A 57671-nucleotide genomic window follows, 5' to 3' on the forward strand; every position below is an offset into this window, starting at 1 on the left:
GAGTTAACCGTTTCTCCAACGGGCCAATGGCGGAGCGAGAGGGATTTGAACCCTCGCACGGGGTTAACCGTCTAACGCGTTAGCAGTGCGCCCTCTTCGGCCTCTTGAGTATCGCTCCATCATAGGCATGATATAAAATCATGCCTTATTATATTAACTTATTTTTTATAATAAGTCAATCATTAATTTAAAGTATTTATCATTGTAAGACCGACTTTGGATTTGTCTTTATCGATGTTTAGTACCCATACAGTAACAATCTCACCAACTGATACAACATCTTTTGGATGTTTAACGAATTTATTTGATAGTTTAGATATATGTACTAGTCCATCATTTTTTAATCCGATATCAACAAATGCACCAAAATCTGTAACATTTCTTACTGTTCCTTCAAGTTCCATACCAATTTGAAGATCTTCAATAGATAGTACATCAGATTTTAAGATTGGTTGCTCATAATCATCACGAGGATCTCTCATTGGTTGAACAAATGCATCTAAGATTAACTCTAATGTATATTTATCTGTATTTAGTTCTTTAGCTGTTTGGTCTAAATTAACGTTATCAGTCCATAATCTAACACTTGGTTTACCAATGTCTTCAGGATTAATTGAAAGTTTTTTCATAACTTCTTTAGCAAGTTCGTAACTTTCAGGGTGAATAGATGTTTGGTCAAGTATTTCATCTGATTCTGGAATTCTTAAGAATCCTACTGCTTGTTCATAAGCTTTTGGTCCTAGTTTAGGAACCTTTAATATATCTTCTCTAGATTTAAATCCACCCACTTCGTTTCTATATGTAACAAAGTTTTCAGCAACAGTCTTACTTAAACCTGATACATAAGTTAAAAGTGATTTACTTGCAGTATTGGCATTTACACCCACTTGGTTTACAACATTTGTAACCACAAAGTTCAATGTATTATCTAATTTTTTAGGTGCAACATCATGTTGATACTGACCAACTCCAATAGATTTTGGATCAATTTTAACAAGTTCTGATAATGGGTCTTGTAGTCTTCTTGCAATAGATGCAGCACTACGTTCTTCAACTGAAAAGTTAGGGAATTCTTCTCTTGCAACTTCACTTGCAGAATATACGGATGCTCCAGCTTCATTAACTATTACGTATTTAGCATTTAGGTTTTGTTCTTTAATAACATGAACAATAAACTTTTCAGTTTCTCTTGATGCTGTGCCATTACCAATAGCTATAAGTTCAAACTTATATTTTTTGTATAATACTTTAATTTGTAATTCAGATTCAAATACTTTTTTAGGATCTGGTTTACCATCTTTAGATTGTTCATGTGGATACATAACACCTTTTTCAAGTACTTGTCCTGTAGGATCAACTACAGTCCATTTACAGCCGGTTCTAAAGGCTGGGTCAATACCAAGTATTACTTTACCTTTAAGTGGTGGTTGAAGTAGTAATTTACTTAAGTTATCTGCAAACACTTCAATAGCTTGATCTTCACCTTTTTCAGATAGTTCTGAACGAATTTCTCTTTCAATAGATGGGAATATTAAACGCTTTAATGCATCTTTAATTGCATCTTTCAAATACTCATCTGCACTTGATGATTTTTTAATTACTTCTTTAATGATGTAGTTTTCCATAGCATCTTTTGTGCCATCAAGCTTTACTGTTATTACTTTTTCTGCTTCTGCACGGTTGATTGCTAGTATTTGATGTGGTTTTATTCTAGAAATTGGTTGACTATAATCATAGTAAATTTCATAAACATTTTTTAAATCAAGTTCCTTACCATTTTTCTTTACTGTTGTAATAATGAGTCCGTGTTTAAATAAGTAATCTCTTAAGTATTTACGAATATTTGCATCATCACTGACACTTTCAGCAACAATGTATTTAGCACCTTCTATGGCTTCTTCTATAGTTTTTACATCATCATTTAAATACTTACTAGCCTCTTCTAAAATATCTTTATTTGGGAAAGATAGTAAAAAGTTTGCAAGTGGTTCTAAACCTTTTGCAATTGCTTCTGTTGCTTTTGTTTTTTTCTTTTCTTTAAATGGACGATAAAGGTCTTCTACTTCAACTAATTTTGTTGCTGCTAAAATTTCTTTTTCAAGTTCAGGTGTTAACATTTCCTTTTCAGCAATTAAACGAATCACATCTTCTTTACGTTTATGTAAGTTATTAGCATATTCAAATAATTGATTGATTTGAAAAATTTGTTCCTCATCCATACCACCTGTCATCTCTTTACGATAACGTGCGATGAAAGGAATGGTTGCGCCATCAGATAGTAGTTCTAAAACTACTTTAACTTTAGCACTTGGTAATTTTAATTCTTTTGATACTTCTTGTACTAATATTTCATTCATATATAGTCCTCCTTCTTTATATATAAATAAAGGGAAAAATTGTTTTTCCCTTTAAGTTATTAGTTAAAACTGTTTAATAATTCTGTTAATTTAGTTTCTGCTGAAACGTTTTTATCTGCTGCATAGAAAGGTCCAAACCAATTTAGGTCTTCACCATTAACAACTTCTAATAAAGCAGGCACTTCATTTCTTGCAGCTTGACCAATACCTGTTTCAATTACATCTTGCCAACCTGTATTTGCTTCAACATCAATATCAACAAAGAACATTGCATGTTCTGGTGATAATACATAATATTTAAAGCCTTTAGATTCTTTTTCTTCAACTGATTCTAAATCAAATAAGTTATCTGCAACAGATGCTGCTGCTTCTTGCCATGTTGTAGGATTAGATTCTGAATAAAAGAATATATAAACAAATTCATATGAATCTAGAGTTTGTTTTAAACCTTCATGTGTAAGGTTTTCAAAGTTCTCACGATTTGATACTTTTTTTACATCATCTAATAAAACATAGTTGTTTGTTTCATATCTTTTTTGTGCTGCATTATTGTCTTTACCAATCAAAGCATCAACAACAAAATATAGTACTACAGATACAAGGGCTACTGCCATAATTAATAAAACTATTTTAAAGAATAATTCGCCTTTTTCAGATTCTTCTTTAATACCTGAAGGGTTTTTTACTACTTTTGGTTTTTCTACTTTTTTAACTTCTTTTTTGTTTACTCGTGCCATGTTTTCCACATCCTTAAATTTTTACGCAAATATATTATACTTAAAAAACACATATTTTACAACCTAAACTTTAGTTTCTAAAACAACAAATGCAATCGCTAGTTCATTTGTGTGACTTATTGTAATATGACATAAATAATCATCTGTATATTTAGAAATAACATAGGGTGCTCCATTTGAATCATTTAAGATACTAAAGTCTTTATAATTTGCTGTTTTATCGCCTGATTTAAAGCATTTGAATAAAGATTCTTTAACAGCAAACCTACCTGCTAAATAGGTAAGTTTTCTATTTTCATGATTAATTTGTTCATATTCTCTAAGTTCATCATCATTTAAAATTTTACTTTTAAACCGTTCAATTCCCATTGTTTTAATACGGTTTAATTCAACTAAATCTGTACCAATTGCATAAATCATTTTAGACCTCTTTCTAGTTTAAGTTCACTAGCTATTTCAGATATTTTTTTATATCTGTGATTTAATCCTGATTTCGTTATTTTTTCTTTAAATGTATCTTCAAATACTTCAAGTAGTTCATTTAAAGATGCATCCGGGTTTTCTTTTCTTATATGAAGTGCTTGCATTAATTTATCGTTTAATTTAATATTATATTTTTCAATTGTTTCTATATCTTCTAATTGCTTATTAGCTGCAACAATTGTTTTCTTTTCATTAGCAAGTTCACAATTTAATATACGGTTAATAGAGTTATTAAAATCTCTTTTAATACGAATATCTTCAAACTCGAAAACTGTTTGACTCGCACCGATAAATCTTAAGAAGTCTTCTATTTTATTAACATCTTTCAAATATACAATATAACCATTTCTTCTTTTAGTAACTTTAGCATTCATATCTAGTAAATTCATTAGACTTTGAATTTTTAAAATCGAGTTTGCATTATCTGAATATATTTCTAAATGATATTCTGATGTCTTAGGATCATTTACTGAACCTGATGTTAAAAAAGCACCTCGTAAATATGCTAGTTTTGTTTCAAATGTTTGAGTAAGAAACTCACTTGCATCTTTATCACCAAATATACCGTGTTCTAATTTAATTTCTTCTAAAGCCTCTTGGATACCTAATCTAATTTGATATCCCTTATTGAAATTACCTTGTTTTTTGGTTAGTAATGTGGAGTCTATTTTATATTGTTTTTTAAGTAAAGTTAAAAAACGTCTACTTACAGTTGGATTGTTTGATTTAAACCATAAGGTTTGTTTGCCTTCTGAAATAGATAATTCAGTTGCTAAATCAATCATCGCAGAAAGTTCTGCAAGTTGTTCCTCATCCGTATTTGTTAGTTGATTTAATTCTTCTTTAACTTCTTTAGCAAAACTCAATATAAACACCCTTTAATTATAAATTTTCTAAATATTTAATAATATGTTGTGTAGCCAATGCACCATCACTTACAGCGGTTACTATTTGTCTTATTTTTTTAACATTACAATCTCCTGCGGAAAAGATTCCTGTAATGTTTGTTTCAAATTCATCATTGGTAATCACATAACCTATTTCATCTAATAAATTTAGTTCTCTTAAAAATGAAGTTGCAGGAATAAGTCCTACATATTCAAAAACACCATCTGTTTGAATATCTTTAATACCTTCTTTAGTTTCAACTCTTACACCTGTTAATTTATCATCACCTAAAAACTCTAATACTTTAGCCTCATATATAAAGTCTACATTTTTGGCTTTTTTAAGTAAATCTTGCGCTTTTTTATCTGCTGTTAAATGTTTTAGGTTTTGAACTAAAGTAACGTGCGATGCGATATTTGATAAGAAAAGTGCTTCTTCAACTGCTGAGTTTCCCCCACCAATGACAACTACTTTTTTATCTTTATAAAGTGGTCCATCACAAATAGCGCACCAAGAAATACCTTGAGAACTATATTCAAATTCACCTGGTATTTCTAATTTTCTTGGAACTACCCCGGTTGCAATTAGTACTGCTTTTGTTTGAAATACTTGGTTTTCTGTATGTACTTCTTTATATGTTTTAAAATCTTTAATCGTAATAACTTCTTGAAAATTAACTTCACAACCTAAACTAAGAACATGTTCAAACATGTGTGTTGCAAGTTCATATCCTTTTAATGACTGATATCCTGGATAGTTTTCAATTTCTGCGGTATCAACCATTTGACCACCAGGTGCACTTTTTTCTAACATCATAACTTTTAAATTTGCACGTTTTGCATAAATCGCTGCAGTCATACCTGCCGGTCCTGAACCAATAATAATTAAATCAAGCATTATATATCTCCTAATTAAATATGTATAAAAGTTTTTCAAGATCATCAATGACTTGATCTGGTTTTGCACCTAGTAACTCTTTATAGTGTATTGAATAACTTACACCAATTGACATCATATTTGCATTTTGTGCTGCAAATATATCATTTGGATGATCTCCTACATAAGCTGCATTTGAAGCCTTTACAGAAAGTTTTTCTAGTGCCATTTGAAGTGGTAATGGATCTGGTTTATGTACGGGTGAATCATCACTACCTATAATTATATCTATATAGGATATCAGTCCATTTTGTTCAAGTCCAAGTCTTACAAACTTGTTTATTTTACTTGAAACTACACCGATTTTATAGTTTCTTTCTTTAAGTGTTTTTAATACGAGTTCAGCATTATTATAGCTATCTACACCATCATGGTGGTTCTTTTCATTAATATTTCTATAGGTATCTATCATTTTAGTAATCTTTTCTGGATCTTTTTCATACCAGCCAAAAGATACATCTAGTGTTGGTCCCACAAAACTTCTTAATTCTTCATCACTTAATTTTTTATTAGGAAAATGTATTTTAAATGTTTCTTTAATATTTTTATAAATTAAGTCAATGGTATCAAGTAAGGTACCGTCTAAATCAAATAATACCGCCTTTTTACCATAATCATCATAAGATATGATGTTTTTATTAGTAAGTCTTCTAATTATAAATACGAGTATACCTGCAAGAATTAGTGCTACAGATGTTGCAATACTTACAGGAATATTAAATAACATTAATGGTTCTTTTACGCCACTAGCCATTCTAAGTATTTCATTAGGAATTCTTCCTACACCATACCATACTAAGTAAAATGCTAATATATCGCCTAATTTTACGAACTTTTTTCTTCTAAATACTAAAATTAATATAAGCCCTAAAATATTCCAACTACTTTCATAAAGAAACGTTGGGTGATGATATTTTCCACTAAAAAATAAATTTTCTTTAATAAATGGTGGTAACCAATTTGGATTTTCAAGTACTGGACCATATAGCTCGCGGTTCATAAAGTTACCCCAGCGTCCCATGGCTTGTCCTATTAAAAATCCAGGTCCAACGATGTCAAGAACAAAGAAATAATCAACTTTTTTAAACTTAGTAAACCAAATAAGTCCAACAAATACAACAGCAATCGCTCCGTGAATTGCTAATCCGCCTTCACCAACATTAAGCATTCTGCCGATATTTCCATTATATTTATCTAAGTTAAATAATACATACCAAAGTCTAGCACCTAAAATAGAAAGTGGTACAAAAATTAGTAACCCATCCCATATAATATTTGGATCTTGACCATAACGTTCAAGTTCTAAAAACCCTAAAATCGCAGCAAATACGATTCCAAATAGGATAAATACTGCATACCACTGAACACTAAAATCTCCAAATTCAAATGCTACCGATTCATAGGGTGCACTACCCCTTGTTGCTATTAGTATAAGTAATAAAAATCCGATTGCCATAGAAATATATGCAACTAAGTTTTTATTTTCTTTGATTTTATTCATCATCATCTTCATCCATTCCTTTGTTTGCTGCCTTTTTGGCTACATTTTGTATAAGTGTTTCTGCGGCATTATAGCCCAGATATTTTAACTTTTGGTTCATAGCTGCTGATTCTACTAATGTTGCATTATTCCTACCAGGTAATACAGGTATTGTAATTTTAGGAATATTGGTTCCGAATATAACATAATTTTCTGTTTCAATACCTAAACGGTCATATGTTCTATTTTTATCCCAAGGCTCTAATTCTATAACAAGTCTAATTTTTTTGTTTTCTCTAAATGCGCCTGCTCCTAACATTTGAACAACATCAACAATACCAATGCCACGTATTTCAATGTAACGTTCTAATATTTTTGGTGCCTGACCAATAATAATACCAGGAGCTGCCTCATATACATCTACTCTATCATCAGCAACTAATATATGATTTCTTTTAATCAGTTCAAGTGCTGTTTCTGATTTACCTACACCAGATTTACCAATAATTAATGTACCCATACCATAAATATCAAGGAGTGTTCCATGAAGTGTTTCACGTGGTGCAAGTGCACTTCTTAAATACGCATAAAGTTTAGAATTAATTGGAGTTGTTCTTTCATCTGAATGATATAAAGGTACACCATATTTATTACCTAGGTCTATAAAGTATTGAGGGATTTCAACATTGACACTAAATATTACTGCTGGAGGCAACAACTTTAAAACCGCTTCAACACGCTTTTTTTGAGTATTTTCATCAAGTAACATTAAAAAGTGAGCTTCTTTAGATCCTATAAGTAAAATACGTTGTGGATCGAAAAAATCTAAGAATCCTGCAAATTCTACTCCAGGTCTTGATAACATTTCTACATGTACTTGACGTGATTCACCTTCAAAGCCTGCAACGATTTTTAAGTTTAAATCTTTTGCTATTTTTTTTAAGCGAACAGATTTTATAAATGACATATTATATGCCTCCTTGTATCCATTTGGATTTTCTAATATAGGTTGTAAAAAGTAATCTTATTAACATGAAACTGATTGTAAATATAAAGACGTTGTTACCATCATATAAAAACGAAAAGTCCGTAATCATAAGTGAGACTAAATGAAAAGATAATGCATTAAATATAAAGAATAATAAACCGAATGTTATAAAAATTAATTTGTATAAGAATCTTACCATAATTAGCTTTGATACAACTTCAAATATTGTAAATAGTGAAATAACTATTATAAAAGACTTGATACTAACGATACTTAATAACGGATATAATCTGGAACTTAGACCTATAACAATCGCACCAACTATTAGGTTTGTTAGTAATAAGATCATTAGATGTATATAGAAATTTTTATGTAAGGTTAGTCCTAGTTTAAACCGAATAACAGAGTTTTTATCATTATCTTTATTTGAATTATTAAAATTATTCATTCGTTTTCAATCCTTATAATAAACCTTTTAAATATCTACCTGTATAACTCTTTGTATTCTTAGCTAATTCTTCTGGTGTGCCAGTGCCTACAATATATCCACCTTTATCGCCACCTTCAGGTCCTAAATCAATAATATAATCGGCATTCTTTATAACATCCAGATTATGTTCTATTACTATCATTGTAGCACCTTGATCAACAATCTTGTGTAAGACCTTAACTAAACGGTTGACATCATCAGTATGTAATCCTGTTGTCGGTTCATCTAATATAAAAAGTGTTTTAGGCGTAATACGTTTATATAATTCAGATGCTAGTTTAACTCTTTGTGCCTCACCACCAGATAAACTTGGTGCGGATTGCCCCAGTTTAATATAACCTAATCCTACATCTTGAATTGTCTTTAGTTTAGAATGAATCTTTGGATGGTTCTCAAAAAAATCAACTGACTCATCAATTGTCATATCAAGTACATCTGCAACAGACTTACCACGGTATTTAATTTGAAGTGTTTCATGATTATACCTTGTACCGCCACAAACCTCACATGGTACATATACATCAGGTAAAAAGTGCATACTAATTTTAATTACACCATCACCATTACAATGTTCACATCGTCCACCGCGTACATTAAATGAAAATCTTCCCTTTTTATAACCTCTTAGTTTAGCCTCATTTGTAAGTGCAAATACATCTCTAATATCATCAAATACACCTGTATAAGTAGCCGGGTTACTTCTTGGACTATATCCGATTGGTGATTGTGATATTTCTATGATTTTATCTATATAACCATAGTCTTGAATCATATCATGTGTACCAGCTAATTCTTTTGAACGATATATTTTTTGACGTAATCCTTTAAGTAAAATATCATTTATAAGTGTTGACTTACCACTACCTGAAACACCTGTTACAAGTGTTAATTTAGCAAGTGGTATAGCAACCGTAATATTTTTAAGATTATTTTCACGTGCACCAATAATCATAATATCTTTATTAATACCTTGACGACGTTTAGTAGGTACTTCCACTTTAAGTTCACCTGTTAAATATTTACCTGTTAAACTATTTTTATTTTTCATGACCTCTTCGGGTGTACCATAAGCCATAATCAGTCCACCATGTTCACCTGCTTGTGGACCAATATCAATTAAATAATCTGATGCCAGCATCGTATCATGATCATGTTCAACAACAATTAAAGTGTTACCTAAATCACGCATTTTCTTTAATGATGTAATTAATCTTTCATTATCTTTTTGATGTAGACCTATACTTGGTTCATCAAGAACATATAATACACCTGATAATTTAGATCCGATTTGAGTTGCTAGTCTAATGCGTTGTGCTTCTCCACCTGAAAGGGTACCTGCACTACGTGCTAAATTTAAATAGCCTAGCCCTACATCATCTAAAAAATCTAAGCGGTGCCCGATTTCTTCCACTAGTAACTTAGCGATTTGTTTTTGTTCATCATTTAAATTTAAATTGTGGATTGAGTCTTTTAATTCTTCTACTGGTTTGTTCATCATTTGGCTTATATTTAAACCGTCTACACGAACAGATAATGCAGCTTCATTTAATCTTTGACCCTTACATACAGGACATGTTGTTTCTGACATGAATGATTCAATCCATTTACGTATCCATTCTGATGTAGTTTCAACATATCGTCTATTTAAATTTTCAATGATACCTTCAAATTTAACAGTTTTCTCGTGTTTTCTTCCACTATTAGATACTAAATTAAAATCTATTTTTTCTTTTGTTCCATATAAAATAACATCAAGTTTATCGTCTGGTATTTCTCTAATTGGTTGATAAGGATCAATACCATAGTGCTGACAAACAATTTCTATTTCTTGAACGTTTAGATTATTTTCATCTGCATTTTTATAAGGAATAATACCACCATCAAGTAAACCTTTTTCAGGATTTAGAACTAACTGTTTGGTTACTTCCATTTTAAGTCCTAAACCATTACAGTGTGGACACGCACCAATTGGTGTGTTAAATGAAAATAATCTAGGTTCTAATTCAGGTATCGTAAAATCTATACCTTCACAAAAGTATTTTTCACTAAAGTTAATAACTTCTTTTTCATTTACAATAACTCTTGTTTTACCATCACCAAATTTAGATGCAAGTTCCATTGCATCATAAACTCTAGAACGTATACCTTCTTTAATAACCAATCTATCAATAACAACAGCTATATCATGGTATTTATTTTTATCTAACTCACCAATTTCTTCAATTAAATGAACTTCACCATCTACCCAAACACGGGTAAACCCTTCTTTTAACCATTGTGCAAACTTTTCTTTATGTGTTCCTTTTTGTCTAGAAACAGTTGGTGCAACAATAACAACTTTAGAGTTTTCTGGTAATTTTAGAACTCTTAAAGTCATTTCTTCAATGGTTTGTTTGGTTACAGGTGTATCTGATCCCGGACAATATGGTGTACCAACTCTTGCATATAATAATCTGTAATAATCATATATTTCAGTAACGGTACCAACAGTTGATCTGGGGTTATTAGAAGTTGTTCTTTGATCAATTGAAATGCTTGGGGATAACCCTTCAATTGAGTCAACATCTGGTTTTTCATAGTTACCAAGAAATTGTCTTGCATAACTTGATAATGACTCCATATAGCGTCTTTGACCTTCTTGGTAGATTGTATCAAATGCTAAACTTGATTTACCACTACCAGAAACACCGGTCATTACAACCAATTTATTTTTAGGTATATCTAAATCGATATTTTTTAAATTATTTTCTCTAGCACCTTTAATGCGCAGCCAGTCATTATTCATTGATTTTCACCTTAAATGTTTCTTCATCCATCACATTAATACCTAGTTCTAATGCTTTATCTAATTTAGATCCAGCATCACGTCCAGCTAATACATAATCTGTTTTTTTAGAAACAGAGCCAGAAACCTTACCACCTAGTTTTTCTATGATTGAACTCGCTTCAGTTCTAGAAAAACTATCTAGGGTACCTGTAACAACAAATGTTTTATTATTAAATTCATGTTCTAATATTTCTTCTTTTTCATGTGTCATGTTTAATCCAAATGATTTAAGTTCTAAAAGCATATTTATATTGTTATTATCTTTAAAATAAGATACCACAGATAAAGCAATCTCTGGTCCTATTTCAGGTATTGTGATTAAATCTTCATATTTAGCATCAATTAGTAATTCTATTGAAGGATATACATTAACTAATGTTTTAGCAACTTTAGCTCCAACATTTTTAATACCTAATCCAAATATTAGTTTATCAAAACTCATATTTTTAGAATTTTCAATTGCATCAAGTAGTTTTTCTACCTTTTTCTTACCAAACCCAGGCAATTCTTGTAGTTCATTTGAATATTGATTTAATTTATAAATATCTGGAATTGTTTGAAGATAGGTTTGATCATGAAGTAATTCAACAACTTTTTCACCTAAGGTATCTATATCCATAGCAACCCTACTTGCAAAATGAATTAAACCAAATATATTTTTACCCGAACAATTTGGATTCGTACAGTAATAATCTGCCTCACCTAACTTACGTTCTAAAACACCACCACAAGCAGGGCAGTGATCAATCATTTTAAATGGCTCTTGATCATTTCGTTTATCAAAAATAACCTCTATTACCTCAGGTATAATCTCACCTGCTTTGTGTACATAAACATAATCATTAATTCGAATATCTTTATTTAATATGTAGTCTTCATTATGTAATGTAGCACGAGATACTAAAGATCCAGAAATAAATACAGGCTTTAATTCTGCAACAGGTGTTATTACACCAGTTCTGCCAACTTGGAAAATAATATCTTTAACTTCTGTTATTTGTTTTTCTGCTTGAAACTTATATGCTGCAGCATATTTTGGATGTTTAGCGGTAAAGCCTAACATATCATATGTAGATAAATCGTTTACTTTAATTACAACACCATCTGTGTCATATTTTAATTTTTTTCTTAGTTCATCAAAATAATTGATTGATTCTTTTAATGCCTCTAAAGATTCAACATACTTATAATGAGGATTAACAGGAAAACCTAATTTATCTAAATATTTTAAAATATCAATTTGGGTTTTTTGGTATAACATAGGTTCAACAACAGCATAAGTAAATAGACTTAAAGATCTTTTGGCAACAATTTTTGAATCTAATTGTCTAATCGATCCTGCTGCAGCATTTCTTGGATTAACAAATAAATCCAAGCCTTCATTGGCACGCTCTAAATTTACCTTTTTGAAAGCTTCATGAGACATGTAAATCTCACCACGTACTTCAATATCAATAGGTTCATTAAGTACAAGCGGTAAACTTTTTATTGTTCTAACATTTTCGGTAACATCTTCACCAATCGTACCATTACCTCTAGTGGCGGCTTTAACAAACTTACCAGACTCATAAATTAATGATACTGCTAGTCCATCAATTTTTAGTTCTGCAGCAAATGTAGGGTTTGATATAACCTTATCAATACGCTCATAAAACGAATCTAATTCAGATTCGTTAAAAATATTTCCCAGACTCATCATCGGTACTTTATGTGTGTGCTTTATAAATTTATCTAAAACTATACCACCTATTTTTTTAGTTGGAGATGATGGGTCATCAAACTCTGGGTATAATTGTTCTAATTCAATAAGCTCTTTTAAAAGTGCATCATATTGAAAGTCAGATATTTTAGGATTATCTTTAGTATGATAATCATAGTTTGCTTCATTAATTTGATTTCTTAAGTTTTTAATTTTAGTCTCTATACTCATAAATACCACCTATCCTTTATTATACCACGAGGCCCGATGTCTCATGAGTTTATAAAACTAATTTATTAAATTTTTACATATTAATTATGTCTATTTTCATCTCTTTAATGAAGCCTGTTTTTTTAGTTGAAAAGATATATAAGTTTTTCATTGCTCTTGTCATAGCAACAAACAACAACCTCCTTTCTTCTTCTTTGTTTTTATAAATATTTTCTTTATCATAAGGTAGTTCTTCTAATCCAATGATATATACACTTTTAAATTCTAAACCTTTAGCTTCGTGGAAACTAAAAAAATTTACATTAAACAAATAGTTTCTAATCATTAGTTGTTTTAGTTTAGATACTTGATAATGATTTCTAAATAAAACTACGGCATCAAAATCTTTATTTTCTTTAATCTTACTAATAATTTTATTTTCTATTTTCTCATGACTACCTATATATATTTTAGGTTTATTTTCATGATTATGTATACCGTTTAACCTTTTATTAAAGCGGTTTATATTCTTTTTTATTAAGTTATTAGAAGCATCAAGTATATAAGCATCTGATCTATAATTCTTTTCAAGTTTTAGAAGTGTTGCATTAAAGTAATCTAAATATTTTTTTATTAAAATACCTCTTGCTCCACGAAATGCATAAATTGATTGATCTGGATCTCCTACTGCAAATACATTTGTTTTTTCATTAATCATTTTTCTAAGTAATTCAAATTGAAGTAAATTAGTATCTTGAAACTCATCAATAAATATATATTCATATGAATGTTTACTAACATAGTTTATTGCTTCAATCATTAAATCATCAAAATCAATTAAGTTTCTTTTATCTAAATAATTTTTATAAGTATCATATATTTTAGGTTTTTTAGCCTTATATAAACTGTTTTTATAATTTGATATTTTTAGTATTTCATTTTGTGTAAATTCGTTGTTGTATTCAAATATTTTAAAGGTCTTTTCTTTAATTAAAATGTCATAACAATAACTATGAAATGTGTATGTATCTATATTTAAATTTCCTAATCTTTTCTTCATTTCATTTGTAGATTTATTAGTAAATGTAATACATAAGATCTTATCTTCACTAATACCTTTATTTATTAAATATTTAATTTTTTCTATGATTACTCTAGTTTTGCCACTACCAGCACCAGCCATTAAAAAGATAAATTTATCATTATTATAAACTGCTAGTTTTTGTTCATCATTCAAAATCATAAAAAAACACCTCCACTATTCTTATAGTAGAGGTGTTAAATAAGTTTAACTTTTATATTTCTTTTTTAATACTTGGATGACTTTCCATGAGCTGTTTTATACCATGTGGCATTGAAAATGCGATAGTTGCTATTCCTTTTTCAACATTAACTACAATACCTTTGCCAAAAACTTGATGTATAATCTTATCTCCAGCTTTTAAGTAGTTTGAATCTTTTGGTTGATTTGATATGTTTGTCTGACTTCTTCCAACAAGTATTTCATTATCAGGCATCATTTCTTTTAAGAATCTAGATGGTCTAGAATAGATCATTGCTCCATATAATAGGCGTTGTTCGCTTCTGGTTAAATAAAGTCTTTCTTTAGCTCTTGTAACACCTACATAAGCGATTCTTCTTTCTTCTTCTAGTTCATTAAAATCCATAAATGATTGTGCTGATGGAAATATTTGCTCTTCCATGACCGTCATAAATATAACTCTAAATTCTAATCCCTTAACTTGATGGAATGTTGATAATACCACAGCATCCTCATTAGATGCTTTGTCTAAATCTGAATAAAGTGCTATTTGATCAAGTAATTGCATTAATTTTTCTTTGAATGTACCTTCATAATAGTTTTCTGCTTGAACAAAAGGAGATTTTAATTCTTTAATATTTTCAATACGATCAGTTGATGCTTCGTCTTTATCTTCTTCAAGCATTGCAATATATCCTGATTTTTGAGCAATGTATCCAACAACTTGATCAAGATTTGTCATTGTTTCAAGGTGTTGTTTCATTTCTAGTATGAGTGCTTTAAATTCTAGAAGGGAATTTTTTGTTTTACCTGTAACATCTAGTGTATCTATTGCATCAAACATCGATAAGTTATGCGATTTTGCATGCAGTTCTAACTTGTTTAATGTTGTTGGTCCAATTGCACGTTTAGGTACATTTATGACTCTAATTAAATAAAAGTCCAAACTTGTATCTAATACTAATCTAATATATGCAAGAATATCTTTAATTTCACGGCGCTGATAATATGAGATACCACCATACATTACATAAGGTATATTATATTTCATTAAAGTATCTTCAAATGTTCTACTTAGTGCATTATTTCTATAAAGTATGGCTATATCTTTATAGTTATAATTAGATTCATTAACTAAACTTTGAATTTCATTAGCAATCATTGTTGATTCATTAAAATCACTACTTGCAGTCCACATAAACGGACTAATACCCTCACCATGTGCAGATTCTAAAGTTTTTTTGATTGGACGATTTTTATTATGGGTAATTAATTTATTTGCATAATTAAGAATTTGTTTTGTGGACCTGTAATTAAGATCTAGAATTTGACTTCCACCAAAATCTTTGGTAAATAAATTAGCATTTTCATAGTTTGCACCACGAAATGCATAAATAGATTGATCAGGATCTCCAACAACAAATAAATTTTTATGTTTATCAGCTAGTAATTTCATCATCTGATATTGTATGTGGTCTGTATCTTGAAACTCGTCTACTAAAATATATTGAAATTTTCTTTGGTAGTGTTCTAAAATACTTTGATGTTCTTTTAAAAGTTTATAGGCTAATACTTGTAGGTCATCAAAATCTAGTAAATTATTATTTCTTAACTCAGTTGTATATTTTTCATTTATTAAACGCTCTGTTGTATTATCAAAATAATCTATATTTAAATGTTTTAGAGCACTAATTTTATGTCTAATTAGATTTGTTTTAAATTCTTTACTATCTAGATTTAAATCTTTAATTACTTTACGAACAATCGCTTTCGCATCATCTTCGTCAATGATATTGAAGTTTCTAGTATATCCTAAATTTAATGCTTCAATATCTCTTCTAAGAAGTTGAACACCAAATGAGTGAAATGTATATACCCATGTACCCACTGCATATGGGCCGGACATTTCAACGATTCTATCTTTCATCTCTTTAGCTGCTTTGTTTGTAAATGTGACGGCTAATATATTTTCAGGAGGTATACCAATGGATTCAATTAAATAAGCAATCCGTGTGGTTAAGGTTCTAGTTTTTCCAGTACCAGCACCAGCAACGACAAAAAGCGGTCCATTAACATGGGTCGCCGCTTGATGTTGTTCTTTATTTAATTTACTTAACCAATTATTCATTATATATCCTTATTTATAGCTTTTCTTTAATGCTACAATTTCGTTGAAGACAAACTTATCTTCACCTTCATAAAAGCAGTTAAAGAATCCATCACGAATGAACTGAAATTTTTCTTCGTGCTTCGCATCATGAATACCTTGTTCAACAAAACCTTTTTTGATTGTGTGTGAGTCATGATTAAATCTTTCATCTAATGAAAGGTTTGGATCATTTAAAAGTAATGGTCCATAAAAATTAAATTTTGCAGGAATTGCAGTTGATGCTTCAACAAAATGGATTGTTCCATCTGGTTTTCTTTCATTAAAACCAGAACCAGACAATGTATTTACATCATAAGTTGCAAGTACTTCAATGACTTTGCCAAATTCATCTTTAATAACTTCATTTGCTTTAATAAAGTATGTATGAAATAATCTTACTTCTCCATTTAAAGATAAGCGTTTATATTTTTTATCCGGCTTTACTTCACTAAAGTCTTCTTGTTCAATATATAAATGTTTTGAGAATGCTATTTTTCTTGTACCTAATGAGTCATCTTCATTGTGAAATGGCACATCAAAATATTCTACTTTCCCTTCAGGATAATTTGTAATAGTAACCTTTAATGGCTCAGTAACGGCAAATGCACGTCTTGCACGTTTATTTAAATCATCTCTTACAAACGATTCTAACATGTCAATTTCAACTTCGCTATTTACCTTAGATAAACCGGTTGCTAATATAAATTCTCTAATTGCTTCTTTTGTATATCCTTTTTTACGTAAGCCTGAGATTGTCGGCATTCTAGGATCATCCCAGCCATTTACATAACCTTGATCAACAAGATGTTTTAAATATCTTTTCGACATGACTGTGTTTTCAATACCCAAACGTCCAAATTCTATTTGACGTGGTACGTGTGGCATTTCTGTTTCTTTTATAACCCAATCATATAAAGGTCTATGATCTTCAAACTCTAATGAACATAAACTATGTGTAATACCTTCAATAGCATCTTCAAGTGGATGTGCATAATCATACATAGGATATACTTTCCACTTATCTTTAGTGTTATGATGTGGTTCAAAATTAATTCGATAAAGAACAGGATCACGCATATTCATATTAGAACTTGCCATATCTATTTTAGCTCTTAATACTTTAGAACCTTCTTCGTATTTACCTTCTTGCATTTCCTCAAATAGTTTTAAGTTTTCTTCAACACTACGATTTCTATAAGGTGATTCGGTACCTGGAGTTACGACATCTCCTCTGGTTTTTGATATTTCTTCAGCTGTTTGATCATCTACATACGCTAAACCTTTTTTAATAAGTAGTTTAGCACGCTCAAACATTTCACCAAAATAGTCACTTGCAAAATATATAGCTTTAGGATCATAACCAAGCCATCTTACATCTCGCTCAATTCCACGAACATATGCCTCTTCTTCCTTTGAAGGATTTGTATCATCATAGCGTAGGTTTGTGTACCCATCAAATGTTTTAGCAAGTTCAAAGTTTGTAATAATTGCACGTGCATGTCCAATATGTAAAAAACCATTTGGTTCTGGTGGGAATCTTGTAATGATTTTGTTGTGTTTTCCACTTTCTAAATCATTTTCCATAATTGTTTTAATAAAGTTTGATTGATTCTTCATAAATTCACCTTCTTAATTATAATGTTGACATCATTTCTATTGTTTCATTTTTTAATTTAATTTGAGCATCTTTGTTTGTTGTCATTAAATCTGGGTAAACAGCTTTTCCTACATTTACTACAATTTGTTTTCTATATTTTCCTTTAGTAAAATGAATTCTTACAGGAATTATTGGTACACCACTATCAACTGCTAGTTTAAATGCACCATTTTTAAATGTTCTAATTTCATCATCTTGTATTTTCAATTCACCTTCAGGATAAACATGAACAAATCTACCTTGTTTTGTTCTTCTTCCAAGTTGATCAAAAAATAATCTTGTCTCCATAATTGTTTCTGGAATAGGAACAGCACCTAATAAGTTTACAAAAAATCCAGCAACTGGTTTTTTAAAGTTATCTTGTTGGGCAGTCATTATTGGACGTTTAGGAAAACTTGCTAGTGAATTCATTACACCATCTAATAAGTGGACATGATTTGAAATAATAACTGCACCACCATTAATGTTCCTAAAGTGTTTTCTGTTTTTAAACTTTACATTTAAAAATAATCTTAAATAGATACTTAGTAAAGGCAGAGCTATTAAATAATAAGCGAGTGCAGAAACTGTTTTAGCAACTGGCTTTTTATTAAATTGCCTTGAAAATGCTTTGCCCTTTAATGTTTCTGATAACTTCCTATTTTTATTAGCCTGTATACCATTTAATAACATCTCTTCAAACAAGTCAATAGAATAATCAAGTCTATATTTATTACTAAAGTTTTTATATTTTTTAATATACTCTAATCTAATATCTTTATTTTCAATCCAATACTCAATCTTAGAAACTAAATCATCAACATCATTTGGTTTAAATAGGCTTTTATCATCTAATGCAAATTGTGGTGTTGCTGATTTTTTAGAATTAGCAATTAATGGTACAATACCCACCGCAATCGCTTCAATACATGCAATTGCTTCAATTTCGATATGAGCAGGATGTACATAAAGTGATGCTGATGTTAGTGTATTTATTAAGTCTTCTTGACTTAAAAACCCAAATTCTACATTAAGACTATTCTTTTTTGCATAACTTTTAAGTGTTTTTTCTTTTGGTCCTTGCCCAGGTAGAGTTAGCTTAATTTTATCTTTATATTTAGACTTATTTATTGCTTTTAAAAGAGTAATTTGATTTTTTTCTTTTGCATACCGACCTGTTGAAACAATATGAAATATATCATCTGAAAAGTTAGGTTCTTGATTAAAGAATATATCAGACACACCATTAGAAATTACTTTTATACTTGTTGTATAGTTATTTTTCTTAAGCTCATTTGCAATAAAGTTAGATGGAGCATGTACAAAATCTAACTTCCCATATAACTTTTTAAATTTATTATATATAAGTTTATTTAATAAATATGCATTAGATAAGCCTATGCCATATGTAATATTTTCAGGTTGTATGTGGAAACTTGCTGTTACAGGTATACCTAAATTCTTACATAGTTTATACGTTATTCTTGATGTTTTCCATGGTGTAACCAAGTGTACAATATCAGCATCTTTAATTGCACTTAAAATAATTTTTGTATCAGGTTTAGAAAATATGACATCTTGCTTTTTTGCAACTCTTGATACAATAGGAATTTTTCTTTCTTTTAAAGGAAAATAGTCAGTATCAGGTAATCCACATGATAAAATGCGCACAGTATGTCCGCGTTTTCTTAATTTTTCAATAAAACGTCTCGCAGTAATAACTGTGCCATTTGTTTGATGCAAGTAATTATCAATAACAAATACTATAGTCATTAAATCACCCAATCTTTTCCTATTTATTATACCATAATAAGGCTAGTATTTCTTTGATGTATTTAGTGGTTTACACAATATTTTAAGTGGATTAATATCCAAATTTATCTCTAGAAAATAAAAGAATTACTGCATATGACTGTGTACCAGTCATCTGGACAAATGTCCAACCACTTTTTACCATATCATTAATTGTTGAATCAATTGCTGATTCAATACTTTTCTTTAAAACTTTATTAATTAAAACAGATTTATATTCTAACATAATACTACACCTTTACATAAATTTTATTTATTATAATTTTATCATTTTAATACCTATATTCATATAAAAATGGTATACCTAACACATAGGTATACCACTTATTATTAAGTAATTAAGGTAACAATAAATCAATATCTACATTAGTACCCAAAGTTAAGTAGAGTTGATTATAAAATGCATTTTGAGTTACAGGATCTAACCCATTTAATGCATCTAATAATCCTTCAACATCACTTGGATCATTTGAATAAGCATCTTGTAGATCAGAATATTGTGGGTTACTTAGTATTGTTGTTAATGCATTATCTATTTGATTTTGTAAATCTGTTAATGCTTGTTGCTGAGAAATACTTGGTGTAATAACAAATCTTAAGTATTTTCCATTAACTAATACACTGTCAACAGTAACACTTGAATTTGCGAAATTCCCCATAAAGTCTTCTAATATAATTTGATTACCTTGAATCATTTCTACATCGCCTACAAGTTCTAAGACTTTTGCTACTTTATCGTTTGTAACTATAGTATCTTCACCAATATGAATCATTTCTATTGTAAATATAAGATCTTGTTTATCTGCTGAAATAGAAGGTGTTGATACTAAAGTAAAATCTGTTTGATATATTTTAGTTGGTTCAGCATCATTATAAAGATGCATAATAATTGTGAAATGAACCTTATTATCTATAAATTCGGCATATAAAGGTAAGGTTTTTAAAATATAGGTACTGCTTCCTAATTCAAAGTTTTGTGCAACATCCATACTTGTTCCAACATAATATTCAATAAGTTGGTTAAATGATTCTTCATGCATATCATAGTTTAGATTCGTTCCACCACCAATTGATGATAAAAGTAGTGATGTTAATTGATTTTGAAACATATTATCTAACTGTGCTTGACTAGTGATTTGAGTTTGTGTTTGATAAGCTACTTTAGATGAGCGCATTTTACCTAAATTTAGTGAAATACCACCAGCATCTTCAGTGAAACCAGATGCTAATAATTCTTCTTCATCAATAAAACCTAAAAGTGCTTCAAGCATGACTCTGTTTGGATCTCCTATATCAGAAATTAAATTAATAATGTCTGTTGATGTTACCCATATAGATTTAGTTTCTAAATCATAATTACCAAAACCTGATACCGCATCAGAAATTAAACCATTGATTCCATTGTCTATAAATTTAGCAGTAACCCAATCAGCTAAATCATACATCCAAAGAATTGGTAAATTACCTATCTTAATGTCTTTAATTACTAGTTTGTACTGATTTTCTACAACATTATTTACTGTAACTTGTTCAATAATGATGTCTAGATCTAAATAAAGTGTTGTTTGATAATAAATACCAGAAACCCCTGCATCTATACCTGCCTCAAGTGAAAGTCCACTATCATCAAACTTAATACTTGCACCTTTAAACCCACCATTATTACCAAATTCTATTGCATATTTTCTTTCACTTTCAGGAATCGTTGATTCAGTTTTCCCAAAATTAGGATTATCTTTTGCATAAACCGACTTTAATGCAGCATTAGCTTCAGCTTCAGTTACTATAAAATCAAAAGATTCAGCCGTATTATCTGCTAAAAATGTATCTAATTTATTACTAGCTATATCATTAAATGATAAGTTTTCGTGTACTTCGAAATCATCTACTGGTGCACTGTAGCCCTTATACATTAAAATAAGCATAATAATCGGCGTTAGAATGATAATTAGTATAACTAATTTGATAATTCTTTTTATCCATTTAAACATCAAAATCCCTCCTTTTGATGTTTATATTATATGCTTATTTTTTAAATTTATATTAAATTTTACTTTACTTCGCTTCAAAATTTAGAGTTGATGTTCCTTTTAGATAATAATCCTTTAATGCACCTTGTTTTTGATATTGATAATATGCTGCAATTCCAATCATTGCAGCTTGATCTGTACAATATTTAATACTAGGTGTAAGTATTGGAATATCTGTGATTCTTTCCTTCATTTTAGTTCTTAGTCCCTTATTTGCAGCAACCCCACCAGCAACAACAATTTGTTTAACACCCAGTATATTGGCTGCATTTTTAGTTTTTTCAACTAATACTTCAGTTACTGATTCTTGAAATGATGCACAAACATCTTCTACTTTAAAAGTTTCATTTCTTTGTTTCATATTATGTACTAAATTTAATACTGAACTTTTTAATCCTGAAAATGAGAAATTATATGGTTCATTTTTTAAAAATGGTTTAGGCAGATTATAAATCGGTTCACCTATATGTGCTAATTTATCAACTACAGGTCCACCAGGATAACCTAGGTTTAACATTCTAGCTACTTTATCATAAGCCTCACCTACTGCATCATCTAAAGTTGTACCCAATAGTTCGATATCTAAGTGATCTTTTACAAGTAATAATTCAGTATGACCACCACTAACTAATAAGGTCAACAAAGGAAAGGTCATTTCACCTTCAATTTGTGCTGCATATATATGTCCTAATAAATGGTTTACTCCAATAAGTGGGATATTATTTGCATAAGCAAAAGTTGTTGCTGCATTAATACCTACAAGCAAAGAACCAATCAGTCCTGGTCCTTTTGTTACAGCAACTAAATCAATATCAGTTATATTAATATTTGCTTGTTTAATCGCTTCATCAAATATATATAGCATAGACTCTATATGCGCTCGTGATGCAATTTCTGGAACAACTCCGCCATATGGTTTATGTATATTTATTTGTGATAAAACAGCATTTGATAATACTTCTTTACCATCTTTAGTTATTGCAACACTGGTTTCATCACAAGATGTTTCAACGCTTAATATAATCATTATTTAACCTCCATTAACATCATATAGCCATCTTCTGTATCATAATAGTTTGGGATGGTACTAATGATTGTTGCGCCATATTTTTCATAAAATTTAATGGCATTTAAATTACTATGTCTAACTTCTAATACGAGTGAAGTGACATTTGTTTCTTTCATTTCTAGTAACGCATATTCAAATAATTTACTACCAATACCTTGATTTTGATAAGGAATATCAACTAAAAAATTCATGATATCGGCGTTTGAATCAATCTGACGAAAACTAATATATGCAATAATTTGGTTATTTTTAGTATAGACATATATTTTTGAAAATTCATTTTCAAGAAGTTCTTGTCTTAAAAATGAATAACCTAAAGAATGTCCAAAGACTTTATTTTCCAAATGAACAATGGACTCAATATCATGAATGGTTGCTGTTCTTATCAAGATTTTTCTCAGCCTCAGTCTTTCTTAAGTAATTAGGTATAAGTTCATATATATTATCAACCACAACTTTTTCTTGAAGAATAACTTTTCCATCAACTTTAATTGTATTTGCATCAAGTATTAATAATTCATCTAAATCACTATTAGATAATTCCGTCATGTGACGAACCTTTTCTTCACTTGTTATTTTTCCTAATTTAATATGTGCTGAAAAACCTTGGTTATTTCTTGCATCATGCCATGCTAATATATTTTTTTCATATCCTGATGTTAGAAAGATTAGACTGCTAATTTTATATAAATTAATATTTGCACTATATGCTAACATTTTAGCTGTCATTACACCTACACGTAATCCTGTATATGAACCAGGTCCTACACCAACAATAATTCCATCTAAATCTTTAACTTTAAGATTATTATTTAATAAAAGTTGTTCAATCATTGGTATGATATGTGCTTGATGATCAGATTTACCAACCCTAATTTGTTCTTCAATTAAATGATTATTATCATGTAACATAATTATTAATGTATTTGTGGAACTATCTATTAGTAAATATTTCATATTTGGTTCATCCATTCATCTGATTTATCATTTGTTGAAATTGTTATAATTCGTGTGTTATCATCAATCCATTTTAAATCTACATTTACATAAAGATTTGGTATAAGTTCTTTGACTTGGCTTGGCCATTCAATAACTGATATTGAATCTTCATCTTCAATATATTCTTCTAAATCAAAGTCCATGCCTAAACCATCTAGTCTATAAAGATCTAGATGGTTTAATTTCTTTTTACCTTCATATGATTTTAAGATTGTAAATGTTGGTGAATTAACAACACTTTTAATACCTAAACCTAATGCTATACCCTTAGTAAATGTTGTCTTTCCACTGGATAGATCACCATTTAGTAAGATAACATTTAAATGTTTTGGCAAAACTTCTATTAATTTTTTTCCTAATTCAATAGTCTCTTGACTTGATTTTGTTGTAAATTGTCTCATTTTTTTCCTAATAATCTAAACATATTCTTTTTGTATGCTTCAACCCCTGGTTGATCAAATGGATTAACATCAAGTAAATATGCACTCATCGCACAAGCTATTTCAAAAAAGTATACTAAATAGCCAAAGTGGTATGCATCTAATCTATCAATTGAAATAACAATATTTGGTACACCACCATCAATATGTGCTTCTTTCGTACCTAAAAATGCTTGTTCATTGACATATGAAATTTCTTTACCTGCAATATAATTTAGTTGGTCTAAATTATTTTCATCAAACGGGATTGTTAATTTATCTAATTTCTTAACTGTTAAAACTGTTTCAAAAATCGTTCTTTTACCATCTTGTATTTGTTGTCCAAGTGAATGTAGGTCTGTTGTAAATGATGCAGAGTTCACTAATAAGCCCTTACCTTCTTTACCTTCAGATTCACCAAATAATTGTTTCCACCACTCAGCAAAAAAAGCTAGCCTTGGTTCATAATTTACTAAATACTCAACATCCTTACCCGATTCATGTAATAAAAATCTAGTAGTTGCATAAAGGTATGCATCATTTTTCTTTAAGGATGGGTTAGATGCATTAACCATTGCATCTTGAGCACCTTGTAACATTTTTTTAACATCTATACCTGCAAAAACAAATGGTAGTAATCCTACTGCAGATAATACGGAAAAGCGTCCACCTACAGCATCTTCAATAACAAACTTTTCATATCCTTCATTTGTAGCTAGTTGATATAAAGAGCCACGTTTTTTATCTGTAGTTGCAAATATTCTTTTTCTAGCTTCTTCTAAGCCATATTTTTCTTCAATATGTGCTTTTAATAAGCGAAATGCAACAGCAGGTTCGGTTGTAGTACCTGATTTTGAAATTACATTAATTACATAGTTTTTCTTGTTTAAATATTTAAGTAAATGTTTTAAATAATTAGATGATAAATGATGTCCTGCAAAAATGATTTCAGGTTTTTCTTTTTTAAAAGGTGTCTTTAAAAATTCAAGGCCTGCTTTTGACCCTAGATAAGACCCACCAATACCAATAACTACTAAACAATCTATTTTACTATATGTTTCTTTTAGTTTATGTATTCTATCAAGTTCTTCTTTATCATAAGAAAAAGGTAAATCCAGCCACCCTAAAAAATCATTACCTTTACCTGTTTTTTGATGTATACTTTGATGTATTAAATTCACTTTATCTTGGAGTTTATAAACATCATCTTTTAGAAACGAAGTTGCCTCTTTAATATTTAATTTAATCATTTCCTAGATCCTCTTTTTTATTTTTTACCCATTCATCTAACTTTTCTTCAAGTGAACGGAATCCTATTTTTATATCAACTTTTTTTAAAACTTTAGGATCCACTAATAGACCCTTTTTATAAGATAATTGCATTTTTAGATTTTTTTGATCACATTCTAAAACAACAGCGTATATTTCATCGCCTACATTAAATAATTTAGTTATGTCTGCAACAAATCTATCTGATATCTCAGATATATGAATTAATCCTTGATAATTTTCATATTCAACAAATACACCATAAGGTTGGATACCAGTGACCTTGCATAATATACGTTCATCTTTTTTCATATCTAAACCTTCTATATTTTCATCTAATTATAACATTTTTAATGACTCATATAAAGGAAAGCTTTTTAAAGTATATAAATTTTGTAAAAATATATAAATTTATATAAAAAACTTATCCTTCATTAGTTTTTTTACTCTTAGTAAAGGATAAGTTTTAATACGGTTTTATTAATTTTTACTTTTTTTCTTCTTCGTAGAAAAAGACATCATTAACAGTTACATTAAAAACTAAAGCAATCTTAAATGCTAATTCTAAAGATGGTGAGTATTTATCTTTTTCAATAGCATTAATTGTTTGACGCGAAACACCTGTAAGATTTGCTAATTTGTCTTGACTCATATCATCGTTTTGTAAGCGAAACAATTTGATTTTATTTGTTATTTGATATTTCATTTAATACCTCGTTGATGATAATAGATAATTAATAAATCCGTTAGAATACCTGCAATAATTATTGCTGCAAACATTACATAAAATAAATGAAGTATTGGTGAACCGAATGCTAACATAATCATTGCAGTTAAAAATCCTATAGATATGGATGAACCTATTGCATTACTTGCTTTAATATCAATTTTCTTATATCTTTCATCTTCTTTATAAAATGAAGCATAACTTTCTTTATCTTTACCATAAACAATAATACCTTCTATAATTGTATGAATAATGATAACTAAGATTCTTGTTGCAATTAAGATCCCTAAATATGTAATAAAGGCAAGTCCCCAACTTTTAAGATCAACTTCTGTTTGTCCAATAAGTTTTGGACTCAAATAAAGGATGTAAAATAATATTGTTGCTACTATAGTGTGTATTACACCAAATAATGATCTTCTTTCAAAGTACGACATTTTTTAATCTCCTTATTGACTACTTTTTGTAATCCGATTTAATTGTATAATATATTTTACATTATGTCAAGTAAATTATACATTATGTATGATATTTTTGTCATATTTGATTTAATTGATGTTTTTATAATTTAACCAGGTATATAAAATGATTGCAACAGGTATGATCATTGAAGAAAAATAACCAACAAGCCCATATAATATAAGTAAAATATTAGAAGTATTTAACATAGAAAAGAACATATAAATAGAATATATATTAAAAAGTATTAAAGGTAGTGCAAATATAGTTACTTTAATATTATCTTTTTTATCAAAAAACTCTGATCTATAGTATTTCATAGAAAAGAAATAAATGGCTATATAAGACATAATTAGTGAAATTAATAATATAATAGATAAATAATGAAGGCTTAATAAAACTGAAGGTACAAGTTGAAAGAGTAAAAATATGCCGTTTACAATTAACCATACACCAGATAAAAGTAATACTCTTTTACTATGAAAACTATGTTCTAAATAAAGCGCACCTAAAAATAATAATGTTGATAAGTTACTTGATAATATTCTTAAATCTCCTGAAAGTGATACATTAAGCAGTGTGTAAGCAAATTCAATAATAAATAATGTAAATAAAATCCATTGTCTTTTTGTAAGTGTCATAAATCATCTACCTCTTTTCCCAAAAATATGCCATAACAATTCATGCCACACTTATATAAAATACTATAAGATATATTTTCATATAAGTTTGCACTGAATTGATTATTAAAATTATATAAATGATGTTGAATAAATTTAGCTGAAGCTACATTTAATCCGCTAAATATATAAGTTTTAATTTCTTTAGAAAAACCTTTATAATTGGTTATTAACAAATTAATATAATTTAATAATTGGCTTTCTTTAAAAAATATTTTTTCTAAATTATAATCCTTATCTTTACTCATTATATAGTATTTGATAAAGGGTTTTATACATTTAATGAACCCCTTATGATTTCTTAGACGTTTATAATCATTAGTTATGATAAGTGTTTTTGATTGATCAATTAAGTCATTTAATTTATCGATGATTTTCGAATAACTTAATCCCTTTTTAATTAAGTTATCTAATGTTTCTAGTAAATATAAAATACCCGGTCCAAATGTTTTAGTATCTATAATATCTATTGAATCATCATCAAGTATTGATTTAGCTAGCATAGCTTCTTTATAACTAGTAGTTAAAATATTACTAGATGTTAATATTAAGATGCGTTTATAACCTAATTGTTTTTGATGAATAATCGCATCCATAAATCCTTTAGGGTTGATTTTTGAATCTATAAATATATTAGATTCATTTAAATTATTTTGAATAATGGTTTTTTCATCTACAAATCTACCTTCATACATAAATAATAAAGACACGTTAGACGCATCTTTAAAAATGTTTATTAATAGTTTATTTTCAATTGTAGAATCTGTAATTATACCAAAGTCTCTCATTACTATTTAAATATGAAAAATCCAATAACTCCACACGCTGCACCCAAAAGGATACCCATTAAAACTTCTTTAGGTTTATGACCTAATTTTTCTTTTAATTTCTTTTCTTCAATATCAATATTTTCTATTAAATTTAATCTATATTTAATTACATTTAATTCCATCGCATGTTTACTTGCTTCTAAGCGAATACCCATTGAATCATGAACAACTACAAGTGCTACTACAATTGCTATTGCAAGACCAATACTCATTGTTTGTCTTTCATAAAAGTCAAACATACCAATAGATACAACAAGTGATGTAACAAGTGCACTATGACTAGAAGGCATGCCACCTGTTGAAATTAAAATACTTTCATCTAGTTTTTTATTAGTGATTCCATCAACAAAAAACTTAATTACCTGGGCAATTATCATTGATGCGATTGATGTAATTAAAACTGCTTCAGGTACTGTAAACATATTATATCGTCACCACCGCAATAATTCCTGGAACATTTTCCAGCATCATTGTTTCTATTCCTTGTTTTAATGTAATATCGATTGCAGCACAACCATCACATGCGCCGCCCATTTTAACATAAACGATACCATCTTCAATATTGACTAGTTCAATATCTCCACCGTCTCTTTGTATGTAAGGTCTTACTCTTTTAATTATTTGACTAACTTGTTCTGTCATTACTTCTAAACTCATTCTACAACACTCCTTAAACTATATCTATTATATAAGATATATTAAATTATACTTTAGTTTCTTTATCTTTAATACGTTTTAGCACATAAAATGGACAATTGTGGTTACAAGACTCATTAATATAGTCAGGAATTTTCTTATATCCATTTACACCTTTAGGATCCTGGCTAAATCCTTTGATTCTTAGTATATCGCTTGCCATATCGCCCACTAAAAATGTGTATCTATCAAAAGCAACATCCACATAACGTTCAGTAAATTTTACCAAATCAAATGCATCTCTATAATTTTTTATTAATTCAAAGTTACCAAATTCTGTTTCAATAATCATTTTATTTTCCTAACCCTTAAAATATGTGTCTAATTTAACATCATATTGCATAATTTCAAATGAAATTTCTTCTTCCTCATAAATTATACCAATTTTATATGGATTTGAATAAACTTTGAAAAATTTATCATAATATCCTTTGCCATAACCTAATCTGTAATTATCTTTAGTCATACCAAGTGCTGGAACTAGTATCACTTCAAGTTTTGAAGTGATATCAAATCCATAAACCGGTTCATTAACACCAAAGTTTGATTTTTTTAATACAGTATTTTTATCAATTTGAAGATACATTATTTTATCATTAATAATTTTTGGATATGCAAATCCCTTCTGTGGATACATATTAATTAAACTCGTTAAATCCATTTCGTTTTTTGTAGGATGATAAATACCTACAAAATCCGCTTTTAAAAAGTGTTCATCTTCACTAAGTTTGTGAATAATATTTTTTGAACTTGAAATAATCTTAGCTTGATCAAACTTTTTTCTATTTTCTATAATTTGTTTTCTGAGTTCTGATTTTTTCATTTATTTTACTTGATGTCCTTAAAGTAACATCCTTGCCCCTTATATTGTGGTAATTGAGCAGTTTTTAATGCTTGATACGCATTTTGGTATAAGTCTTGTGCATTCACTGCATCATCATACATTGTGGCAATCCCAATAAACACTTCAAGTTCTGCTGTAATTGAACCATAATCTACGGTCATATTTAAATGATTTTCTTCTGCCTTGATACCTTTATATAAAGATGCCATCTTTCTTTGGTCAGTAATTGTTATTACAAATTCTAACCCACTTAATCGGTATATATCTGAACTTTCTGTAATAAATGTTTGTTTTAATGTGGCAATATATTGCCCCATAATCATATTTCCTATTTCTCTTCCATGCGTTTCATTAATTTTAGGTATGTTTTTTAAATTAATGATAGCTAGTTGAAATGGTCTACCACTTTGAATTAAAGCTTTTAAATCTGGTAGGATATAGTTTTCGTCTTTAAGAGAATCTAAAACTTCAATTCCTGTTTTTCTAAAGTGTTGTGAATGTATTGGTGTCATAATCCCCATAATAACAGCACTTTGTTTATCTTCAAATAATCTCTTACCTTTTTCTTTAATCCATATAATTTGATTATCTGTATGTAGTCTATAACTTACTGAGTAACTTGGTTTATTTGGAGTTAAATCACTAATAATTTGAAGATACTTTTTTAAATCATTGGGTTCGATTAATGTTCTATATTCATTAACATCAAGTGTGTTTGTAGGTAGTTTTAATTGATTTTTTAAGACATCATTAATCCAGATATCTTTATCGTCTAGATTAATATAGAATAAACCATCTTCTGATAGTTCTATTGTCGCTATAAACTTATGACGTATAGATTCTAATTCATAATCTGTTTTCTTTAATTCACGTTCAACTTCCATTAATGTTTCATCAGTCTTTTTTTCACCTACTGCCATACGTCCTCTATATTTACCGATTGTAAATAAAGGTTGCGTATTTAAATGTAGCACGATTGATTCCCCATTATAATTTAATAAGTGTAGTTCGATATCTTCAGAATCATTAGGTCTAACTATTTTTTTATAGTCATTATAGTATTTTTCTAATGTTCTATTATTTATTTCTTCACCATTCATATGTGTAAAACGAACCTTAGAGTTAAATACTTGAAATAACTTTTTACCAATAACATCTGATTTATCTAAGTTAAGTTCTCTTAAAAGTGAAACTGAAATATCTTTGATACGTTCTTTATGATCAACTACGTAATAAACATTCCATTTAGTGTTTTTTACACCCTTAATAAATAATTGGTATTGACTTGCATTTGTGATTGCGTTTCTAAATGTATTATATAAAGAAATTAAAAATATGAAGTAATTAAAATATAAATAGATTATATATACTAATAAGTAATTTTCATTAATAATGATATGAGAATCGTATATAAACATTGCTACTATGAACAAAGCTAAATTAATAAATGAGAATGTTAATCTATTTTTTAATATATTTTCTCTTAATATAGATTGTGTAATTACAAAAATAATGATAAAAAAGGATAAAATTAGTCCAAATATAGGATGTTGTGTATAAGCTATCATAATTACTACCTATAAAACCGGCTGAATATATATAAAGAATACCGCTAATAGGGCAATAAAAAATGCTACCAAATAAATCAACCATTCATGACGGTCAAAAAATTTAATGACTGATTCGGCAAATCCTCTAGAGCCAATGAATCTAATTGGTTCAATTATAAATTTAAGTATATTTTTCATTAGACTATAAACTCCTTATTTCATAAATAACGTTAAGTATTCATTTAACGTACTTTCATCTTTCATTTTTGTCATCACACCATTAATTGATATAGAAATAGATCCTGTTTCTTCTGAAACCACCACTGTTAAAGAATCTGTAATCTCAGATATACCAAGCGCTGCACGATGTCTTGAGCCTGTGGTTTTTTCAAAGTTTTCATTACTTGATAAAATAAAGTAAGCTCCAGCACACACTATTTTATCGCCTCTAACGATAACTGCTCCATCATGTAGAGGTGTATTTGGTTCAAATATATTTATTAGTAATTCGCTTGAAACATCAGAATTTAAGGTAATCGCACGGGAGGCATACTGATCTAAATTATTATGTTTTTCAATTGTAATTAGACCACCAATCTGTCTTTTTGATAAACTTTGAGCAGCTTTAATAATTTCTGTTTTTGTGCGCTCACTACCCATGATAATATTACCTTGTCTTAACGTTTCTTTCCATAATGATTCTAACGTTAATCTAAAGTCTGGCGCACCTACTACTATAATAAATATTAATAAAATAACTGGTAGTTCCTCATTAATTAGTTTTGCTATTTTAAGACCAAAATGGCTTGCAACACCAAACAGTATAATCATCGCAATATAAAATGAAAACATCGATAATATACGTTTATTATGAAAAACAAATTTCAAAATAAATAGCACTAATATATATATTAAATAGAAATCTAATAATGTCCACCATGTTAAATTACTTGCCCAAACCGGCATAAAATCACCCTCTTTACTCATGTCTTCCTTATTTATGATTATATCATAGTATAGTGTGAATAATCGTTATTGTTTGCATAATTACGGCGTATTAATATGTTATGAATATGTTATAATCTATGTGGTATCATTTAGTTACCAAGGTACTTAACTAAACTAAGGAGTGATTATGATGCAAAGTTGTTCGGTTGAACGTGCAGTTGTATTATTTGGAGAAAAATGGAAATTTTTAATTTTAAGAGATTTAATGGACGGCAAAAAAAGATTTTCTGAACTTAAACGTTCTATAGGTTCTATTTCACAAAAAGTACTTACTCAAAATTTAAGAAGTTTAGAATCTAATGGTCTACTTGAAAGAACCGTTTATCCAGTTGTTCCTCCAAAAGTAGAATACGAACTTACCCCATTAGGTTATAGTTTAAAACCTGTTATTGATGCACTTAGAGCTTGGGGTGAAAAGTATGCAGAAGTTTGATAAAGCAATTCTTGTTGCATTAAACTATCAAGGCACACTAAATTTTACAAAACAGTCTATTAATGAACTAGAAGAACTAGCTAAAGCATGTAATATAGAAACTGTAGAAAAAGTAATTCAAACACTAAATCAAATAGAACCTAAATATTTTATTGGTAGTGGTAAGGTTTTAGAAATCAAACAGATGGTTGATTTATATGAAATTGATATGGTTATATTTGATGATACATTATCTCCTGCTCAAATTAGAAATTTAGAAAAAGCCTTAGAGGTTCAAATATATGACCGATCATTTTTAATATTACAAATATTTGCCCAAAGAGCAAATACTAGACAAGCAATGCTAGAAGTTGATTTAGCTCAAAAATTATATATGTTACCAAGACTTGTAGGTATGGGTAAATCACTATCACGTCAAGGTGGTGGATCTTTTAATGCAAAAGGGCCTGGTGAAACCAAATTAGAAACAGATAGACGTAGACTTTATTCAGATATTAGTAAACTAAAAAATGCTTTAGAAAACATTAAAAAGGAACGAAAAGTTGCAAATGCTAAACGTTTAAAAAACAATATACCTGTTGTTGCACTTGTTGGATATACGAATGCTGGTAAATCATCTTTAATGAATTATTTAGCGACTAATTATGGTACAAATAAAAATGAAGTATTTGAAAAAGATATGCTATTTGCAACCCTTGATACAAAAGCTAAAAGAATTCAAAAAGATAATCATCCACCCTTTATATTAATAGATACTGTGGGGTTTATCTCTAAATTACCTCCAGAGTTAATTCAATCCTTTGAATCTACTTTATCTGATATTACTACTGCTGACTTAATTCTACATATTGTTGATGGCATAAATTATTCAGAACTTCAAATAGATTTTACTAGACAAATATTAAAAAACTTAGGCGTTGAAAATACGCCCAGATTACTTGTTGTAACAAAAAAAGATAAGTTAGATCATATACCTAATATTCATGAAGACTATTTATTAATTTCAAATAAAACAGGTGAAGGTATAAACGATCTTTACCAATCTATTGATGCACATATATATAATGACTCTAGAATTTATGTATTAAAATTACCATATGATCAATCATCAATTTATCAAAAAATTAAAAATGAATGTACAATTTTAGATACGAATTATTATGATGATGGCATTATTATAAGAGTTGTTTTAACACCTGAACAAAAAAATATTTATCATAAACTTTTAAACTAATCATAAAATTATGTATTTTATTTGATTTTGATTGATTTAATAAAAATTGCATGATATACTTTTTTCATGTTTGATAGTTTTGTCGTATAATTGGCTAAATATGGTAGCCAGAGTTTCTACCACTTCACCGTAAAATGAAGTGACTACGATGAGCAACTTTTCTTTTTAAGTTGTCATGTAGATAGAAACCCTTTGTATCCTTCAGCAAGATCAAATGGTTTTTTTATTTTTTCTGACACTCTTTCAAACAAAAAGAAAAAGGAGAAAGTCAATGAATCAAATTAAAAAATTCTTCAAATTTGAAGAACGTGGTGCAACATTCCGTGCTGAAATTATCGGAGGAATCGTTACATTCTTAGCAATGAGCTATATCTTGGTAGTAAACCCAGGTATTGCATCCGGTTTATGGTCAGGTCAAGCAGGTATTCCTTATGGTGGTGTATTCTTTGCTACTGTTGTTGGTGCATTTATTGCAACCTTAGTTATGGGACTTCTTGCAAACTTACCAATTGGTTTAGCACCTGGTATGGGTGTGAATGCATTCTTTGTAGGTGTAATTATTGGTCAATATGGTTACACATGGCAAGAAGCTTTAGCATTAAGTTTTATTGGTGGTGTATTATTTCTAATTATTTCATTAACACCATTAAGAAGAACCTTAATTGATGCAATTCCTAAGGATTTAAAAGCTGCAATTGGTGTGGGTATTGGATTTTTCATCGCATTTGTAGGTTTAAGACTTTCAGGTGTGTTTGTTTGGAACGATCAACTTTCTTTAGGTGATCTAACAAATCCATCCGTTTTACTTGGTTTATTTAGTGTGGTTGTAATTTTTGTAGTTCATACATTAAAACATGGTATATCTAAATTCTCATTTATTATATCTATTGTTGTCACAGCTTTAGTCGGTTTATTATTAGGTGAATTTGGTGTGGCAAATATGCCTTCATTTGGTTCATTTAATTATGATGCCTTTGCTGATATTCCAAATGTTGCATTTGTTGGTGTTTTTGAAGGATTTAAAACTGTATTTAGTCAACCATTATTTAATACTCTATTCTTAGTATTCGCATTATTATTTGTTGATATATTTGATACAGCAGGTACACTTGTTGCAGTTGGAAAGGGTGCTGGTTTAGAAGATAAAGATGGAAATATTCCTAATCTTGATAAAGCTTTATTAGCTGACTCAATTGGTACTTTAGTATCATCAACATTAGGTACACCTGAAATTACTTCTTATGTTGAATCTACAACTGGTGTAGAAGCTGGTGCTAAAACAGGATTTTCATCTGTTATTGTTGCTTTATTATTCTTAGTATCACTTGCACTATTCCCAGTGTTTAATGTCTTTACACACTCATCTGTAACGCTTGGTGCTCTTGTATTAGTTGGGGTATTAATGTCTCAACAATTAAAAGAAATTGATTGGTCAGATATGACTTCTGCAATTACATCATTTGTTGTTATTGCAGGTATGTTATTTACATCAAGTATTGCTGATGGGATTGCATTTGGGTTTATTATTTATACTTTAATCAAGCTTGTTCGTGGTGAAATTAAAGATGTTCATCCAATCATATATGGTTCAGGTATATTATTTATTGTATATTTTGCATTAATGGCCAACCTTGTTGCATAATTTCTAATACAAAAAACTTTATATAAATAAAATAGGGTATTTGCTTAAGCTGAAAGCAAATACCCTTAATTTTTTATTATTTTTTATTTTTATCTAAGAAGTTAAATAATATATTTAATATGATGCCACCTAAAGCAGCAACACCGAGTCCTGGAAGTACAAACGTACTTGTTACAGGAATTGAGTCCACACCTAAACCAACAATTCCAATAAACGCCATGACAGCAATAATTTTAGGATCAAATATGTCTACTTTCTTTTCAATCATTAGTGCAATACCTTGTACAGCAATTGCACCAAATAAGTATAGTGATACACCTTGTATAACCGGATTTGTAATAATTAAACTTAAATTACCTAAGTTTAATATTTCAAGTAATAACCCAACAACAATTGCAAGTATACCTGTTATTAAGAATACATAACTTGAAAAGTTCTTTGTTACTGCAGAAGCACTCACATTTTCTCCATAATTAGTCCCTGCAGGTCCACCACTTAATACTGCAACGATGTCACCAATACCATCACCAATTAAGTTTGTATCTAGCATGTTTCTAATTTCATAGTCTTTACCATTTTTTTCTTTAGATAAGTTATTTACATAAAGATCAATTTGGTTAACGTGAGCTGCTGATTCTGGAATTGTTGCAAAAGCAATTGGAAAGATTGCTATAATTGCTACACCAATTAATTCAGGTGAATTAAATGCTGCAGGAATTGTAACCCATGGCATCACATCTAATAACTTAACTGTTTGAGTACTCATAATACCATCAAAATAATTAGCCATATTATCAAAACTCCAAACACCATTGCTTACAGGTACCCATAGTAAGTATGATAATACAACTCCAACTGCTACACCAATTAAAATTGGTATTTGAGATACAAACCCTTTTTTAAGTATGATTGTTAGTATTGATATTGTAAGGAATGTAACAAATGCAACCAATACACTTAACCAGTCCACACCACCTGCTGGGCCTACATTTAATATACCATTCATTACATTTCCTGATAAGACAAGACCAATGATCATAGCAATCATACCAGTAATATGACCTGGTAAGACTTTATCTATCTTATCTTTACCAAAATACCTAATTAAAAGGCCCGCTCCAATTGACATTAATCCGCTTAATACGGAAGCAATTAAAACAGACCCTAAGACTGTAGATGATGATTGAAGATTGTCAATACCATAAGTAACGACAATAGCAACTGCACCAATGTATGAAAATGATGAACCATAATATAATGGGATTTTAAAACCAGTAACAACTAAAAATGTAATCGTTGCTATCCCACTTGCAAGTATTGCTGCTGGTATGGAATATATTTCTAATCCAAAACCATTCATAATGATTGCTGCTAGAACTGTTGCTGGTAACATAACCAGAAATTGTTGTAGTGCAAATACGATTGATTTACCGATTGATGGTCGATCATCAGGTAAATATCCGACAATGTCTTTTTCTTTCATATGTATCTTCTCCTTTTTTTAAAATGTAATTTTTTCCTAAAAAAAAGACACTATTACGTGTCCTAATAAGAAGGTGTGTTTCCATTTTGAGACCATAAAGTGTTTTCTTTAGGACTTACATTTCATCCAAGTATACCAAACATACAAAGTGATTGCAAGTCTTTTTATCAAAAAAATAAAACTTTTTTTACGAAACAATTTTAGTTAGATTTATATCATATTTTTAATACAAAAAATAATCTATTACAAAACATCTATTGGTTCATTTTTTATTTCATTAAAATAATTTTCTAAGTTTTCCATGTATTCTTTTCTGTTTTCAGTTCTAGCTAATTTAGCTCGAACTTGACTTGCTTTAGGAAGACCCTTTAAATACCACGGCCCATGTGATCTCATTTCTAAACATGCTGTATGTTCACCCTTTAATCTCGCTAGATCATCAAAATGTCTAATCATTAACGTTTTAACTTCTTCATAAGTTCTAACAGGTGCTTCTTCATTATTTAAATATGCATTGATTTCTCTAAATATCCAAGGATTACCTAATGATGCACGACCAATCATCACTGCATCACATCCGGTATAATCTAGCATATGTTTAGCACTTTTACCATCAACAACATTGCCATTACCTACAACAGGAATACTTACAGCATCTTTAACTGCTTTAATGACATCTAAATCCGGTTCACCACTATAACCTTGTGCACGCGTTCTAGCGTGTACAGTAATTAAAGATGCACCTGCTTTTTCAATCATTTTAGCAACCTCAACAGCATTGACCGAATCACTATCCCAACCACTTCTAATCTTTACTGTAACCGGTTTAGATACATTTTCTCTTATTGCTTTAACAATATCATATATCTTTTGAGGATCTTTCATTAAAGATGCACCTGCTTGTGCACCAATTGCTACCTTAGGTACAGGGCAACCCATATTAATATCTATAAAATCACAATTCGAATTTTTATCAATAAAAATGGCTGCTTCTACCATAGTTTTTAAATCACTACCAAATATTTGTTGTGCTGCAGGTTTTTCTTCTGTTGTCATAAAAAGCATTTCCAATGTCTTAGGATTTTGAAAAAAGATTGCTTTATCAGATACCATTTCAGCAAAAACCACACCAGCACCTAACTGGCGTGCCATTAATCTAAAAGGGTGGTTTGAAACACCCGCCATTGGAGCTAATATTAATTTGTTATTTACTACATAATTTCCTATTTTAAAACTCATATAATCACCGAATGCTATTTTATCATAGTTTTAAGTTATAATGGGTTTTGAGGTTTGAAATATGAAAGATTACACATTAATAGCTTTAGCTTATAATAAGGAAGTAAGAATCTATACTTCTATATCAACAAAATTAGTTGAAAAATCAAGAAAACTACATCAAACATTACCAACCGCATCTGCTGCAATGGGGCGTTTTTTAACTGCTTCTGCCATGATGTCTTTAATGTATAAAGATGGTGAAAGACTCACGCTTAAAATAGAAGGTGATGGTCCAATTGGTCAAATGACTGTTGAGGCTAAATCAGGTGTGGTGCGCTCAACCATACAAAATCCAAATGTTTATATGGTTTATGAAGATGGACCTAAAAAAGGTAAATTAAATGTCGGAAATGCTGTTGGTCAAGGTAACTTATTTGTTACAAAAGATTGGAAGGATAACTATTTTACATCCTCATCTCCACTTCAAACAGGAGAAATTGGCGATGATTTTACATATTATTATGCAGCAAGTGAACAAACACCTTCTGCTGTCGGTTTAGGCGTATTGGTTTTAAATGGTAAAAAAGTAATCCAAGCGGGCGGTTTTATTATTCAAGTACTTCCACATGCCAGTGAAAAAACACTTAATCGACTTGAAGAAATTATAAAAAATGTAACTTCAATTACCGACCTATTAAAGGATCATCATACAGCTGAGGATATGTTAAATATGCTTTCTGATAATACTGCAGAAATATTAGAAAAACATGATATTAAATATCACTGTGGCTGTACAAGAAAAAAATATTTTAATGCTTTATCTAGATTAAATAAAGAAGCACTTGAAGAAATATTACATGAAGACAAACAAGCTGAAGTGGTTTGTCAGTATTGTAATAAAAAATATTTGTTCACCGCAGAAGATTTACAATTAATGATTGATAAGAAAAAATAATTAAAACGGCTAATTAAAGCCGTTTTTTTATATATATTCTATACTCGTTAATTTGTTGTAACTTTAATATTTCCAGTACTTGTTTTAACTTCAACAAGTCTTCCGTTTCCTGACTGATAACTCTTAGTTACCAATGTATTATTAAGCATAACATCTCCGATATTACTTTCTAATTTTAAGGCATAATCATTAATAATTAAAGGCAGCTTAACTGTAATATTTCCCACACTAGAAAATAATTTATACTCACTTGAATACGTATTGTTTATATATATGTTTCCTGTACTTAATGATGCATTTATATTTCCAGAAACTGATGTGTTTTCAATATTAATATTACCAACAGCACTTTTTACAATTAAATTAGAATTGATGCTTGCTTGACTAACTTCTACATTACCAGCAGATGAATCGATATTTAAATTATGATAACTTCCCTTAATTATTATATTTCCAAACTCTGATCCTACTTTTGCATCAGCTAATGTGGTTTCTAATTTAACATTTCCAGCTTTAGAATTTACTATTAAACTTCCTCTGTAAATTTCAGGTAATTCAATATAAACTGTTTGATCTTCAATGGTTGGAAAACTAATTGGAAATCCTATTAAAAATTTAAATTCTACACTTATTGTAATCGTTAGATTATTATTAATTAGCTCAGTTTTTAATGTTTCATCTGATTTTAATCTATACTTTATACGTGGATAAACTAAGTCATCAGTCATAACAATCTCAATATTTTTATTATCTGAATGAATAGTTAATGTATCAAATGCTTCTTCAATTGTCTCATCATATGATATATAGTTATCTTTACTTGTTATAGCACTTTTTACACTATCAATTGTTGCTCCTGATAAAAAACCTACTATGATTAATAATACGCTTAAAATAAGCACACCATAACAAACTTTAACGAATATTTTCATTTTTATTTCCCCCTGATACAACTTTACTAATTACTACAACTGATTTTTTAACGACATATGTAAATCCAATCGTTAAATAGTATAAAACGATTGCTGCAATAGTAATTACAAATAAATATGCACCCGTTATTACCGCCATTGAAGCAAAATCAGTGCCTGAATTTATTAGTTGGAAAACCAATACAATTAATCCCAATACTCCAGATAAAGCTAGTGCTAATCCTGCAATAAATAATGCGCCAACGGTAATAATAAAAGCAATATATAAAACACCTAAAGGTATTAGTATTGGAATTGAAAATAAGAAAAATATTAAACCTTTAACATTTTTACTTACTTCTTTACTTGTTTTAACTTCTCTTTTTTGGAGTGCTTGAGGAAATGCTAATCTAGATATGAGTTTAATATCATAACTTTCTATGATACGGTTCATAGCCTCACCATTTTCATATCTATCAGAAATAATTTCTTCATAATATGCAAGTATTTCATCAATCTCTTCTTTATATAAATTTTTCTTTTTTAATTCTTGTTCTAATTGGGCTAATAATTTTTCCATAATTATTTATCCTATTTACCTTCCAAAATGATATCGTATATTTTTTTAATATCTTTCCATTCTTCTATATAACTATCAATATACTTTCTTCCACTTTCAGTAATTTTATAGTATTTTCTATTACGTCCACCATAAATTTCATTATATGTTGAAAGCCTATTATCTTTTTCTAATCTCCTTAGTACAGGATAAAGTGTAGACTCACTCATCTGAATATAATTATTTAGATCACTAACAAGCTTATACCCATAAGATGGGCCCTTTGTTAGTAAGGCTAAAACAAATAATTCAATCATATACTTTTTTAGATCAACTGACATAGTTACCTCATTTCTTTAACTATATTATACGGCGCATAGTATTATGTGTCAAGTAATATAGTTAAATATATCTAAACAAAAAAAATAACCAATTATTATTGGTTAATTTTTTATCTAGAACTTATTTAGTTTATTTATAACTTCCTTTAGGGGTAGACCCATGATTGTATGAAAATCTCCTTCATACTTATCAATAAACTTTGACCCTTCACCTTGTATAGCATATGCACCTGCTTTATCCATAGGTTCATTAGTCTGACAATACATTTTAATATCAAACAAACTTAACTTTTTAAAGGTGACGCTTGCAGATTCTACAAATAACTCTTCTTTTTCATCATTTATAATACATACTGCTGTATATACTTTATGTGTTTTTCCACTTAAGCGTTCTAACATAGAAACTGCCTCATCAAAATCTTTTGGTTTACCTAAAACGATATTATCAATTGTAACAATAGTATCAGCAGTAAGTATTGTATGATTAGGATACAATTTTAATAGACTATAAGCTTTTGCTTGAGCAACTACTTTTACATAACCTTCTACATCTTTTGTTACTTCAATACTTGATTCATCAAAGTCAGATGGAATCAATCTAAAATCAATTCCCGCACTTTCTAAAAGTTCTTTTCTTCTTGGTGAGGCAGACCCTAAAATTAACATAAATACTCTCCTAAAATACATGATATAATATATCTAGTATATTTTTATATAATAATTTGGTAAAAATCATGAAAATAAAATTAAATTTGGATACTTCAAATACATATGTTTTAGCAGTCTCAGGTGGCCTTGATTCGATGGTCCTTTTTGACTTATTTTTAAAGTATAAACATAAAATTGTAGTAGTTCATTTTAACCATCAAAAACGAAGTGAATCGGTATATGATAATGAATTAATTGAAAAACTGTGTAAAAATCATAATGTTCCTTATCATTATATCAAATTAAATATAAAAAAAGGTAATTTTCAAGATAGTGCAAGACAACTTAGATATCAATTTTTAGAAGATATTGCTACTTTATACCGAACCCCTTATATTGTAACAGCACACCACTTAGATGACTTAGCAGAAACGATTATAATGAAGCTTATAAGAGGATCAAATTTATTAGGTTATTCAGGTATGCAAAAGTTAACAAAAATTGATGAATTTGTTTATTTAAAGCCGTTACTCGATTATTCTAAAAATGACTTAGAAACTTATAAAAACACTTTTAATATATCATTTTTAGAAGATTCTTCTAACCTTGAAGATGATTATTTAAGAAATAGAATTAGACATCACATCATACCTATTTTAAAAGAAGAAAACAACATTTTATCTCACTTTAAAAATTTTTCTAATCAAGCATATTTAGCCTCTGATTTTATTAGATCAGAATCATTAAAGTTTTTACCTACAAACTTAAATTTTAGTCTTCAAAAGTTTTTAGAATTACATTTATCTATTCAATACGATGTTATTTCATTAATTCTTGAAAAAGTAGATGCTAAACGTTCTAATACGAAAATTGAAATGATACTCAAACAACTTAATTCAACAAAACCTAATATCGATATAACTTTATCCAATAACCATCATATGATTAAGTCCTATGATCGTGTTTATATTATTAATATAAGTGATGAATTTTATAAGGATAAACCTAATCATCTCATGATTTCCCACAATAAGGTAGGTTTACCAAAAAAATACATCGAATTATGTTATAATAAACTAAATTTTCCTATTCAAATTAGGAAAAGATTACCAGGTGATAAGCTACAATTTAAGTTTGGTACAAAAAAGTTAAAAGATTTCTTAATTGACAAAAAAATTCCAAAAAAATCTAGAGATGATCTAGACATAATTGTAGATAGCAATCAAACTGTATTATGGATTCCTGGAATTTACAAAAATGAAACATTAGGTTCTAACAATATCATATATTTATGGATAAAGGAGTAATACTATGCATCAAGACATTCAAGAGATTTTAGTATCCGAAAAAGAAATTAAAGAAATAACTCAAAGATTAGGTCGCCAATTATCGGTAGATTATGAAGGTAAAAGGCCTTTATTTGTAGGATTATTAAATGGTTGTATACCTTTTATGTCCGAATTAGTTTTAAAAGTTGATATTCCTTTAGAAATACAGTTTATGGCTGTATCTAGTTATCATGGAGGTATAAAATCCAGTGGTGATGTGAATATTAAATACGACCTAAATACATCTGTTCAAGATAGAGATGTAGTGATTGTAGAAGATATTGTAGATACCGGTTCAACCCTATCTACTATTACAAAGCTTTTATTGCACCGTGGTGCTAAATCAATTAAAGTCGTTACTTTACTTGATAAACCATCTGGTAGAGTTGTCGATTTTATACCAGATTATATTGGAGTCACTATTCCACCAAAGTTTGTTGTTGGATATGGTTTAGACTACAATGAATTTTATAGAAATTTACCTTACATCGGTGTTTTAAAACCTGATGTATATACAAAATAGGAAGGAAACTTTATGAACAAACAACAAGGACCAAAAAGATCTCCGATTCGTCCGGACTATCTTGTTATATTAATTATTATTTTACTTGCCGTTGGTATGTACTTCTTCTTTACACAGATGATGCAACCAGGTGTAGTAAATTATGACGAACCAGGATTAATTGAGGCAATCAATGATGGAAAGATTGCAACAATTAGAAGTGAATATGTTGGTGGCGATAACTACAACCTATGGGAAATTACAGGTACATTTACAGAAGGTAACAAACCTGAAGGTTATGGAAGTTTTACTATAATTTTATTTGGTGATCGATTAGATAATTTATATGATGTGATTAGCTTATATAATGAAGCAAACCCTTCTACTCCTGTTAAATTAAACTTTGTACCACACGTTACCGTTGATTTTTGGAATATTATTACAACTATACTTTTAGTTGCTGCACCAATTGTTTTAGTAATTATTATGTTTAGATCAATGAGTTCACAATCAAACAGAGCTCAAGACTTCACTAAAAATAGAGCAAAAGTTTCACGTGGTAAACAAGTTAAGTTTGCTGATGTAGCTGGTGCTGATGAAGAAAAAGCTGAAATGGTTGAATTAATTGATTTTCTTAAAAATCCTAAAAAATATACCGATATGGGTGCACGTGTACCTAAAGGTGTATTATTAGTTGGTCAACCAGGTACTGGTAAAACTTTACTTGCAAAAGCTGTAGCTGGTGAGGCTGATGTTCCATTCTTCTCAATTTCTGGATCAGATTTTGTGGAGTTATATGTAGGTGTTGGTGCAAGCCGTGTGAGAGACTTATTTAAAGTCGCAAAACAAAATGCACCATGTATTATCTTTATTGATGAAATTGATGCAGTAGGTCGTCAGCGTGGTGCTGGTATGGGTGGAGGTAATGATGAGCGTGAGCAAACATTAAACCAATTACTTGTAGAAATGGATGGTTTTTCTGGAAACTTAGGAATCATTATCATGGCTGCAACAAACCGTCCAGACGTACTTGACCCAGCATTATTAAGACCAGGTAGATTTGACCGTCAAATAACCATGCAAGTCCCTGATCAAAAATCTAGAGAAGAAATTCTTAAAGTACATGCACGTAGTAAAAAGTTAGATCCTTCAATTAAATTTAGTGAAATTGCAATGCGCATTCCAGGTTTTACTGGTGCTGATATTGAAAACTTACTAAATGAAGCTGCACTACTTGCTGCTAGAGAAAATAGAACAGTTATTTCCCTACAAGATATTGATGAAGCTGCAGACCGTGTCACAATGGGACCTGCTAAAAAATCAAGAAAATATACTCCAAATGAAAAGAAAATGGTTGCATACCATGAAGCAGGACATGCTGTTATTGGTTTAAAAGTAAATTCAGCAAGTGTTGTACAAAAAGTAACAATCGTACCTCGTGGACGTGCTGGTGGTTATGCGCTTTATACACCAGTTGAAGAAAAATTCAACTACTCAAAATCTGAACTGATTGCAATGATTACTTCTGCATTAGGTGGACGTGTAGCTGAAGAAATAGTCTTTGATGATGTAACAACTGGTGCATATGATGACTTTAAACGTGCAACTAAACTAGCCCGTAGTATGGTCACTGAATATGGTATGTCTGATTTAGGACCTATCCAATATGAATCAGATAGTGGTAATGTCTTCTTAGGTAGAGATTATTTAAAAGATAAAAACTTCTCAGATGCTGTTGCACTTGAAATTGATAAAGAGGTTCGTTCAATTATTACAGAATGCTACACAAATGCAAGAAATGTAATTAATGAACATAGAGATTTACTTGATAATATTGCTAAATATTTAATCTTAGTTGAAACACTTACTAAATCTGATATTGATGAAATTGCATCAACCGGAAAACTTCTTTGGTGGGATAACCGTGAAGTAAACTCTGATGCACACGAGAACTCCAAGTGAGAATTGATAAATTCTTAAAAGTTTCACGTATGATTAAAAGACGCACTGTTGCAAAAAATGTAGCAGATGCACAAAGAATCTTCATTAATGGACTTCTAGCAAAACCTAGTAAAGAAGTTAAGATTGGTGATTTAATAGAACTTCATCTAGGTTTAAAAGTTATTACAATCAAAGTAGTATCTCTAACCCAATTAAAAGATCAAGATATGTATGAGCTAATAAGCGAAGAAAAACGATCCTTATGATCGTTTTTTATTGGAAAATGTTATATAATAATTATAATTATAAGGAGGAAATCTAACTATGTTTCCTGATGATTTAAATGAACAACAAAAAATAAGACTTCAAAAAGTTGAAGAATTAAGAAAATTAGGTGTTGACCCTTTTGGACATCGCTTTGATAGAACGCACCTTTCTAATCAAATTCATAACGAATTTGGTAGTTTAGACCATGATGCTTTAGAAGCACTTAATAAAGAAGTAATTATTGCTGGACGTATTGTTTTAAGACGTACACAAGGTAAAGCAGGATTCATCCAACTTCAAGATAAAGAAGGACGTATTCAAGTATATATCCGTCTTGATCATGTGGGTGAATTTCAATTTGAACTCTTTAAACACTCTGACTTAGGTGATATTGTTGGTATAAAGGGTGTATTATTTAGAACTAAGACTAACGAATTAACTGTTAAAGCAAATGAATTCATCCATCTTACTAAAGCAATCACACCACTACCAGATAAATTCCACGGTCTTCAAGATAAGGAAGAAGCTAGACGTCGTAGATATGTTGACTTAATTGTGAATGAAGAATCTATGCGTGTTGCAAGAACACGTCCAAGAATCATTCGTGCTTTTCAACATTATTTTGACTCTAATGGTTACATTGAAGTTGAAACACCAGTACTTCACCCAATCTTAGGTGGTGCTGCCGCAAGACCTTTTGTTACTCACCATAATACACTAGATATGGACTTCTACTTAAGAATCGCTACCGAACTACCTCTTAAACGTTTAATCGTTGGTGGAATGGAACGAGTCTATGAAATTGGTAGATTATTTAGAAACGAAGGAATTAGTGCAAAACATAACCCCGAATTTACAACAGTTGAAGCATATATGGCTTATGGTGATGTCACTGATATGATGAATCTTGTTGAAGAGTGTATGGGATTTGTTGCTAAAGAAGTATTAGGCACATATGAAGTTACATTTAATGACCAAACAATTTATTTAAAAAACTTTAAACGTGCACATATGGTAGAACTTATTAAAGAACAAACAGGTGTTGACTTCTTTAATCACTATACACTTGATGAAGCAATTAAAATTGCTAAAGAACATAAAGTGGATATTGAAAAACACTTTACAGTAGGTCATATTATTGAAGCATTCTTTGATCAATATGTTGAAAAAACAATTATACAACCAACCATTGTATATGGACACCCTGTAGAAATTTCACCACTTGCTAAAATGAATGAAAAAGACCCTCGATTTACAGATCGCTTTGAATTATTCATTATGGGATCTGAATATGCAAATGCATTCTCAGAATTAAATGATCCAGTAGATCAAAAAAATAGATTCCTTGCACAACTCGAACAAAAGGAAAAAGGCGATGATGAAGCAACCGAAATGGATACTGACTTCATTGAAGCACTAGAATACGGTATGCCTCCAACAGGTGGTATTGGTATTGGTATTGATAGATTTATTATGCTACTTACAAATACTCCAAATATTAGAGACGTATTGTTATTCCCACACGCAAGACAAAAAACAAAATAATCATTAAAACCATTATAAAAGGAAGCCTTAAGCTTCCTTTTTTTATAATTTAATATATCCTCTAAATCCTCTAGATGCATAATAACTATCTGCTCCATTATGAAAGATAAAGGTGCGATCATATCTTTTTTCAGCATTTAGTGCACCACCTAATTTTCTTATACTTTCAGGTGTATGAATCCAAGATGAAGTTTTTAAATCTAAATCTTCTAATGTTTGAATATAAAAATACATGTTTTCATCAACTAAATTAATACCTAATTTTTTAATTTCAGTTTCAACACTGGACTCCGGTTTAAACTTCTTACGATCCTTTAATGCTTTTTCATCATAACAGTAACTTCTTCTTTTAAGTGGTGTTTCTTTACTAAAATCCACATAATATAAGTTATTATCATAACTCATCAAATCAGGTTCTCCACCTGTTAATTCCATTTTATAAAGTGTCTCTAATATCTTTTTATTTTGAGTTAACTTTTCTTCAATATCATGCCATTTGATGTGCTCATGGCGATGCATATTTTTTTTAAACCTTGTTTCTAATAATTTCAAGAATTCGTTCATTACTTTATTCCTTTCTTTAAAGTTTATCAACAATAATTCCTATGTTTGTACGTTTACCATAAATGATTTTATAACGCTTATTAGGTTCGACATTACTTACAATAAGCATCTTTTCTTCATTCGTATTTAAATCTATAAATACTTGTCCTGTATAAATGATTTCTGATGGATTTTTTGGTGAATATCCTTTTTTATTATACCTAACCATTTTAGCTTCTATCATTGGTAAAACATCCTTTTTTAGGTCTTTTAGATCTAGTGATGCACCAATTGTGATATATGTACCAAACGTTCCTAAACTGGCAGATAATGCGACAATTACCCAATTAAAGATAATCATTGTTTGATCGTTATTTACAAATATTAAATCATATATAGCATATCCTAATACAACAAGTGCTGCTAATACTATAAAGAATGCATAACGTCTTTTTGAATTTAGTTTAATTTTTAATAGTTCTTTAATTATCATTTTTATTTTTCCTTTTTTATACTTTAACCCATTTTTTTGTAATACTAGACTGATAGATTGCATCAATTAATTTCATTGAATGTAGGCCATCTTTAAAGTTAGCATAATCTGATTTAAATTCATGGTTTCCTAATTCATGGTAGAACTGCCTAAAAGCTTCCCTAAATGATTCTACAAAGGTTGTGGCATCATGTAATTTACCATCTTTTAAGGTGTTTAATTGAGTAACACTTAATTCTTTATTACCTTCCATAATATCTGCATAAATAGCATTTTTAGTATCCATACCTAAAGATATAAATGTAGCCTTTGTTCCTGAAATTGTAAAGGTTAGTTTATTATCAAGACCAATTATAGACTGACTGATAAGACAACTACCTATTGCACCAAAATTTGTTTTATAGATAACTGCTCCAATATCTTCAGTATCAACCACTACACCTGCTCTTTTATCAAATACTGTCTTAAATACCGCAGATACTTGTGTAATTAAATGTCCTGTTAAAAACTCTATTAGATCAAAATAATGTGTGCCTACATCTGCTATGACTCTTGTGTTTCCACCATATAATTTATTATCTCTCCAATTATATATATCTGGACTTGCAGCCCAACCTTGTGTATATTCACCATGAATAGAAATAATATCACCTATTTTATCAATATTATTTTTGATATATTGATTGATTGCATAAAATCTATTATGGAAATGTATTTTAGAAATATTAGGTTTTTGTGTGGAGAGTTCATAAAGTTTATATGCTTCATCAAAATTTAGTGTCATAGGTTTTTCTAAAATTACATTTACACCGTGATTTAGTGCATAACTTGCCATTTCAAAATGAACATCATTAGATGAGGTAATATGAACACTATCTAAGTTTTCGTTATCAATCATTTCTTTGTAGTTTATGTAGTATTTTTCTATACCTAATTTATTAGCCTTCTTCACTATATTTGATCGACTACTAATTGCAACAACTTGGACATTCTCTAATTTTCTTAATGCTTCTATATGGACATGGGCAATTCTTCCGATGCCTATAATTCCTATTTTATATTTTTTCATATTTCTATTTTATACTATTTTAGATATTTTTTTAAATTCTTAACTTTAAATCAAAGAAAAAAGGAATGAATAATCATTCCTTTAATAATCCTAATTCATCTGCTATTTCTAAATATATACTATCAATTGGATAATAATCTATATTTAAGTTTTTAAATATTTTTAAACTTAATTCATCTAGTTTAGAATACATTTTTTCTTCTAAAGGTTCTTTTTTTGATAATTTATCAATAATTTCAGCCTCAAAATTAAGAAGTAATTCCATACTTTTAGGATCAAAGTTATCTAAATCAAGCAGTTCATGTTGAAAATCAATTGTATTTAGTAGCAAGTTTACCTTTTTAGCATCTAAATTTAGTGCTAAATAATCTCCACCATAATAATCGTTTAAGATCTTTTTTATTTCTTCTACTTGTCCGTGTACATAGTTAAATCCAAATGTAAAGTTATCATGATCATCTTCATTATATGTCGGATCATCAATGAGTTTATCATATAAGAAATCTATGACATTTAAAACATTTTCGAATCTAAAAATGATGAGTGAATCTAAGTTTTTAAGATTCATTAATAGTTCATGATTATCTAGTTTCCAACCTGCATATTCATTATAAATTAATTCATTTTCCATGATTTGCCTCTATTCTTAATCTATTTTTGATAAATTAAGCTTTGCCGACAGATCCAAACATAGTTAATTTATCTTTAACAACTTCTTTCATTGCTAAATAACCAGGGTTTAATAATTTTCTTGGGTCAAAGCCTTTAGATTCTAAGTCTTTACCTTCTTCAATATATTTTCTAGTTGCAGCAGCGAATGCTAATTGTAATTCAGTGTTTACGTTAATTTTTGCAATACCTAATGAAATTGCTTTTTTGATTTGGTCAGATGGGATACCTGTACCACCATGTAATACAAGTGGCACGCCATTTGTAACTTCGCTAACAGTTTTTAATACACCAAAATCTAAACCTTTCCAGTTTGCTGGGTATTTACCATGAATATTACCAATACCTGCTGCAAATAGGTCAACACCTGTAGCAGCGATAATACGGCATTCTTCTGGATCTGCTAATTCACCAGTACCTACAACACCGTCTTCTTCTCCACCAATTGAACCAACTTCAGCTTCTACAGATACACCAACAGCGTGTGCAACTGCAACAACTTCTTTAGTTTTTGTTAAGTTTTCTTCAAATGGATAGTGTGATCCATCAAACATAACTGAAGTAAAACCAGCGCGGATTGCTTTAAAAGCACCCTCATATGTACCATGGTCTAAGTGTACTGCAACTGGAACAGTAATGTTCATTGCTTTGTCTAATGTAGATACCATAGCCATAACGTTTTCGTATCCTCCCATATATTTAGCTGCACCTTCTGATACACCTAAAATTACTGGAGATTTTAATTCTTGAACAGTTGATAAAACTGCTTTGATCCATTCTAAGTTATTGATGTTGATTTGTGCAACAGCATAACCTTCTGCTTTTGCTTTTTGTAACATTTCTTTAGCGGAAACTAACATTTTATAATTCCTCCTTATCGTTTTGCCAATAGATATTATATATCTATTTGTCTGTTATTACAAACAATTAGGTATAATTTATTTATTTTTGTGATTTTTTAGTGACATTTTCACAAAATCTTTAAATAGTGGATGAGGTCTTAAAGGTCTGGATAAAAATTCTGGGTGATATTGAACTGCAACAAACCATGGATGATCTTTTAATTCAATAATTTCTACTAATTTTTTATCAGGATTAATACCTGCAATTAAAAAATTATTATCGTTAAATATGTTTAAATAATCATTGTTAAATTCATAACGATGTCTGTGACGTTCTTTAATCATTTTTGTTTGGTATAGTTGATAGGATTTAGATTCTTTATTTAATTCACATTCATATAATCCTAAGCGTAGGGTGCCTCCTATATTCGTACCATCTAATTCTTTGGTATGAATTAAAGGCATAGATGTATTAGGGTCTATTTCTGTAGTATTTGCATCTTTATAACCTAATACATTACGAGCATATTCTATGGTTGCTAGTTGCATACCATAACAAATTCCAAAGAATGGAACTTTATTTTCTCTAGCAAATTTAATTGCTAGTAATTTACCTTCAGTTGCACGTTTACCAAATCCACCAGGAACAATAATACCATCACATTTCTTTAGGCTTGATTCTATATTTTCTTCGTTTAGTTTTTCAGCATTTAGCCATTTGATTTTAATTTCTGTTTGATGATAAAATCCTGCATGTTTTAAAGATTCAGAAACTGAAAGATAGGCATCTTGAAGTGATACATATTTACCAACTAAACCGATTGTAATAGATTCTTTAGGTGATTTGATACGTTCAATTAAATCTTCCCAAGGTTGCATATTTGGTATGACATTATTTTCAATTCCAAAATGATTTAGTATATAGTCATCTATTTTTTGTCTTCTAAAATTTAAGATGGATTCATAGATGACATTAACATCAAGTGATTCAAATACAGCCTCATAATTAACATCACAAAACAGTGCTATTTTTTCTTTAACTGATTTAACAATATTTACCTCACTTCTTAGGATAATAATATCAGGTTGTATACCAAGAGATCTTAGTTCTTTAACCGAGTGTTGGGTAGGTTTTGTTTTTATTTCATTGGATGCTTTTAAAAACGGTACCAATGTATTATGAACGTATAATGTGTTCTTATAGCCAAAATCACGTCTTGCTTGACGGATAGCTTCTAAATATGGCAGTGATTCTATATCACCTACAGTTCCACCGATTTCTGTAATAATCACATCAGCTTTAGATGATTTTGCTGCTTCTTTTAGTTTTAATTTTATTTCATCTGTGACGTGTGGAATCACTTGAACGGTTGCACCATTATAATCCCCACGTCTTTCTTTATTAATTACATTTTGATATATCTTACCTGTTGTAATTGAAGATTCTTTAGATAAATTAATATCAATAAATCTTTCATAGTGACCCAAGTCTAAATCTGTTTCAGCACCATCGTCTGTAACAAATACTTCACCATGCTGATAAGGGCTCATTGTTCCTGGATCCACATTGATATATGGGTCAAATTTTTGTGTGAAGACTTTAAGTCCTCTTGACTTTAATATTTGACCAATTGCTGATGCAGCAATCCCTTTGCCTAAAGATGATACAACGCCACCTGTGACGAAAATATATTTTGTTGCCATATAAATACCTTCCTTATGTTTCCTTTATATAAAAAATAAAAATCTCCTAAAAATAGGAGACTTTGCATTTTAAAAATATGGTGTGCCCTTCTTAATTGTATCAAACCATACTTTAAGTTTCAACACTTAATAGAGAATTTTTTAATTTTTTTTAATTATGTGAATAATTATTATTAAAACAAAAAAGAGGTTGCCCTCTTAGTTGTCGTACATATCTTCATAGTCATCCATGATATCGTTATAATCATCTTCATCATAATCATCATCTAAGTCTAAATCAATATCATCTACACCATCATCTTCATCAGTTGAGACTAAATCTAATCCAACATCTACATATGCTTTTTCTTCAATGATTTCTTCGTCTAATTCTTCATCTTCTTCATCATCTAAATCTTCATCAGTTTCATCGATTAAATCTACTTCTAGATCTTCGATATCCGCTAAATTAAATTCAGAAAAATCAATGTCTTCGTCTTCAATTTCTTCAATTTCTTCCGGTTGAATGAAGGCATACCCATCTTTATCCCAAAATTCTAAGTTGCCATCTTTTAATGTCCATTTGTCTTCCCCTACAAAAACAAACTTACCTGATAAAGTAATGTCCATATATAGTTGAGTCATTAAGTCTACATCTTTGATATCTAAGTTTCTTGCTGTAGCTACTTTTTCGATTAACTCATAAATATTCATTGCTTCTTTGTTTTCTTTGAGTATATATTCGATGGTATCTAACAATGATAACTCATTAATTTTTTTGTCAGCCATTTTGCGTCCTCCTAAAAACCGTCTATATTGTATATTAAAGTTTAAAATATTGCAACAACTTTTTTAAAAATAAGGTTGATTTAATACTTTTGACGGTTTTCAACCGCTTTTATCAGTGTTAATTCATCGGCATACTTTAAATCTGCACCAACAGGTAGTCCATAACCAAGTCTGGATACTATTATGTTATCGTCTTTATAAAGCGATTTTATGTATTGTGCAGTTAACTCTCCTTCAACAGTAGAGTTTGTTGCTATAATTATTTCAATATTATCTTTAATTCTTAATTTTAATTGATCAAAGTTTAAATCTTTTGGTTCAATACCTTTTGAAAAATCAATAAGTCCACCAAGTATGTGATATTTACCATGAAAAGTATTTGTCTTTTCTATTGAAAAAACATCTTTAGAATCAGAAACAACCATGATTTGATCGTTTGTTCTTGTCTCATCTTGGCAGATTTGACATATATCATGGTCTGTTAATAATCCACATGTTTGGCAATATTTTATTTTATCTTTTAGATTTATTAGATTGTTTCCAAAGTGATTTAAATCTTGATTGTCCCAAGTAATTAGGTGAAGTGCTAAACGTTCAGCTGTTTTTTCTCCAATACCTGGTAGCCTTTTTAAATCCTCAATGAGGTCTAAAATGATTTTTGGATACATTAAAATCCAAATCCACCCATGCCACCTGAAAATTGTCCCATGGTTTCTTCTTGTGTTTTATCTATTTGATTTAAAGCATCATTTACGGCAATTAAAATTGCATCTTGTAACATTTCTACTTCATCAAGCATTGCTTCATCAATTTTAATATCGATTACTTGACGTGTACCTTGCATAATTACTTCTACACCTGAAGCTTTTCCAATAAATTCTGATGACTCGATTTGTTCTTGAGCATCTTGAATTTGTTTTTGCATTTTCTTTAATTTGTTTAACATATTTGGATTCATATTTATTCCTCTACTTTCACTAATTCTTCTCCGAAATACTCGATTGCAAAATCTACAATTTCAGATCTTTTTTTATTTTGTTTTGTTTCTTTAACTGTTGTGTCATATAAATGTAGGTCCATAGGTTTAAGTACCGGTTTTTCGATACCTGAACGGTACTGGTTTGCATAATCTAGGCGAATAACTAACCAGTCGGGTTTAATTAATACTGTATAATCTTTAATAAGTTTTTGTTTACTGTTAATGATTTTTAATACTTGTTTTTTTACCTCAGGCTTAAACATCGTTTTAGCTGTTATTAAATCATCATATACAAGTAACATTTGATCATTTCCAACTGCTTCTAAACTACCTTCAAAAAGTAATTGAGCTGTTGTTTTTAAACTTGGATTATCATAATCACTTAATCTTGACCAACCACTTGCAATTAAATCTTTTTTATCTTTATCTCCGTTATTTAAAATGTCTTCTATTTCAGTAATTGTCACTAAAGGTTTAAGATTGGATTGTTGTGTTGTATTTTCTATTGTTGGTTGTTGAACTTTGGTGTTTGCTTGAGGAAACTCTTTATTTTTAATTTGTTCTTGAAGATTACTAAGTTCTTTTTCTAAAGAGATAAGTTTTTCTTCAAATTCCACTAAAGCTACTGTTTCATGATTAATCATTTTTATGATAGCAAGTTCTAAGTATGCACGTTTTGATGTTGTATATTTTAATTCTTGTTGTAAGTCATTTAATATATCTAAATATGCATAAATTAGGTTAGATTGTAATTCTTTTAAATCCGGATAAATTACTTTTTTTCTTATTTTATCTAATAACACATCTCTTAAGGCAAGAATAATATCTGATACCATTCGGTTAATATCTTTACCATCTGCAATAACTTGATTGATAAAATCTAGTGCCTTTTGAGGTTGTTTTTTATAAATAACCACAAGGAGTTCATTTATAAATCTTCTGGATAATCCACCTGAAACTTTATAAACATCTTCTTCGGTGATTTCATCATTTGTAAATGAAATAACTTGATCTAGTAAGCTTAGTGCATCACGCATACCACCTTCAGCGGTATTTGCGATTGCATATAATGCTTCATCACTTATCTTAAGATTTTCTTTATTTACAATGACTTTTAAATTTTCTTCAATATCTTTAATTTCTATATTTTTAAAATCAAATCTTTGACATCTAGATAAAATTGTTGCAGGTACTTTATGTGCTTCTGTAGTCGCTAAGATAAAGACAACATTTTTGGGTGGCTCTTCAAGCGTTTTTAATAAAGCATTAAAAGCTGCTTGGGTTAACATATGGACCTCGTCAATAATATAAACTTTATACTTACCAACACTTGGTGCATATTTAACTTTATCTCTTAAATCTCTAATTTCATCAACACCGTTATTTGATGCAGCATCTATTTCTATAATATCTGGAACATCACCTTTATCAATACCAAGACATATATCACATTTACCACAAGGCTCTTTTGTAGGTGCTGTACGACAATTTAATGTTTTAGCTACTATTTTTGCAACAGATGTTTTACCTGTACCACGAGGACCACTAAAAAGGTAGGCATGCGCAAACTTTTCATATAAAAGTGCATTTTGAAGGGTTTTAACAATGATACTTTGACCATATACATCACTAAAAGTTTTCGGTCTATATGTTCTATAAAGTGCTACGTAACTCAAAAACGTTCCCTCCCTTGTCTTGTTTCATCATTATATCATATATAATGGATGTTTTTAACTATTTTCCAAGACAGAATTTCGAAAATAACTCGGTTAATAATTCACCATATTGATGATTGCCTAATATCTCTCCTAATAAGTTCCAAGCATAGGTTAAGTCCACTGCATAAATATCAACCGGCATATCTAAATTGATGGCATTAACTACACTTTCAAGGGCAGATTTTGCTTCTTTAAGTTTTTGAATATGGCGCACATTTGATAAATAATTAAAGTCTTTATCCATTAAATTATCTAGTTTTAATGTTTTTAATATTTCTTTTTCTAGATTTCTTAATCCATCTTTTTCTAATGTTGATATTTCAATAATCGTTGATATTTCTAGATTACGTTTTAAATCTTTTTTATTACCAATAATAATTCTGTTTTTATCTTTAGTTAGATCAAGTAACTCTTCATCTTCTGTGGTAAGTTTTTCAGATAAATCTAGTACGAGTAATACAAGTTCTGCATCTTTTAGTGCTTTTTTACTTCGATCAACACCGATTTTTTCAATTAAATCTTTGGTATCTCTAATACCTGCAGTATCAATTAATTGTAAGGTCACACCATCTAGATTTACAAATGCATCGATTGTATCTCTAGTTGTTCCTGCAATGTCAGATACAATTGCACGGTCTTCATTTAATAGTGCATTAAGTAAACTTGATTTTCCAACATTAGGGCGCCCCACAATTGCTGTTTTAACACCTTCTCTAATATACTGAGTACGTTTAGAGTGTCTTAATATGTCATCAATTTCTTGAAGTAATGAGGTGATTCTTGGATAAATGATTTCTTTACTCATAATGATTGCATCATCATATTCTGGGTAATCAATATTGACTTCAATTTGTGCAATTAAAGTCAATACTTGGCTCTTTAAATTTTCTATCATTGATGATGTTTCTTTATTTAAAGCTTTATTAGCTACTTTAATTGCATTTTCATTGGTTGCATGAATAATATCCATAATAGCTTCTGCTTGAACAAGGTCAATACGTCCATTTAAAAATGCACGTTTTGAAAATTCACCTGGTTCAGCTAAATCAATATCTGTTTCAAGTACACGTTCTAATACTTTTTGAGTAATTAAAATACCACCATGTGTTGATATTTCGACCACATCTTCTTTTGTAAATGATTTAGGTGCAATAAAAACTGAAATCATTACCTCGTCTAAAATGGACCCATCTTCGTTTAAGATGTGCCCATAATGTATGGTATGACTTTTTGCCTTATTTAAATTCTTACCTTTAAAAATTTGATTTACTTTGTAAATTGCATCATCACCAGATACACGAATAACGGATATACCTGCAGTGCCTAGTGGCGTTGCGATTGCT

General features: G+C 29.5%; 59 protein-coding genes, 1 tRNA gene and 1 riboswitch (1 of these 61 running past the window's edge). Of the genes, 9 read left to right on the top strand and 51 right to left on the bottom strand.

Annotated elements, in window-relative coordinates; genetic code table 11:
• Window positions 1–27: 27 nt before the first annotated feature.
• From G324_RS0102930 to cdaA, 34 genes are all read right to left on the bottom strand, one after another.
• Window positions 28–118, bottom strand: a tRNA-Ser gene (locus tag G324_RS0102930).
• A gap of 64 nt (window positions 119–182) precedes the next feature.
• Window positions 183–2357, bottom strand: a complete 2175-nt coding sequence (locus tag G324_RS0102935) for a Tex family protein (RefSeq protein WP_025724909.1) — start codon at window positions 2355–2357, stop codon at window positions 183–185.
• 59 nt (window positions 2358–2416) lie between these two features.
• Window positions 2417–3094 carry a hypothetical protein gene (locus G324_RS0102940; protein WP_025724910.1) on the bottom strand — a complete coding sequence of 226 codons (678 nt, stop codon included), beginning with the start codon at window positions 3092–3094 and terminating at the stop codon, window positions 2417–2419.
• A gap of 63 nt (window positions 3095–3157) precedes the next feature.
• Window positions 3158–3514: a holo-ACP synthase gene (acpS, locus tag G324_RS0102945; RefSeq protein ID WP_025724911.1), complete on the bottom strand. Its 357-nt coding sequence runs from the start codon at window positions 3512–3514 to the stop codon at window positions 3158–3160.
• On the bottom strand, window positions 3511–4443 hold the full coding sequence (gene whiA, locus G324_RS0102950) for a DNA-binding protein WhiA (RefSeq protein WP_162146845.1): 933 nt from the start codon (window positions 4441–4443) through the stop codon (window positions 3511–3513). Before whiA ends, acpS begins: the two co-directional genes overlap by 4 nt.
• A gap of 16 nt (window positions 4444–4459) precedes the next feature.
• Window positions 4460–5362, bottom strand: coding sequence for an NAD(P)/FAD-dependent oxidoreductase (locus G324_RS0102955; RefSeq protein ID WP_035357244.1), 903 nt, complete (start codon window positions 5360–5362; stop codon window positions 4460–4462).
• A 10-nt stretch (window positions 5363–5372) separates the two neighbouring features.
• The gene (lgt, locus tag G324_RS07670) at window positions 5373–6902 is read right to left on the bottom strand and encodes a prolipoprotein diacylglyceryl transferase (RefSeq protein WP_162146846.1); all 1530 of its coding nucleotides are present in this window, start codon (window positions 6900–6902) and stop codon (window positions 5373–5375) included.
• Complete coding sequence (hprK, locus tag G324_RS0102965) at window positions 6895–7848, bottom strand: HPr(Ser) kinase/phosphatase (RefSeq protein WP_025724915.1); 954 nt, start codon at window positions 7846–7848, stop codon at window positions 6895–6897. The genes lgt and hprK overlap by 8 nt, the downstream gene beginning before the upstream one ends.
• Window position 7849: 1 nt before the next feature.
• Window positions 7850–8317 carry a hypothetical protein gene (locus tag G324_RS0102970; protein ID WP_025724916.1) on the bottom strand — a complete coding sequence of 156 codons (468 nt, stop codon included), beginning with the start codon at window positions 8315–8317 and terminating at the stop codon, window positions 7850–7852.
• Between the two features lie 13 nt (window positions 8318–8330).
• Entirely contained in the window at window positions 8331–11144 is a 2814-nt protein-coding gene (uvrA, locus tag G324_RS0102975) for an excinuclease ABC subunit UvrA (RefSeq protein ID WP_025724917.1), read from the bottom strand.
• Window positions 11137–13116 carry an NAD-dependent DNA ligase LigA gene (gene ligA / locus G324_RS0102980; RefSeq protein ID WP_025724918.1) on the bottom strand — a complete coding sequence of 660 codons (1980 nt, stop codon included), beginning with the start codon at window positions 13114–13116 and terminating at the stop codon, window positions 11137–11139. Before ligA ends, uvrA begins: the two co-directional genes overlap by 8 nt.
• 73 nt (window positions 13117–13189) lie before the next feature.
• Window positions 13190–14338, bottom strand: a complete 1149-nt coding sequence (locus G324_RS0102985; protein ID WP_025724919.1) for an ATP-dependent helicase — start codon at window positions 14336–14338, stop codon at window positions 13190–13192.
• Window positions 14339–14390: 52 nt separating this feature from the next.
• Window positions 14391–16484, bottom strand: coding sequence for an ATP-dependent helicase (locus G324_RS0102990; protein WP_025724920.1), 2094 nt, complete (start codon window positions 16482–16484; stop codon window positions 14391–14393).
• A 9-nt stretch (window positions 16485–16493) separates the two neighbouring features.
• Window positions 16494–18122 carry a glutamine--tRNA ligase/YqeY domain fusion protein gene (locus G324_RS0102995; protein ID WP_025724921.1) on the bottom strand — a complete coding sequence of 543 codons (1629 nt, stop codon included), beginning with the start codon at window positions 18120–18122 and terminating at the stop codon, window positions 16494–16496.
• Window positions 18123–18138: 16 nt separating this feature from the next.
• On the bottom strand, window positions 18139–19914 hold the full coding sequence (locus G324_RS07675) for a glycosyltransferase (RefSeq protein WP_025724922.1): 1776 nt from the start codon (window positions 19912–19914) through the stop codon (window positions 18139–18141).
• A 91-nt stretch (window positions 19915–20005) separates the two neighbouring features.
• On the bottom strand, window positions 20006–20179 hold the full coding sequence (locus G324_RS07965; protein ID WP_156921271.1) for a hypothetical protein: 174 nt from the start codon (window positions 20177–20179) through the stop codon (window positions 20006–20008).
• A gap of 112 nt (window positions 20180–20291) precedes the next feature.
• Window positions 20292–21944, bottom strand: a complete 1653-nt coding sequence (locus G324_RS0103010; RefSeq protein WP_025724923.1) for a hypothetical protein — start codon at window positions 21942–21944, stop codon at window positions 20292–20294.
• Window positions 21945–22008: 64 nt separating this feature from the next.
• Window positions 22009–23010, bottom strand: coding sequence for a tRNA (adenosine(37)-N6)-threonylcarbamoyltransferase complex transferase subunit TsaD (gene tsaD / locus G324_RS0103015; protein ID WP_025724924.1), 1002 nt, complete (start codon window positions 23008–23010; stop codon window positions 22009–22011).
• Window positions 23010–23441, bottom strand: a complete 432-nt coding sequence (rimI, locus tag G324_RS07210; RefSeq protein ID WP_162146847.1) for a ribosomal protein S18-alanine N-acetyltransferase — start codon at window positions 23439–23441, stop codon at window positions 23010–23012. Before rimI ends, tsaD begins: the two co-directional genes overlap by 1 nt.
• A complete protein-coding gene (gene tsaB, locus G324_RS0103025; RefSeq protein ID WP_162146848.1) occupies window positions 23416–24009 on the bottom strand; it encodes a tRNA (adenosine(37)-N6)-threonylcarbamoyltransferase complex dimerization subunit type 1 TsaB in 594 nt (197 codons plus the stop codon). Before tsaB ends, rimI begins: the two co-directional genes overlap by 26 nt.
• Window positions 24006–24452 (bottom strand): tRNA (adenosine(37)-N6)-threonylcarbamoyltransferase complex ATPase subunit type 1 TsaE, encoded by a 447-nt coding sequence (gene tsaE / locus G324_RS0103030; protein ID WP_162146849.1) that lies wholly within the window; start codon window positions 24450–24452, stop codon window positions 24006–24008. The genes tsaB and tsaE overlap by 4 nt, the downstream gene beginning before the upstream one ends.
• A complete protein-coding gene (locus tag G324_RS0103035; RefSeq protein WP_162146850.1) occupies window positions 24449–25720 on the bottom strand; it encodes a glucose-6-phosphate isomerase in 1272 nt (423 codons plus the stop codon). The genes tsaE and G324_RS0103035 overlap by 4 nt, the downstream gene beginning before the upstream one ends.
• Window positions 25713–26051, bottom strand: a complete 339-nt coding sequence (locus G324_RS0103040; RefSeq protein ID WP_025724929.1) for a S1 RNA-binding domain-containing protein — start codon at window positions 26049–26051, stop codon at window positions 25713–25715. The genes G324_RS0103035 and G324_RS0103040 overlap by 8 nt, the downstream gene beginning before the upstream one ends.
• Before the next feature lie 175 nt (window positions 26052–26226).
• Window positions 26227–26445, bottom strand: coding sequence for a helix-turn-helix transcriptional regulator (locus tag G324_RS0103045; protein ID WP_156921272.1), 219 nt, complete (start codon window positions 26443–26445; stop codon window positions 26227–26229).
• Entirely contained in the window at window positions 26442–26903 is a 462-nt protein-coding gene (locus tag G324_RS0103050; protein ID WP_162146851.1) for a hypothetical protein, read from the bottom strand. Before G324_RS0103050 ends, G324_RS0103045 begins: the two co-directional genes overlap by 4 nt.
• A gap of 111 nt (window positions 26904–27014) precedes the next feature.
• On the bottom strand, window positions 27015–27566 hold the full coding sequence (locus G324_RS0103055) for a hypothetical protein (RefSeq protein ID WP_025724932.1): 552 nt from the start codon (window positions 27564–27566) through the stop codon (window positions 27015–27017).
• Window positions 27563–28393, bottom strand: coding sequence for a DegV family protein (locus G324_RS0103060; RefSeq protein ID WP_162146852.1), 831 nt, complete (start codon window positions 28391–28393; stop codon window positions 27563–27565). Before G324_RS0103060 ends, G324_RS0103055 begins: the two co-directional genes overlap by 4 nt.
• Window positions 28394–28395: 2 nt before the next feature.
• Entirely contained in the window at window positions 28396–28857 is a 462-nt protein-coding gene (locus G324_RS0103065; protein ID WP_025724934.1) for a divergent PAP2 family protein, read from the bottom strand.
• Window position 28858: 1 nt separating this feature from the next.
• Window positions 28859–29092 (bottom strand): NifU family protein, encoded by a 234-nt coding sequence (locus G324_RS0103070; RefSeq protein ID WP_025724935.1) that lies wholly within the window; start codon window positions 29090–29092, stop codon window positions 28859–28861.
• Window positions 29093–29138: 46 nt separating this feature from the next.
• Window positions 29139–29423 (bottom strand): YutD-like domain-containing protein, encoded by a 285-nt coding sequence (locus G324_RS0103075; RefSeq protein WP_025724936.1) that lies wholly within the window; start codon window positions 29421–29423, stop codon window positions 29139–29141.
• Between the two features lie 9 nt (window positions 29424–29432).
• Entirely contained in the window at window positions 29433–29954 is a 522-nt protein-coding gene (locus G324_RS0103080; RefSeq protein WP_025724937.1) for a 5-formyltetrahydrofolate cyclo-ligase, read from the bottom strand.
• Between the two features lie 5 nt (window positions 29955–29959).
• On the bottom strand, window positions 29960–31543 hold the full coding sequence (locus G324_RS0103085; RefSeq protein ID WP_025724938.1) for a sensor domain-containing diguanylate cyclase: 1584 nt from the start codon (window positions 31541–31543) through the stop codon (window positions 29960–29962).
• A gap of 9 nt (window positions 31544–31552) precedes the next feature.
• Entirely contained in the window at window positions 31553–31723 is a 171-nt protein-coding gene (locus G324_RS07970; protein WP_156921273.1) for a hypothetical protein, read from the bottom strand.
• A 15-nt stretch (window positions 31724–31738) separates the two neighbouring features.
• The gene (gene cdaA, locus G324_RS0103095; protein WP_245587889.1) at window positions 31739–32512 is read right to left on the bottom strand and encodes a diadenylate cyclase CdaA; all 774 of its coding nucleotides are present in this window, start codon (window positions 32510–32512) and stop codon (window positions 31739–31741) included.
• A 151-nt stretch (window positions 32513–32663) separates the two neighbouring features.
• Here cdaA and G324_RS0103100 point away from each other — a divergent pair, with 151 nt between their 5' ends.
• The 3 genes from G324_RS0103100 to G324_RS0103110 all read left to right on the top strand — a co-directional run bounded on the left by G324_RS0103100 (window position 32664) and on the right by G324_RS0103110 (window position 35842).
• A complete protein-coding gene (locus G324_RS0103100) occupies window positions 32664–32966 on the top strand; it encodes a winged helix-turn-helix transcriptional regulator (protein ID WP_162146853.1) in 303 nt (100 codons plus the stop codon).
• Window positions 32953–34200, top strand: coding sequence for a GTPase HflX (gene hflX, locus G324_RS0103105; protein WP_025724941.1), 1248 nt, complete (start codon window positions 32953–32955; stop codon window positions 34198–34200). Before G324_RS0103100 ends, hflX begins: the two co-directional genes overlap by 14 nt.
• A 62-nt stretch (window positions 34201–34262) precedes the next feature.
• Window positions 34263–34366: riboswitch (purine riboswitch) on the top strand.
• Window positions 34367–34471: 105 nt separating this feature from the next.
• Window positions 34472–35842, top strand: coding sequence for an NCS2 family permease (locus tag G324_RS0103110; protein ID WP_035357250.1), 1371 nt, complete (start codon window positions 34472–34474; stop codon window positions 35840–35842).
• Between the two features lie 76 nt (window positions 35843–35918).
• Here the strand turns inward: G324_RS0103110 and G324_RS0103115 are convergent, their stop codons facing one another.
• Both G324_RS0103115 and dusB read right to left on the bottom strand, forming a co-directional pair.
• Entirely contained in the window at window positions 35919–37325 is a 1407-nt protein-coding gene (locus tag G324_RS0103115; protein ID WP_025724943.1) for a uracil-xanthine permease family protein, read from the bottom strand.
• 243 nt (window positions 37326–37568) lie between these two features.
• Window positions 37569–38564, bottom strand: coding sequence for a tRNA dihydrouridine synthase DusB (dusB, locus tag G324_RS0103120; protein WP_025724944.1), 996 nt, complete (start codon window positions 38562–38564; stop codon window positions 37569–37571).
• Between the two features lie 61 nt (window positions 38565–38625).
• Here dusB and hslO point away from each other — a divergent pair, with 61 nt between their 5' ends.
• Window positions 38626–39501, top strand: a complete 876-nt coding sequence (hslO, locus tag G324_RS0103125; RefSeq protein WP_025724945.1) for an Hsp33 family molecular chaperone HslO — start codon at window positions 38626–38628, stop codon at window positions 39499–39501.
• 47 nt (window positions 39502–39548) lie between these two features.
• Here hslO and G324_RS0103130 read toward each other — a convergent pair whose 3' ends face one another.
• From G324_RS0103130 to G324_RS0103145, 4 genes are all read right to left on the bottom strand, one after another.
• Window positions 39549–40433 (bottom strand): DUF4097 family beta strand repeat-containing protein, encoded by an 885-nt coding sequence (locus G324_RS0103130; protein WP_025724946.1) that lies wholly within the window; start codon window positions 40431–40433, stop codon window positions 39549–39551.
• On the bottom strand, window positions 40417–40992 hold the full coding sequence (locus G324_RS0103135) for a DUF1700 domain-containing protein (protein WP_025724947.1): 576 nt from the start codon (window positions 40990–40992) through the stop codon (window positions 40417–40419). Before G324_RS0103135 ends, G324_RS0103130 begins: the two co-directional genes overlap by 17 nt.
• 11 nt (window positions 40993–41003) lie before the next feature.
• Window positions 41004–41312, bottom strand: a complete 309-nt coding sequence (locus G324_RS07215) for a PadR family transcriptional regulator (RefSeq protein ID WP_035357252.1) — start codon at window positions 41310–41312, stop codon at window positions 41004–41006.
• Between the two features lie 114 nt (window positions 41313–41426).
• A complete protein-coding gene (locus G324_RS0103145) occupies window positions 41427–41978 on the bottom strand; it encodes a Maf family protein (RefSeq protein WP_025724948.1) in 552 nt (183 codons plus the stop codon).
• Window positions 41979–42046: 68 nt separating this feature from the next.
• Here G324_RS0103145 and tilS point away from each other — a divergent pair, with 68 nt between their 5' ends.
• From tilS to lysS, 5 genes are read left to right on the top strand one after another with little or no spacing between them, the layout of a single operon-like run.
• On the top strand, window positions 42047–43267 hold the full coding sequence (gene tilS, locus G324_RS0103150) for a tRNA lysidine(34) synthetase TilS (RefSeq protein ID WP_025724949.1): 1221 nt from the start codon (window positions 42047–42049) through the stop codon (window positions 43265–43267).
• 4 nt (window positions 43268–43271) lie between these two features.
• A complete protein-coding gene (gene hpt, locus G324_RS0103155; protein WP_025724950.1) occupies window positions 43272–43811 on the top strand; it encodes a hypoxanthine phosphoribosyltransferase in 540 nt (179 codons plus the stop codon).
• Window positions 43812–43823: 12 nt separating this feature from the next.
• Window positions 43824–45752, top strand: coding sequence for an ATP-dependent zinc metalloprotease FtsH (gene ftsH, locus G324_RS0103160; protein WP_162146854.1), 1929 nt, complete (start codon window positions 43824–43826; stop codon window positions 45750–45752).
• Window positions 45749–45997, top strand: a complete 249-nt coding sequence (locus G324_RS08025) for an RNA-binding S4 domain-containing protein (protein WP_162146855.1) — start codon at window positions 45749–45751, stop codon at window positions 45995–45997. The genes ftsH and G324_RS08025 overlap by 4 nt, the downstream gene beginning before the upstream one ends.
• 58 nt (window positions 45998–46055) lie before the next feature.
• Window positions 46056–47543: a lysine--tRNA ligase gene (gene lysS / locus G324_RS0103165; RefSeq protein ID WP_025724952.1), complete on the top strand. Its 1488-nt coding sequence runs from the start codon at window positions 46056–46058 to the stop codon at window positions 47541–47543.
• A 42-nt stretch (window positions 47544–47585) separates the two neighbouring features.
• Here lysS and G324_RS0103170 read toward each other — a convergent pair whose 3' ends face one another.
• The 11 genes from G324_RS0103170 to mnmE form a co-directional block, all read right to left on the bottom strand.
• Window positions 47586–48107, bottom strand: coding sequence for a DUF4256 domain-containing protein (locus G324_RS0103170; RefSeq protein WP_035357288.1), 522 nt, complete (start codon window positions 48105–48107; stop codon window positions 47586–47588).
• Between the two features lie 16 nt (window positions 48108–48123).
• Window positions 48124–48579, bottom strand: coding sequence for a hypothetical protein (locus G324_RS0103175; RefSeq protein ID WP_156921274.1), 456 nt, complete (start codon window positions 48577–48579; stop codon window positions 48124–48126).
• A 16-nt stretch (window positions 48580–48595) separates the two neighbouring features.
• Window positions 48596–49648 carry a Gfo/Idh/MocA family protein gene (locus G324_RS0103180; RefSeq protein WP_025724955.1) on the bottom strand — a complete coding sequence of 351 codons (1053 nt, stop codon included), beginning with the start codon at window positions 49646–49648 and terminating at the stop codon, window positions 48596–48598.
• Window positions 49649–49721: 73 nt separating this feature from the next.
• A complete protein-coding gene (locus G324_RS0103185; protein WP_162146856.1) occupies window positions 49722–50279 on the bottom strand; it encodes a hypothetical protein in 558 nt (185 codons plus the stop codon).
• Window positions 50280–50313: 34 nt separating this feature from the next.
• Window positions 50314–51177 (bottom strand): class II fructose-1,6-bisphosphate aldolase, encoded by an 864-nt coding sequence (gene fba / locus G324_RS0103190; protein ID WP_025724957.1) that lies wholly within the window; start codon window positions 51175–51177, stop codon window positions 50314–50316.
• Window positions 51178–51255: 78 nt separating this feature from the next.
• On the bottom strand, window positions 51256–52863 hold the full coding sequence (locus G324_RS0103195; RefSeq protein WP_025724958.1) for a CTP synthase: 1608 nt from the start codon (window positions 52861–52863) through the stop codon (window positions 51256–51258).
• A 198-nt stretch (window positions 52864–53061) separates the two neighbouring features.
• On the bottom strand, window positions 53062–53631 hold the full coding sequence (gene rpoE / locus G324_RS0103200; RefSeq protein ID WP_025724959.1) for a DNA-directed RNA polymerase subunit delta: 570 nt from the start codon (window positions 53629–53631) through the stop codon (window positions 53062–53064).
• A gap of 80 nt (window positions 53632–53711) precedes the next feature.
• On the bottom strand, window positions 53712–54299 hold the full coding sequence (gene recR, locus G324_RS0103205) for a recombination mediator RecR (RefSeq protein ID WP_025724960.1): 588 nt from the start codon (window positions 54297–54299) through the stop codon (window positions 53712–53714).
• Window positions 54299–54589 (bottom strand): YbaB/EbfC family nucleoid-associated protein, encoded by a 291-nt coding sequence (locus tag G324_RS0103210; protein ID WP_035357258.1) that lies wholly within the window; start codon window positions 54587–54589, stop codon window positions 54299–54301. Before G324_RS0103210 ends, recR begins: the two co-directional genes overlap by 1 nt.
• Before the next feature lie 2 nt (window positions 54590–54591).
• Window positions 54592–56286: a DNA polymerase III subunit gamma/tau gene (dnaX, locus tag G324_RS0103215; protein WP_025724962.1), complete on the bottom strand. Its 1695-nt coding sequence runs from the start codon at window positions 56284–56286 to the stop codon at window positions 54592–54594.
• Window positions 56287–56344: 58 nt separating this feature from the next.
• Window positions 56345–57671: the 3' portion of a tRNA uridine-5-carboxymethylaminomethyl(34) synthesis GTPase MnmE gene (gene mnmE / locus G324_RS0103220; protein WP_025724963.1), read on the bottom strand. 20 nt of this gene lie beyond the right edge of the window; the window shows 1327 of its 1347 coding nt (coding positions 21–1347); its start codon lies beyond the right edge, outside the window; its stop codon occupies window positions 56345–56347.

Source organism: Acholeplasma granularum ATCC 19168 (genome assembly GCF_000526235.1).
In the GTDB taxonomy this organism is placed as follows: domain Bacteria; phylum Bacillota_I; class Bacilli_A; order Acholeplasmatales; family Acholeplasmataceae; genus Acholeplasma; species Acholeplasma granularum.

Bases quoted from the DNA above. Each gene is read 5' to 3' on its own strand.
- G324_RS0102935 (WP_025724909.1), bottom strand. From the start codon at position 2,357: ATGAATGAAATATTAGTACAAGAAGTATCAAAAGAATTAAAATTACCA.
- G324_RS0102940 (WP_025724910.1), bottom strand. From the start codon at position 3,094: ATGGCACGAGTAAACAAAAAAGAAGTTAAAAAAGTAGAAAAACCAAAA.
- acpS (WP_025724911.1), bottom strand. From the start codon at position 3,514: ATGATTTATGCAATTGGTACAGATTTAGTTGAATTAAACCGTATTAAA.
- G324_RS0102955 (WP_035357244.1), bottom strand. From the start codon at position 5,362: ATGCTTGATTTAATTATTATTGGTTCAGGACCGGCAGGTATGACTGCA.
- lgt (WP_162146846.1), bottom strand. From the start codon at position 6,902: ATGAATAAAATCAAAGAAAATAAAAACTTAGTTGCATATATTTCTATG.
- hprK (WP_025724915.1), bottom strand. From the start codon at position 7,848: ATGTCATTTATAAAATCTGTTCGCTTAAAAAAAATAGCAAAAGATTTA.
- G324_RS0102970 (WP_025724916.1), bottom strand. From the start codon at position 8,317: ATGAATAATTTTAATAATTCAAATAAAGATAATGATAAAAACTCTGTT.
- uvrA (WP_025724917.1), bottom strand. From the start codon at position 11,144: ATGAATAATGACTGGCTGCGCATTAAAGGTGCTAGAGAAAATAATTTA.
- ligA (WP_025724918.1), bottom strand. From the start codon at position 13,116: ATGAGTATAGAGACTAAAATTAAAAACTTAAGAAATCAAATTAATGAA.
- G324_RS0102985 (WP_025724919.1), bottom strand. From the start codon at position 14,338: ATGATTTTGAATGATGAACAAAAACTAGCAGTTTATAATAATGATAAA.
- G324_RS0102990 (WP_025724920.1), bottom strand. From the start codon at position 16,484: ATGAATAATTGGTTAAGTAAATTAAATAAAGAACAACATCAAGCGGCG.
- G324_RS0102995 (WP_025724921.1), bottom strand. From the start codon at position 18,122: ATGAAGAATCAATCAAACTTTATTAAAACAATTATGGAAAATGATTTA.
- G324_RS07675 (WP_025724922.1), bottom strand. From the start codon at position 19,914: ATGACTATAGTATTTGTTATTGATAATTACTTGCATCAAACAAATGGC.
- G324_RS07965 (WP_156921271.1), bottom strand. From the start codon at position 20,179: ATGTTAGAATATAAATCTGTTTTAATTAATAAAGTTTTAAAGAAAAGT.
- G324_RS0103010 (WP_025724923.1), bottom strand. From the start codon at position 21,944: ATGTTTAAATGGATAAAAAGAATTATCAAATTAGTTATACTAATTATC.
- tsaD (WP_025724924.1), bottom strand. From the start codon at position 23,010: ATGATTATATTAAGCGTTGAAACATCTTGTGATGAAACCAGTGTTGCA.
- tsaB (WP_162146848.1), bottom strand. From the start codon at position 24,009: ATGAAATATTTACTAATAGATAGTTCCACAAATACATTAATAATTATG.
- tsaE (WP_162146849.1), bottom strand. From the start codon at position 24,452: ATGAGACAATTTACAACAAAATCAAGTCAAGAGACTATTGAATTAGGA.
- G324_RS0103035 (WP_162146850.1), bottom strand. From the start codon at position 25,720: ATGATTAAATTAAATATTAAAGAGGCAACTTCGTTTCTAAAAGATGAT.
- G324_RS0103040 (WP_025724929.1), bottom strand. From the start codon at position 26,051: ATGAAAAAAGATGAACGTATATTATGCAAGGTCACTGGTATCCAACCT.
- G324_RS0103045 (WP_156921272.1), bottom strand. From the start codon at position 26,445: ATGAAATATCAAATAACAAATAAAATCAAATTGTTTCGCTTACAAAAC.
- G324_RS0103050 (WP_162146851.1), bottom strand. From the start codon at position 26,903: ATGTCGTACTTTGAAAGAAGATCATTATTTGGTGTAATACACACTATA.
- G324_RS0103055 (WP_025724932.1), bottom strand. From the start codon at position 27,566: ATGACACTTACAAAAAGACAATGGATTTTATTTACATTATTTATTATT.
- G324_RS0103060 (WP_162146852.1), bottom strand. From the start codon at position 28,393: ATGAGAGACTTTGGTATAATTACAGATTCTACAATTGAAAATAAACTA.
- G324_RS0103065 (WP_025724934.1), bottom strand. From the start codon at position 28,857: ATGTTTACAGTACCTGAAGCAGTTTTAATTACATCAATCGCATCAATG.
- G324_RS0103070 (WP_025724935.1), bottom strand. From the start codon at position 29,092: ATGAGTTTAGAAGTAATGACAGAACAAGTTAGTCAAATAATTAAAAGA.
- G324_RS0103075 (WP_025724936.1), bottom strand. From the start codon at position 29,423: ATGATTATTGAAACAGAATTTGGTAACTTTGAATTAATAAAAAATTAT.
- G324_RS0103080 (WP_025724937.1), bottom strand. From the start codon at position 29,954: ATGAAAAAATCAGAACTCAGAAAACAAATTATAGAAAATAGAAAAAAG.
- G324_RS0103085 (WP_025724938.1), bottom strand. From the start codon at position 31,543: ATGATAGCTTATACACAACATCCTATATTTGGACTAATTTTATCCTTT.
- G324_RS07970 (WP_156921273.1), bottom strand. From the start codon at position 31,723: ATGAAAAATATACTTAAATTTATAATTGAACCAATTAGATTCATTGGC.
- cdaA (WP_245587889.1), bottom strand. From the start codon at position 32,512: ATGAGTAAAGAGGGTGATTTTATGCCGGTTTGGGCAAGTAATTTAACA.
- G324_RS0103100 (WP_162146853.1), top strand. From the start codon at position 32,664: ATGCAAAGTTGTTCGGTTGAACGTGCAGTTGTATTATTTGGAGAAAAA.
- hflX (WP_025724941.1), top strand. From the start codon at position 32,953: ATGCAGAAGTTTGATAAAGCAATTCTTGTTGCATTAAACTATCAAGGC.
- G324_RS0103110 (WP_035357250.1), top strand. From the start codon at position 34,472: ATGAATCAAATTAAAAAATTCTTCAAATTTGAAGAACGTGGTGCAACA.
- G324_RS0103115 (WP_025724943.1), bottom strand. From the start codon at position 37,325: ATGAAAGAAAAAGACATTGTCGGATATTTACCTGATGATCGACCATCA.
- dusB (WP_025724944.1), bottom strand. From the start codon at position 38,564: ATGAGTTTTAAAATAGGAAATTATGTAGTAAATAACAAATTAATATTA.
- hslO (WP_025724945.1), top strand. From the start codon at position 38,626: ATGAAAGATTACACATTAATAGCTTTAGCTTATAATAAGGAAGTAAGA.
- G324_RS0103130 (WP_025724946.1), bottom strand. From the start codon at position 40,433: ATGAAAATATTCGTTAAAGTTTGTTATGGTGTGCTTATTTTAAGCGTA.
- G324_RS0103135 (WP_025724947.1), bottom strand. From the start codon at position 40,992: ATGGAAAAATTATTAGCCCAATTAGAACAAGAATTAAAAAAGAAAAAT.
- G324_RS07215 (WP_035357252.1), bottom strand. From the start codon at position 41,312: ATGTCAGTTGATCTAAAAAAGTATATGATTGAATTATTTGTTTTAGCC.
- G324_RS0103145 (WP_025724948.1), bottom strand. From the start codon at position 41,978: ATGTTAATTTTAGGGTCTGCCTCACCAAGAAGAAAAGAACTTTTAGAA.
- tilS (WP_025724949.1), top strand. From the start codon at position 42,047: ATGAAAATAAAATTAAATTTGGATACTTCAAATACATATGTTTTAGCA.
- hpt (WP_025724950.1), top strand. From the start codon at position 43,272: ATGCATCAAGACATTCAAGAGATTTTAGTATCCGAAAAAGAAATTAAA.
- ftsH (WP_162146854.1), top strand. From the start codon at position 43,824: ATGAACAAACAACAAGGACCAAAAAGATCTCCGATTCGTCCGGACTAT.
- lysS (WP_025724952.1), top strand. From the start codon at position 46,056: ATGTTTCCTGATGATTTAAATGAACAACAAAAAATAAGACTTCAAAAA.
- G324_RS0103170 (WP_035357288.1), bottom strand. From the start codon at position 48,107: ATGAACGAATTCTTGAAATTATTAGAAACAAGGTTTAAAAAAAATATG.
- G324_RS0103175 (WP_156921274.1), bottom strand. From the start codon at position 48,579: ATGATAATTAAAGAACTATTAAAAATTAAACTAAATTCAAAAAGACGT.
- G324_RS0103180 (WP_025724955.1), bottom strand. From the start codon at position 49,648: ATGAAAAAATATAAAATAGGAATTATAGGCATCGGAAGAATTGCCCAT.
- G324_RS0103185 (WP_162146856.1), bottom strand. From the start codon at position 50,279: ATGGAAAATGAATTAATTTATAATGAATATGCAGGTTGGAAACTAGAT.
- fba (WP_025724957.1), bottom strand. From the start codon at position 51,177: ATGTTAGTTTCCGCTAAAGAAATGTTACAAAAAGCAAAAGCAGAAGGT.
- G324_RS0103195 (WP_025724958.1), bottom strand. From the start codon at position 52,863: ATGGCAACAAAATATATTTTCGTCACAGGTGGCGTTGTATCATCTTTA.
- rpoE (WP_025724959.1), bottom strand. From the start codon at position 53,631: ATGGCTGACAAAAAAATTAATGAGTTATCATTGTTAGATACCATCGAA.
- recR (WP_025724960.1), bottom strand. From the start codon at position 54,299: ATGTATCCAAAAATCATTTTAGACCTCATTGAGGATTTAAAAAGGCTA.
- G324_RS0103210 (WP_035357258.1), bottom strand. From the start codon at position 54,589: ATGAATCCAAATATGTTAAACAAATTAAAGAAAATGCAAAAACAAATT.